General features: G+C 60.0%; 53 protein-coding genes, 2 tRNA genes and 2 rRNA genes (2 of these 57 running past the window's edge). 20 read left to right on the plus strand and 37 right to left on the minus strand.

What is annotated here, in order from left to right; translation table 11 throughout:
• The 14 genes from FAZ30_RS01620 to FAZ30_RS01685 all read right to left on the minus strand — a co-directional run.
• Positions 1–163 (minus strand): 23S ribosomal RNA (locus FAZ30_RS01620) (it extends 2,729 nt beyond the left edge of the window).
• Positions 164–439: 276 nt separating this feature from the next.
• Positions 440–515, minus strand: a tRNA-Ala gene (locus FAZ30_RS01625).
• Positions 516–519: 4 nt separating this feature from the next.
• Positions 520–596 (minus strand) — tRNA-Ile (locus FAZ30_RS01630).
• Between the two features lie 64 nt (positions 597–660).
• Positions 661–2,196, minus strand: a 16S ribosomal RNA gene (locus FAZ30_RS01635).
• The 16S and 23S rRNA genes sit together here with 2 tRNA genes alongside, the layout of an rRNA operon.
• Positions 2,197–2,666: 470 nt before the next feature.
• Entirely contained in the window at positions 2,667–3,029 is a 363-nt protein-coding gene (gene trxA, locus FAZ30_RS01640; protein ID WP_137008499.1) for a thioredoxin, read from the minus strand.
• A 188-nt stretch (positions 3,030–3,217) separates the two neighbouring features.
• A complete protein-coding gene (locus tag FAZ30_RS01645) occupies positions 3,218–3,565 on the minus strand; it encodes a 5-carboxymethyl-2-hydroxymuconate Delta-isomerase (protein ID WP_137008501.1) in 348 nt (115 codons plus the stop codon).
• Between the two features lies 1 nt (position 3,566).
• Complete coding sequence (locus FAZ30_RS01650; RefSeq protein ID WP_137008503.1) at positions 3,567–4,517, minus strand: class I SAM-dependent methyltransferase; 951 nt, start codon at positions 4,515–4,517, stop codon at positions 3,567–3,569.
• A gap of 116 nt (positions 4,518–4,633) precedes the next feature.
• The gene (gene coaD, locus FAZ30_RS01655; RefSeq protein ID WP_059286369.1) at positions 4,634–5,158 is read right to left on the minus strand and encodes a pantetheine-phosphate adenylyltransferase; all 525 of its coding nucleotides are present in this window, start codon (positions 5,156–5,158) and stop codon (positions 4,634–4,636) included.
• Positions 5,159–5,337: 179 nt separating this feature from the next.
• Complete coding sequence (locus FAZ30_RS01660; RefSeq protein ID WP_124642535.1) at positions 5,338–6,309, minus strand: peptide ABC transporter ATP-binding protein; 972 nt, start codon at positions 6,307–6,309, stop codon at positions 5,338–5,340.
• Complete coding sequence (locus FAZ30_RS01665; RefSeq protein WP_124642533.1) at positions 6,309–7,280, minus strand: ABC transporter ATP-binding protein; 972 nt, start codon at positions 7,278–7,280, stop codon at positions 6,309–6,311. The genes FAZ30_RS01660 and FAZ30_RS01665 overlap by 1 nt, the downstream gene beginning before the upstream one ends.
• Positions 7,281–7,290: 10 nt before the next feature.
• Positions 7,291–8,214: an ABC transporter permease subunit gene (locus FAZ30_RS01670; protein ID WP_124642531.1), complete on the minus strand. Its 924-nt coding sequence runs from the start codon at positions 8,212–8,214 to the stop codon at positions 7,291–7,293.
• A gap of 17 nt (positions 8,215–8,231) precedes the next feature.
• Positions 8,232–9,260 (minus strand): ABC transporter permease subunit, encoded by a 1,029-nt coding sequence (locus FAZ30_RS01675; RefSeq protein WP_124642529.1) that lies wholly within the window; start codon positions 9,258–9,260, stop codon positions 8,232–8,234.
• A 437-nt stretch (positions 9,261–9,697) separates the two neighbouring features.
• The gene (locus FAZ30_RS01680; RefSeq protein WP_124642527.1) at positions 9,698–11,296 is read right to left on the minus strand and encodes an ABC transporter substrate-binding protein; all 1,599 of its coding nucleotides are present in this window, start codon (positions 11,294–11,296) and stop codon (positions 9,698–9,700) included.
• Between the two features lie 177 nt (positions 11,297–11,473).
• Positions 11,474–12,595: a beta-ketoacyl-ACP synthase III gene (locus FAZ30_RS01685; RefSeq protein WP_124642525.1), complete on the minus strand. Its 1,122-nt coding sequence runs from the start codon at positions 12,593–12,595 to the stop codon at positions 11,474–11,476.
• Between the two features lie 328 nt (positions 12,596–12,923).
• On the opposite strand from FAZ30_RS01685, the gene iscR reads away from it, so the two are divergent.
• From iscR to FAZ30_RS01770, 18 genes are all read left to right on the plus strand, one after another.
• Positions 12,924–13,418, plus strand: coding sequence for a Fe-S cluster assembly transcriptional regulator IscR (iscR, locus tag FAZ30_RS01690; RefSeq protein WP_124642523.1), 495 nt, complete (start codon positions 12,924–12,926; stop codon positions 13,416–13,418).
• 27 nt (positions 13,419–13,445) lie between these two features.
• Complete coding sequence (locus FAZ30_RS01695; RefSeq protein WP_059286361.1) at positions 13,446–14,663, plus strand: IscS subfamily cysteine desulfurase; 1,218 nt, start codon at positions 13,446–13,448, stop codon at positions 14,661–14,663.
• Positions 14,664–14,727: 64 nt separating this feature from the next.
• Positions 14,728–15,111: a Fe-S cluster assembly scaffold IscU gene (iscU, locus tag FAZ30_RS01700; RefSeq protein WP_124642521.1), complete on the plus strand. Its 384-nt coding sequence runs from the start codon at positions 14,728–14,730 to the stop codon at positions 15,109–15,111.
• A gap of 10 nt (positions 15,112–15,121) precedes the next feature.
• The gene (iscA, locus tag FAZ30_RS01705) at positions 15,122–15,445 is read left to right on the plus strand and encodes an iron-sulfur cluster assembly protein IscA (protein ID WP_124642519.1); all 324 of its coding nucleotides are present in this window, start codon (positions 15,122–15,124) and stop codon (positions 15,443–15,445) included.
• An 85-nt stretch (positions 15,446–15,530) separates the two neighbouring features.
• On the plus strand, positions 15,531–16,064 hold the full coding sequence (hscB, locus tag FAZ30_RS01710) for a Fe-S protein assembly co-chaperone HscB (protein ID WP_124642517.1): 534 nt from the start codon (positions 15,531–15,533) through the stop codon (positions 16,062–16,064).
• A gap of 59 nt (positions 16,065–16,123) precedes the next feature.
• A complete protein-coding gene (gene hscA, locus FAZ30_RS01715; protein ID WP_137008505.1) occupies positions 16,124–17,983 on the plus strand; it encodes a Fe-S protein assembly chaperone HscA in 1,860 nt (619 codons plus the stop codon).
• A 9-nt stretch (positions 17,984–17,992) separates the two neighbouring features.
• Positions 17,993–18,334, plus strand: a complete 342-nt coding sequence (gene fdx, locus FAZ30_RS01720; protein WP_103524977.1) for an ISC system 2Fe-2S type ferredoxin — start codon at positions 17,993–17,995, stop codon at positions 18,332–18,334.
• A gap of 135 nt (positions 18,335–18,469) precedes the next feature.
• Positions 18,470–18,664: a Fe-S cluster assembly protein IscX gene (gene iscX, locus FAZ30_RS01725; protein WP_103524978.1), complete on the plus strand. Its 195-nt coding sequence runs from the start codon at positions 18,470–18,472 to the stop codon at positions 18,662–18,664.
• Positions 18,665–18,831: 167 nt separating this feature from the next.
• Positions 18,832–19,476, plus strand: a complete 645-nt coding sequence (locus tag FAZ30_RS01730; protein ID WP_124642512.1) for a glutathione S-transferase family protein — start codon at positions 18,832–18,834, stop codon at positions 19,474–19,476.
• Between the two features lie 86 nt (positions 19,477–19,562).
• The gene (udk, locus tag FAZ30_RS01735) at positions 19,563–20,180 is read left to right on the plus strand and encodes a uridine kinase (RefSeq protein ID WP_124642510.1); all 618 of its coding nucleotides are present in this window, start codon (positions 19,563–19,565) and stop codon (positions 20,178–20,180) included.
• A gap of 481 nt (positions 20,181–20,661) precedes the next feature.
• Positions 20,662–21,936: an amino acid deaminase gene (locus FAZ30_RS01740; RefSeq protein ID WP_137008507.1), complete on the plus strand. Its 1,275-nt coding sequence runs from the start codon at positions 20,662–20,664 to the stop codon at positions 21,934–21,936.
• 75 nt (positions 21,937–22,011) lie between these two features.
• Positions 22,012–23,364 carry a GntT/GntP/DsdX family permease gene (locus tag FAZ30_RS01745; RefSeq protein ID WP_124642506.1) on the plus strand — a complete coding sequence of 451 codons (1,353 nt, stop codon included), beginning with the start codon at positions 22,012–22,014 and terminating at the stop codon, positions 23,362–23,364.
• A gap of 31 nt (positions 23,365–23,395) precedes the next feature.
• The gene (locus FAZ30_RS01750; RefSeq protein ID WP_124642504.1) at positions 23,396–24,259 is read left to right on the plus strand and encodes a MurR/RpiR family transcriptional regulator; all 864 of its coding nucleotides are present in this window, start codon (positions 23,396–23,398) and stop codon (positions 24,257–24,259) included.
• A 3-nt stretch (positions 24,260–24,262) separates the two neighbouring features.
• The gene (locus tag FAZ30_RS01755; RefSeq protein ID WP_137008509.1) at positions 24,263–25,762 is read left to right on the plus strand and encodes an N-acyl-D-amino-acid deacylase family protein; all 1,500 of its coding nucleotides are present in this window, start codon (positions 24,263–24,265) and stop codon (positions 25,760–25,762) included.
• Positions 25,759–26,145: a RidA family protein gene (locus tag FAZ30_RS01760; protein ID WP_205676635.1), complete on the plus strand. Its 387-nt coding sequence runs from the start codon at positions 25,759–25,761 to the stop codon at positions 26,143–26,145. The genes FAZ30_RS01755 and FAZ30_RS01760 overlap by 4 nt, the downstream gene beginning before the upstream one ends.
• A gap of 52 nt (positions 26,146–26,197) precedes the next feature.
• Positions 26,198–27,106, plus strand: a complete 909-nt coding sequence (locus FAZ30_RS01765) for a sugar kinase (RefSeq protein ID WP_205676636.1) — start codon at positions 26,198–26,200, stop codon at positions 27,104–27,106.
• A gap of 141 nt (positions 27,107–27,247) precedes the next feature.
• On the plus strand, positions 27,248–27,520 hold the full coding sequence (locus FAZ30_RS20340; RefSeq protein WP_168190799.1) for a hypothetical protein: 273 nt from the start codon (positions 27,248–27,250) through the stop codon (positions 27,518–27,520).
• Between the two features lie 106 nt (positions 27,521–27,626).
• Positions 27,627–28,403, plus strand: a complete 777-nt coding sequence (locus FAZ30_RS01770; protein ID WP_168190800.1) for a fimbrial protein — start codon at positions 27,627–27,629, stop codon at positions 28,401–28,403.
• 102 nt (positions 28,404–28,505) lie between these two features.
• Here FAZ30_RS01770 and FAZ30_RS01775 read toward each other — a convergent pair whose 3' ends face one another.
• Positions 28,506–29,402 carry a substrate-binding periplasmic protein gene (locus FAZ30_RS01775; RefSeq protein ID WP_137008513.1) on the minus strand — a complete coding sequence of 299 codons (897 nt, stop codon included), beginning with the start codon at positions 29,400–29,402 and terminating at the stop codon, positions 28,506–28,508.
• Positions 29,403–29,640: 238 nt separating this feature from the next.
• Positions 29,641–30,228 (minus strand): formate dehydrogenase subunit delta, encoded by a 588-nt coding sequence (locus tag FAZ30_RS20680; RefSeq protein WP_246043392.1) that lies wholly within the window; start codon positions 30,226–30,228, stop codon positions 29,641–29,643.
• A 202-nt stretch (positions 30,229–30,430) separates the two neighbouring features.
• Between FAZ30_RS20680 and FAZ30_RS01790 the strand changes: the two genes are divergently transcribed.
• Positions 30,431–31,546 carry a fimbrial protein gene (locus FAZ30_RS01790; RefSeq protein WP_137008517.1) on the plus strand — a complete coding sequence of 372 codons (1,116 nt, stop codon included), beginning with the start codon at positions 30,431–30,433 and terminating at the stop codon, positions 31,544–31,546.
• Between the two features lie 105 nt (positions 31,547–31,651).
• Here FAZ30_RS01790 and FAZ30_RS01795 read toward each other — a convergent pair whose 3' ends face one another.
• From FAZ30_RS01795 to FAZ30_RS01885, 19 genes are all read right to left on the minus strand, one after another.
• Positions 31,652–31,879: a formate dehydrogenase subunit delta gene (locus FAZ30_RS01795; RefSeq protein ID WP_137008519.1), complete on the minus strand. Its 228-nt coding sequence runs from the start codon at positions 31,877–31,879 to the stop codon at positions 31,652–31,654.
• Positions 31,876–34,746 carry a formate dehydrogenase subunit alpha gene (gene fdhF, locus FAZ30_RS01800; RefSeq protein ID WP_137008521.1) on the minus strand — a complete coding sequence of 957 codons (2,871 nt, stop codon included), beginning with the start codon at positions 34,744–34,746 and terminating at the stop codon, positions 31,876–31,878. Before fdhF ends, FAZ30_RS01795 begins: the two co-directional genes overlap by 4 nt.
• Positions 34,743–36,302 (minus strand): formate dehydrogenase beta subunit, encoded by a 1,560-nt coding sequence (locus FAZ30_RS01805; protein WP_137008523.1) that lies wholly within the window; start codon positions 36,300–36,302, stop codon positions 34,743–34,745. Before FAZ30_RS01805 ends, fdhF begins: the two co-directional genes overlap by 4 nt.
• Positions 36,296–36,772 (minus strand): formate dehydrogenase subunit gamma, encoded by a 477-nt coding sequence (locus FAZ30_RS01810; RefSeq protein ID WP_137008525.1) that lies wholly within the window; start codon positions 36,770–36,772, stop codon positions 36,296–36,298. Before FAZ30_RS01810 ends, FAZ30_RS01805 begins: the two co-directional genes overlap by 7 nt.
• Positions 36,773–36,918: 146 nt before the next feature.
• Positions 36,919–38,121 carry a formaldehyde dehydrogenase, glutathione-independent gene (fdhA, locus tag FAZ30_RS01815; protein ID WP_124642484.1) on the minus strand — a complete coding sequence of 401 codons (1,203 nt, stop codon included), beginning with the start codon at positions 38,119–38,121 and terminating at the stop codon, positions 36,919–36,921.
• Positions 38,122–38,904: 783 nt separating this feature from the next.
• Entirely contained in the window at positions 38,905–39,156 is a 252-nt protein-coding gene (locus tag FAZ30_RS01820; protein ID WP_137008527.1) for a hypothetical protein, read from the minus strand.
• Between the two features lie 275 nt (positions 39,157–39,431).
• The gene (locus FAZ30_RS20555; RefSeq protein ID WP_124642478.1) at positions 39,432–39,704 is read right to left on the minus strand and encodes a hypothetical protein; all 273 of its coding nucleotides are present in this window, start codon (positions 39,702–39,704) and stop codon (positions 39,432–39,434) included.
• A 259-nt stretch (positions 39,705–39,963) separates the two neighbouring features.
• Positions 39,964–40,902: a choline ABC transporter substrate-binding protein gene (locus FAZ30_RS01830; protein WP_137008529.1), complete on the minus strand. Its 939-nt coding sequence runs from the start codon at positions 40,900–40,902 to the stop codon at positions 39,964–39,966.
• A gap of 246 nt (positions 40,903–41,148) precedes the next feature.
• Positions 41,149–42,135 (minus strand): GlxA family transcriptional regulator, encoded by a 987-nt coding sequence (locus tag FAZ30_RS01835; protein WP_124642474.1) that lies wholly within the window; start codon positions 42,133–42,135, stop codon positions 41,149–41,151.
• Between the two features lie 96 nt (positions 42,136–42,231).
• Complete coding sequence (locus FAZ30_RS01840; protein WP_199730970.1) at positions 42,232–43,098, minus strand: ABC transporter permease; 867 nt, start codon at positions 43,096–43,098, stop codon at positions 42,232–42,234.
• A gap of 82 nt (positions 43,099–43,180) precedes the next feature.
• The gene (locus tag FAZ30_RS01845; RefSeq protein WP_124642472.1) at positions 43,181–44,230 is read right to left on the minus strand and encodes a quaternary amine ABC transporter ATP-binding protein; all 1,050 of its coding nucleotides are present in this window, start codon (positions 44,228–44,230) and stop codon (positions 43,181–43,183) included.
• Positions 44,231–44,685: 455 nt separating this feature from the next.
• A complete protein-coding gene (locus FAZ30_RS01850) occupies positions 44,686–45,021 on the minus strand; it encodes a hypothetical protein (RefSeq protein ID WP_124642470.1) in 336 nt (111 codons plus the stop codon).
• Between the two features lie 89 nt (positions 45,022–45,110).
• A complete protein-coding gene (locus tag FAZ30_RS01855; RefSeq protein ID WP_124642468.1) occupies positions 45,111–46,226 on the minus strand; it encodes an FAD-binding oxidoreductase in 1,116 nt (371 codons plus the stop codon).
• Between the two features lie 153 nt (positions 46,227–46,379).
• Complete coding sequence (locus tag FAZ30_RS01860; protein WP_137008531.1) at positions 46,380–47,645, minus strand: aromatic ring-hydroxylating oxygenase subunit alpha; 1,266 nt, start codon at positions 47,643–47,645, stop codon at positions 46,380–46,382.
• 81 nt (positions 47,646–47,726) lie between these two features.
• Positions 47,727–48,473, minus strand: coding sequence for an adenine nucleotide alpha hydrolase family protein (locus tag FAZ30_RS01865; protein ID WP_137008533.1), 747 nt, complete (start codon positions 48,471–48,473; stop codon positions 47,727–47,729).
• A 143-nt stretch (positions 48,474–48,616) separates the two neighbouring features.
• Positions 48,617–49,717, minus strand: coding sequence for an FAD-binding protein (locus FAZ30_RS01870; protein WP_137008535.1), 1,101 nt, complete (start codon positions 49,715–49,717; stop codon positions 48,617–48,619).
• 62 nt (positions 49,718–49,779) lie between these two features.
• Positions 49,780–51,669 (minus strand): DUF3483 domain-containing protein, encoded by a 1,890-nt coding sequence (locus FAZ30_RS01875; RefSeq protein WP_137008537.1) that lies wholly within the window; start codon positions 51,667–51,669, stop codon positions 49,780–49,782.
• A gap of 1 nt (position 51,670) precedes the next feature.
• Positions 51,671–53,731 (minus strand): NADH:flavin oxidoreductase, encoded by a 2,061-nt coding sequence (locus tag FAZ30_RS01880; protein ID WP_137008539.1) that lies wholly within the window; start codon positions 53,729–53,731, stop codon positions 51,671–51,673.
• 15 nt (positions 53,732–53,746) lie between these two features.
• A complete protein-coding gene (locus FAZ30_RS01885) occupies positions 53,747–54,280 on the minus strand; it encodes a DUF5943 domain-containing protein (protein WP_124642455.1) in 534 nt (177 codons plus the stop codon).
• Between the two features lie 178 nt (positions 54,281–54,458).
• On the opposite strand from FAZ30_RS01885, the gene FAZ30_RS01890 reads away from it, so the two are divergent.
• Positions 54,459–55,598 (plus strand): alpha/beta hydrolase, encoded by a 1,140-nt coding sequence (locus tag FAZ30_RS01890; protein ID WP_137008541.1) that lies wholly within the window; start codon positions 54,459–54,461, stop codon positions 55,596–55,598.
• Between the two features lie 34 nt (positions 55,599–55,632).
• Here FAZ30_RS01890 and FAZ30_RS01895 read toward each other — a convergent pair whose 3' ends face one another.
• Both FAZ30_RS01895 and FAZ30_RS01900 read right to left on the minus strand, forming a co-directional pair.
• Entirely contained in the window at positions 55,633–56,478 is an 846-nt protein-coding gene (locus tag FAZ30_RS01895) for a glycine betaine ABC transporter substrate-binding protein (protein ID WP_124642450.1), read from the minus strand.
• 192 nt (positions 56,479–56,670) lie between these two features.
• Positions 56,671–57,187, minus strand: the 3' portion of a protein-coding gene (locus FAZ30_RS01900) for a dipeptidase (RefSeq protein ID WP_137008543.1). The gene runs 455 nt beyond the window's last position; the window shows 517 of its 972 coding nt (coding positions 456–972); the start codon falls outside the window, past its right edge; its stop codon occupies positions 56,671–56,673.

A 57,187-nucleotide genomic window follows, 5' to 3' on the forward strand; every position in this document is an offset into this window, starting at 1 on the left:
TATGTATTCAGTCTGGGATACCTATTGCTAGGTGGGTTTCCCCATTCGGACATCGCGGGATCAAAGCTCTATTGCCAGCTCCCCCGCGCTTTTCGCAGGCTTACACGTCCTTCATCGCCTGTGATCGCCAAGGCATCCACCAGATGCACTTAGTCGCTTGACCCTATCATTTCAGTAACCTAAATTACCAATCCGACAGAATGTGTTTGTGCGACGTGCCACACCGCCCCTTTTGATATGGCGACATGACACTAGATACAATCAAATTCCCAAGATGACGATTTGTCCTACATGCAGAATTAACTCCATGTATTTCATCTCGCCGTCTAATTAATTCGGCTTCTTCAGTTTGTTAAAGATCGGGCATTGTAAAAACAACGCAAACAGAAATTCACGCAACCCTGACAGGTTGTGTGCGCTTTTGTTTGCACTGTAAGAATGGTGGAGGATGACGGGATCGAACCGACGACCCCCTGCTTGCAAAGCAGGTGCTCTCCCAACTGAGCTAATCCCCCAAACTGGTGGGTCTGGTAGGACTCGAACCTACGACCCCTGCGTTATCAACACAGTGCTCTAACCAGCTGAGCTACAAACCCAGTTACTACCCTTAAATCACGAATAACCGATAGGTTGTGAATACTTGACGATCGCCTTCTCTAGAAAGGAGGTGATCCAGCCGCAGGTTCCCCTACGGCTACCTTGTTACGACTTCACCCCAGTCATGAATCCCACCGTGGTAAGCGGCCTCCTTACGGTTAGCCTACCCACTTCTGGTGAAACTCACTCCCATGGTGTGACGGGCGGTGTGTACAAGACCCGGGAACGTATTCACCGCGGCATGCTGATCCGCGATTACTAGCGATTCCGACTTCACGCACTCGAGTTGCAGAGTGCGATCCGGACTACGATCGGTTTTATGAGATTGGCTCCACCTCGCGGCTTCGCGACCCTCTGTACCGACCATTGTATGACGTGTGAAGCCCTGGTCATAAGGGCCATGAGGACTTGACGTCATCCCCACCTTCCTCCGGTTTGTCACCGGCAGTCCCATTAGAGTGCTCAACTAAATGGTAGCAACTAATGGCAAGGGTTGCGCTCGTTGCGGGACTTAACCCAACATCTCACGACACGAGCTGACGACAGCCATGCAGCACCTGTGTGTCGGTTCTCTTTCGAGCACCAAGCCATCTCTGGCAAGTTCCGACCATGTCAAGACCAGGTAAGGTTTTTCGCGTTGCATCGAATTAATCCACATCATCCACCGCTTGTGCGGGTCCCCGTCAATTCCTTTGAGTTTTAACCTTGCGGCCGTACTCCCCAGGCGGTCAACTTCTCGCGTTAGCTACGCTACCAAGGATTCAAACCCCCAACAGCTAGTTGACATCGTTTAGGGCGTGGACTACCAGGGTATCTAATCCTGTTTGCTCCCCACGCTTTCGTGCATGAGCGTCAGTGTCATCCCAGGGGGCTGCCTTCGCCATCGGTATTCCTCCGCATCTCTACGCATTTCACTGCTACACGCGGAATTCTACCCCCCTCTGACGCACTCTAGCCGTGCAGTCTCCAATGCAGTTCCCAGGTTGAGCCCGGGGCTTTCACATCAGACTTACACAACCGCCTGCGCACGCTTTACGCCCAGTAATTCCGATTAACGCTTGCACCCTACGTATTACCGCGGCTGCTGGCACGTAGTTAGCCGGTGCTTATTCTTCAGGTACTGTCATCCCCCAAGGGTATTAACCTTAGGGATTTCCTCCCTGACAAAAGTCCTTTACAACCCGAAGGCCTTCTTCAGACACGCGGCATGGCTGGATCAGGCTTGCGCCCATTGTCCAAAATTCCCCACTGCTGCCTCCCGTAGGAGTCTGGGCCGTGTCTCAGTCCCAGTGTGGCGGATCATCCTCTCAGACCCGCTACTGATCGTCGCCTTGGTGAGCTCTTACCTCACCAACTAGCTAATCAGACGTCGGCCGCTCGAATAGCGCAAGGTCTTACGATCCCCTGCTTTCCTTCTCAAAGCGTATGCGGTATTAGCTATCCTTTCGGATAGTTATCCCCCACTACTCGGCACGTTCCGACGCATTACTCACCCGTTCGCCACTCGTCAGCGGAGCAAGCTCCCTGTTACCGTTCGACTTGCATGTGTAAAGCATGCCGCCAGCGTTCAATCTGAGCCAGGATCAAACTCTTCAGTTCAATCTCATAGCAAATTTTCTGGCACGCAAGATCAAAGAAATAAACAAGTACTTCTTCTTCTTGCAGTGCAAGTATTTGGCTTTCGCCAAGTACTCACACCTATCGGTTATTCTGTTTTTTAAAGAGCGGTGCAGGTCGCTGCGTTTCGTTTCCGTCGCTGCGTTGTCTGCTGAGGAGGCGAACTATACCGCCGCACCCTGTCCTCGTCAACACTTTGTGCGAAGAAAAGTGCAGATTCTGGCCAAACATCGACTCTCATCGGGCTAAGTGACTGAGGGGAAACGGCTTATGCCGTGGGGGTTTTATTACAGTCTTGCTGTGGGTGCGCAGAAACCGGCGCCTCCCCGTTCGCACTTGTCGTGATGGGTGGAGCTGGCTGGCGTAAAAAGGGGGGCACCACACCGACACCGACAGCAAAAAGCCCGGCTGACGCCGGGCTTTTTGAGAAACCATGCTCAGGTTCTCAGCGTTTACTCATCTTGCGCCGCGATATCGGCTTTTACCTTTTCCATGTCCAGCTCGCGCAGCGCCTTGATCAGCTCTTCAAACTGGGCCGGCATCATGGCGCCAGACTGATTGAAGACGATGATGCCATCCTTGAGTGCCATCAGCGTGGGGATGGAGCGGATCTGGAAGTGGGCGGCCAACTCCTGCTCTTCTTCGGTATTGATTTTGCCGAACACGATATCCGGGTGCTTGAGCGCCGCCGCTTCGAAAGTGGGGCCAAACATTTTGCATGGCCCGCACCATTCGGCCCAGAAGTCGAGAATGACGATACCGCCCTTGTCGACGGTTTCATTGAAACTGCTGCCGGTGATATTGATGGTGGCCATGCTGTGCTCCCTGGCGGTGTAGCGACACCGCGAATAAGTGATAGCAGCAAAGATGGGACTGGCAGCGGCATTTGCAAGTGCTGCCACCATGGTTTGTAGCAATCAGGATGATTGCGATGGGCTATTCCGACAAAGACAAAGGCCCACTCAGTGGGCCTTTGTTCTCTCTATATAGTGTGCTGAGCGATTTACAGCACCAGCTTGCTATAACTTTCTTTTTCCATCTGGCAGATTTCCACACACAGCTGGGTGCCTGGCGGCCCGGAAACTTGTTGCTGCAATACTGGCAGCAGGCTGGCGGACAGTTGCTGACGGGTAGCCAGATCACGCCCGGTCAGAATGTGCAGTTGCAGGTGAACAAATGGGTGAGCACCTGGCTCAGTGCCGGTCAGCCAGTCATCCAGCGAGATGGCCCGGCTTTTGATATCGACAGCCTGAAACTGCCCACTGGCCAGCAGCGTCTGGTTGATGGCCAGCAAGGTGGCGGGAACATCCAGCTGCAATCCTTTGCTGTACTGCATGATGATCTGCGGCATGTCAGGCTGCTTTCTTTTTCAGCTGATAACACTGGTGAATCTTGCGGTTGCGGAAGTCTTCCGGCACCGACTGGGCGCTGATGTCGCGGATGTGATAGTCCTCGGCCAGCCGCTCGTCCAGCACGAAGCTGCGCAGATTATTGGAGAAGTACAGCGTGCCGCCCGGTGCCAGCAGGGCCATGGCATAGTCGATGAGCCAGACGTGATCGCGCTGGACATCGAGAATGTCCTGCATTTTTTTGGAGTTGGAGAAGGTGGGCGGGTCCATCACGATGAGGTCGAACTGTTTGCCTTCGTCCACCGCTTGTTCCAGATACTGGAACACATCGGCGCGTACCAGCTGGTGGCGCGCCAGATCCAGCCCGTTCAGTTCGAAGTTGCGGCGCGACCAGTCCTGATAGGTGTTGGACATGTCAACGGTTTCGGAACTGACCGCGCCGCCCGCGCCGGCGTAAACGGTAAAGCTGCCGGTATAGGCAAACAGATTGAGAAAGCGCTTGCCGGCGGCTTCTTCGCGCACGCGCTTGCGCGTGTTGCGGTGATCCAGAAACAGGCCGGTATCCAGATAGGCATCCAGATTGACAATGAAGCGCTGGCCAAACTCCTCCACGATGAAGTCATCACCCAGCTTGCCCACTTTTTCATACTGGCTGACGCCCTTCTGGCGGCGACGGCTTTTCAGGGTGATGGCCTGCGGTGCGCGACCGGTGACCTCGGCAATGGCGGCGATAATGGCGGCAATCCACTGCTGATAGACTTCGTCTTCCATTGCCCAGCCGGTATCGTACTCCTGCAGGTGCACGCGCTCGCCGTACAGGTCGACCGCCAGCGGAAACTGCGGCACGTCCTTGTCGTAGACACGCCAGGCATCCAGCCCTTGGCGTGAGGCCCACTTGGCGTAGTGCTTGTAATTTTTCTGCAGCCGGTTGGCAAAGGCGGAGACATCGACCATAACATTCCTTGGCGACAGCGGCCGGTGTGGCACTGCCGGGTAATTCATTCGGACAAAAACAAACGCGCGCCAGCATAAGCTACCGGCGCGCGCATCAGCAAGTCCCGCTTTACCGCCTATTCAGGCTGATACATGGCGATCAGCTTGCGATAGACCGGCTCGGGCAGATACTGGCGAATCATGTTCTGCCAGCCACGCGGGCCGACCAGGCCCTTGACCATGGTGGAGGACACTTCGGCATATTCCCGCGGCGGCAGCAGGAAGATGGTGGTGATGTCCGGGTGCAGGTCCGAGTTGATGTAACGCATGGTGCGTTCGTATTCGTAGTCGCTGGCGGTACGAATGCCGCGAATGATGTAGTTGGCACCGATGCTCTGGGCGTAATTCACCAGGAACTGGTTTTCGAACACGTCTACCCGCAGCTTGTTGAAGCCTCGGGTGACGGCACGCAGCATCTCGACGCGCTCATCCACACTGAAGGTACAGTGTTTTTCCGGATTCACGCCGACCGCCACGATGAGTTCGTCGAACAGCTCTACCGCTTCGCGAATCATCCACAAGTGACCGTTGGTGACCGGGTCAAAACTTCCGGCGTACACGGCTCTTTTCAATTCTCGCTTCCCTTTGGATGTGTGTGCCATGGCGACTGTATCGTGCAGAGTAAGGGGGGTAAAGGCATTTTTGTTGCAGTGCGCCAAAAATGCGGCATAACGGCGGGCTTTTGCGTCTTTTACATCATGATTGCAGATCATTCTGGTGCAAGAAGCAAGAAAGGCCGACAAAAAGCCGGCCTTCGTCATCAAAACCGCACCGGAATGGGTCAGCTATTGATGTTTTCCGCGTGATGGCAGGCAATCATCCGCTCGTCGAGCGCACGCAATTCGGGCACTTCCTGCTGGCAACGCTCGTTGGCAAACGGGCAGCGCTTGTGGAAGGTGCAGCCGGATGGCGGATTCAGCGGACTGGGCAGTTCGCCATGAATCTTGATCTTGATGCGGCGGTCTTCCGGATGGATCGAGGGCGTGGCCGACAACAAGGCCTGGGTATAAGGATGCAGCGGGCGCGAGTAGATCTTTTCCTTGGCCCCCACTTCCACCGCACGTCCCAGATACATCACCATCAATTCATCTGCCACATGCTCCACCACCGCCAGATTGTGCGAGATGAACACATAGGCGGTATTGAACTCCTCCTGCAGATCCATGAACAGGTTCAGCACCTGCGCCTGGATGGACACGTCCAGCGCCGAGGTCGGCTCGTCGGCCACCACGATTCGGGGATTCAGCATCATGGCGCGGGCAATGGCGATACGCTGACGCTGGCCGCCGGAGAACATGTGCGGATAACGGTAGTAATGTTCCGGACGCAGACCGACCCGCGTCATCATGGCGCGCACGCGTTCTTCGCGCTCGCTGGCGGACAGGCTGGTATTGATGTCCAGTGGCTCGCCCAGCTGGGTGCCAATCTTCTGGCGCGGATTGAGCGAGGCGTAGGGGTTCTGGAACACCATCTGCACCTTGGTACGCATGGCTTTCAGTTCGGCCTTGCTGGCGGTGGCTGCATCCTGCCCTTCCAGCAATAGCGAGCCGGCAGTCGGCGCTTCGATCAGTGTCAGCTGGCGCGCCAGCGTGGACTTGCCACAACCGGACTCGCCCACCACCGCCAGCGTCTTGCCGGCAGTCAGTTCAAAGGAGACGCCATTGAGCGCCTTGACCTGGGCCGCCGGCTTGAAAAAGCCCTGGGCGACATCGTAATAACGGGTGAGATCCCGTGCCTGCAATACGGTGCTCATCATGCCTCCTTGGCCGTAATCGGGTAGTGGCAGCGCACGACGCCACCTTCAATAGCGGTCAGGCCCGGACGTTGGGCCTTGCACTTGTCCTCGACATAGGGACAGCGCGGAGACAACAGGCAGCCGGATGGCCGGTCGTACTGGCCGGGCACGATGCCGGCCAGCGTGGACAGGCGATGCGCCCCCTTGCTGTGTTCCGGGATCGACTTGAGCAGCGCTTCGGTATAGGGATGAGCCGGTTTACGGAAGATGCCCGGCACTTTGGCCATTTCCGCCACCTGGCCGGCATACATTACCGCCACCTTGTGCGCGACTTCAGCCACCACGGCCAGATCGTGGGTAATCATGATCAGCGCCATGTTCTGGCTTTTTTGCAGATTGACCAGCAAGTCCATGATCTGCGCCTGGATAGTGACATCCAGCGCCGTGGTGGGCTCGTCGGCAATCAGCAACTTGGGGCTACAGGCGATGGCCATGGCGATGACCACGCGCTGGCTCATACCGCCGGACAGCTGGTGCGGATAGGCTGCCAGACGGCTGGCTGCCGCCGGGATTTCCACCATTTCCATCAGTTCCAGCGCACGCTGCTTCAACGCAGCGCCGCGCAGGCCCTGATGGATTTTCAGCACTTCCATGATCTGGTAACCCACGGTGTAGCTGGGGTTGAGCGAGGTCATCGGGTCCTGAAAGATCATGGCAATATCCTTGCCGACGATCTTGCGCCGCTCACGCGCCGAGATGGTGAGCAGGTTCTTGCCATCAAACTGCAGAGTATCCGCCACGATGCGGCCCTGCCCTTCCAGCAGGCCCATCATCGCCATCATGGTGACCGATTTGCCCGAACCGGACTCGCCGACGATGCCGACGATTTCGCCCTGATCAACCGTCAGGTCCAGGCCTTCCACCGCGCGGAAGGGATTGTGTTGCGAACCGAACTCCACCGAGAGGTTCTTGATTTCCAGCAGGCTCATACATCCCTCCTCAGGCGGCGCGCTTCAGTTTCGGATCCAGCGCATCGCGCAGGCCGTCACCCATCAGGTTGATGGCCAACACCGACAGCAAAATGGTCAGGCCCGGCAGAGACACCACCCACCAGGCACGCTCGATGTAATCACGGGCAGACGCCAGCATGGTGCCCCACTCCGGCGTGGGCGGCTGAACGCCCAAGCCCAGAAAGCCCAGCGCAGCGATTTCCAGAATGGCCGAGGAGAAGCTCATGGTGGCATGCACGATCAGCGGTGCCATGCAGTTGGGCAGCACGGTGTTGAACATCAGGCGGAACAGCCCGGCACCGGACACGCGCGAGGCGGTGACGTAATCACGGTTCAGCTCGGTCATGGCCGAGGCGCGGGTCAGCCGCACATAGGCCGGCAAGGACACCGTGGCAATGGCGATCATGGCATTCATCAGGCCAGGTCCCAGAATGGCCATGATGGCTACCGCCAGCAACAGCGAAGGCAAGGCCATCATGATGTCCATGACGCGCATGATCACCCCGCCCAAGACCTTGGGGAAAAAGGCCGCCAGCAAGCCCAGCACCACGCCCGGAATCAGCGCCAGCAGTACCGAGCACATGCCGATGAACAGCGACAGGCGCGCACCGTAGATCAGGCGCGACAGGATGTCGCGACCCAGCTCATCGGTACCCAGCAAAAACTGGGCCGAACCGCCATCCAGCCAGGCTGGCGGTGTCAGCAGATGCTCACGGTATTGTTCGATGGGACTGTAGGGTGCCACGACAGGAGCCAGAATGGCGCACAGCAGCACGATGCTCATGAAGATCAGCCCGGCCACGGCACCCTTGTTATAGGAAAAGCCCTGCCAGAACTCCTTGAATGGCGAGGGGTAGCTCAGCGCCGCATCTTCGGCAGCCGACGCGACGGTAGAGGTGTTTGCATTAGTCATAGCGATACCTGCAAGCGTTATTTGGCGTGACGGATACGCGGATTGGCGACACCGTACAGAATATCCACGATGAAATTGGTGACGATCACCAGCGTGGCCACGATCAGGATGCCGTTTTGCACCACGGGATAATCGCGGCGGCTGATGGCATCGATCAGCCATTTGCCGATGCCGGGCCAGGAGAAGATGGTTTCGGTCAGCACGGCGCCGCCCATCAGCGTGCCCACTTGCAGGCCGATCACCGTCAGTACCGGAATCAGCGCATTACGCAGGGTATGCACAAAGATGACACGCGCCGGCGACAGGCCCTTGGCACGGGCGGTACGCACATAGTCTTCGCGCAGCACTTCCAACATCGAGGAGCGGGTCATCCGGGCAATCACCGCCAGCGGAATGGTCCCCAGCACGATGGCCGGCAGGATCAGATGCATCAGGGCATCCTTGAAGGCGCCGGCATTGGCCGCCGGATCGGCCGCTTCGGCCAGCCAGGTATCGATCAGCATGAAGCCGGTGCGCGGCGTGATGTCATAAGCCAGATCCAGCCGGCCGGAAACCGGTGTCCAGCCCAGCTTGACCGAGAAGAACATGATGAGAATCAGGCCCCACCAGAAAATCGGCATGGAAAAACCAGTGAGCGAAATGCCCATCACACCGTGATCCAGAATCGACCCGCGCTTGATGGCAGCAGTGACACCAGCCAGCAGGCCGAACACCACGGCAAACAGCATGGCGGCCAGCGCCAGCTCCAGCGTGGCGGGAAACAGTGTCTTGAACTCGACCCAGACACTGCTCTTGGTCACCAGCGACTCACCCAGATTGCCATGCAGCAGATTGCTGATGTAATCGATGTATTGCGCATACAGTGGTTTATCCAGGCCAAGACGGTGCATGGCATCGGCGTGCATCTGCGGATCCAGCGTGCGCTCGCCCACCATGACTTCGACCGGGTCCCCGGGAATCATGCGGATAAGGCCGAAAGTCAGCAGGGTAATGCCGAAGAACGTGGGAATCAGTAAACCCAGTCTGCGGAAAATGAAAGACAACATACGTACTTCTCCCGTGAATCCACACTGTCTTGCAGCATGACAGATGGACACCGTTAATTCAGACCCAAAGCGTGGATTTGGATGACGATACCGGTAACAGGGAGGAATGCGGGAGAGCGAAAGAGAACAACAAGAGGGTGTCGGGCAGAAGACGCCAGCTGAACCACCCACCTACATCAGCCACGTCTTCGCCACGACGGAGTGAAGATATCACCCGGGCGCGGCCACGCCTTTGATACAGGTCAAGCCTGCCACCACGGCGCTGGCACACCAGCCTCTGTCCTGCTGCTCATCCTGCTTCCGGCTGGCATCCCCTGCCTGTCGTGCCGGCAACTGCGCGCCCTTCTCTGATGGAAGGATAGGCAGTGTTACATGCAAAACATCGGGGGCTTGCGCCCCCGATGTTCAACACTTCCCCGCAGGGAAGCATGCTGGCATTACTTCAGGCTGACACCGTAGAAGGAGTTCAGACCGAACGGGCTGACCTTGAAGCCAACCACCGACTTGGACATCGGCTGTACCACGGTGGAGTGGGCAACCGTGGTGTACGGCAGTTGCTGCTTGAAGATTTCCTGTGCCTTGCTGTACAGCTTGGTGCGCTCGGCCACATTGGTGGTGCGCTTGGCTTTTTGCAGCAGGTCTTCAAACGGCTTGTAGCACCACTTGGCAAAGTTGTTGCCGTTCATGGCTTCGCAGCCCAGCTGGGTGCCCAGCCAGTTGTCCGGATCACCATTATCACCAGTCCAGCCGATCAGCATGGCATCGTGCTCGCCAGCCTTGGCGCGCTTGATGTACTCGCCCCATTCGTAGGTGGTGATCTTGGCCTTGACGCCGATCTTAGCCCAGTCAGCCTGTACCATTTCGGCCATCAGCTTGGCATTGGGGTTGTACGGACGCTGTACCGGCATCGCCCACAGGGTGATGTCGAAGCCGTTCGGGTAGCCGGCCTTGGCCAGCAGCGCCTTGGCTTTTTCCACGCTGTACGGTGCGTCTTTCAGGCTCTTGTTATACGACCACTGGGTCGGCGGCATCGGGTTGGTCGCGGCCTGGCCTGCGCCCTGGTATACCGCATCGATGATGGCTTTCTTGTTGACGGCCATGTCCAGTGCCTGACGCACTTCCAGCTTGTCCATCGGCTTGTGCTTGACGTTGTAAGCCAGGTAGCCCAGGTTGAAGCCGGCTTGGGAAATCACGTTCAGCTTGCTGTCAGCCTTCATGGCCGCGATGTCGGTCGGGCGCGGGAAAGCAGTAATCTGGCATTCGCCAGCCTTCAGCTTTTGGAAACGCACCGACGGATCGGTAGTGATGGCAAAGACCAGATTGTCGACTTTAGGACCGTCGGCCTTGTCCCAGTACTGCTTGTTGGCAGCAAAGCGGATCTGCGCATCTTTCTGATAACGCTTGAAGATGAAGGGGCCCGTACCAACCGGCTGCTGGTTCAGCAGTTGCGGTGTACCAGCCTTCAGCAGCTTGTCGGCGTATTCAGCCGACTGGATGGAGGCAAAACTCATCGCCAGGTTCTGCAGGAAGGCAGCGTCGATGCTCTTCAGGGTGAACTTGACGGTGTTGGCATCCAGCTTTTCGACCTTGGTGATGTTTTCATCCATGCCCATATCGGTGAAATACGGGAATTCGGTCGGGTAGGCTTTGCGGAAGGCGTTGTTCTTGTTGAGCATGCGGTCGAAGGTAAACACCACGTCATCCGCACCGAAGTCACGCGTCGGCTTGAAGTAATCCGTGGTCTGGATCTTCACGCCCTTGCGCAGATGGAAGGTGTAGGACAAGCCATCAGCAGCCACGTCCCATTTTTCCGCCAGACCCGGCACTACCTTGGTGCCACCGCGCTGGAATTGCACCAGTCGGTTGAAAACGGTTTCGGCGGCGGCATCGAAGTCCGTGCCGGTGGTGTACTGACCCGGGTCGAAACCGGCCGGGCTACCTTCCGAGCAATATACGAGCGTACCAGCAGCTTGCGCGGCCATCGAGGCCGTGGCGATCAGGCCGGCGGCCAGCAGCATTTTTTTTGCAGCTTGCATGTGTTCTTTCCTTTTCCTTTGTACAGACTTCGTGTTTTTTATCGATCGTCCGATCTCTTTAAGCGCTTTTTGGGCTGCTTTGGTCGGATACATTATGCAGAGAGGGGCAGTTTGACAAGCACCCCTCCCCTGTTTTCAGTCATTTATTGCGCGTGCACAGCAGTTGTCAGGCAAAAACTAGCACTTTTTAACCACAACGCTGCCGACCGAATAACCGGCACCAAACGAGGAAATGACCCCGATATCGCCGGTTTGCAAACCACTACGGCACAGATGAAAAGCAATGATCGAGCCAGCCGAGCTGGTATTGGCATAGCGATCCAGAATCACCGGAGCCTCCTGTTCCGCGGCATCGCGGCCCAGTACACGGCGGGCAATCAGCTGGTTCATCGCCAGATTGGCCTGATGCAGCCAGAAACGGCTGACCTGCTGCGGCTGGATGTCCAGGCTTTCCAGATGCTGCCCGATGTGCTCACCCACCATCGGGCACACTTCCTTGAAGACCTTGCGCCCCTGCTGCACAAACAGCTTGTCGATCTGGCCGATGCCCTGCTCGTCGCAACGATTCAGGAAACCGAAATTGTTGCGGATATTATTGGAGAACACGGTGGCCAGGCGGGTGCCGAGGATTTCGAACTGCTCGGCCGCAGTGGCCGACTCGGCGGCTTCCAGCACAATGGCCGTGCAGGCATCACCAAAGATGAAGTGGCTGTCGCGGTCGCGGAAGTTAAGGTGGGCCGAGCAGATTTCCGGGCTGATGACCAGCACCGCACGCGCCTGGCCGCTCTGGATGGCATTGACCGCAGTCTGAATGCCAAATGTGGCAGAAGAACAAGCCACATTCATATCGAAGGCATAACCCTGCACGCCCAGCGCCTGCTGAATTTCAATGGACACGGCCGGATAGGGGCGCTGCATATTGGAACAAGCCACCAATACCATATCGATGTCAGCCGCGCTTCTGCCCGCCTGGGCCAGCGCCGCCGTGGCGGCGGCCACGCCCATTTCGGCCTGGATGGACAATGCGTCGTTGCTGCGCTCCGGCAGGTAGGGCGTCATCCGCGCCGGGTCCAGCACCCCATCCTTGTTCATCAGATAGCGTTGCTTGATGCCGGAAGCCTTCTCGATGAATTCCGCACTGGATTCGGCCAGCGCGGTCAGGCTGCCGGCAGCGATTTCGGCCGCATGCTGCTGGTTGTATGCAGCGACATAGTGATTGAAAGCAACAACCAGCTCTTCGTTGCTGACGGCATGCGGCGGGGTAAACAGGCCGGTGCCGCTGATGACCACTTTCTTCATATTCCCTGTCTCTCTGACAAAAACGCCGCCAGCAATAGGTTCTGCCCTTACCACAGCAAGCGGTACGGCAGCAGCGCACAGCAGGCGGCATTTGTGATTGCACCCATGTAAACGGGCGTTTGCTCGAATGATACACCAAGCCCTGCACAGCCTGTAATTAATGCCCCCGGCCGTTTATAAACCTAGTAAAATGCTCAACTTTGCTGCACTTGCGTCGCAGGTCTGGGATGCTTTGCAACAACCATGTGCGCATGGATGCATTTATAGTTGACCAAATTAGTCGGGAATTGGGTATAATAAGCCCAACCACCCACCGGAGTTTAAGATCATGCGTCTCACCACCAAAGGCCGCTTTGCGGTAACCGCCATGCTCGACCTTGCCATGCGCGAAGCCAATGGCCCGGTGACACTGGCCGGCATCAGCGAACGCCAGAGCATTTCCCTTTCCTACCTGGAACAACTGTTTGGCAAACTGCGCCGTTCCGAACTGGTTGACAGCGTGCGCGGCCCTGGCGGCGGTTACACCCTGGCCCGCGTCCCGGCCGATATCTCGGTGGCAGACATCATCGCCGCCGTGGACGAGCCGGTTGACGCCACCCAGTGCGGCGGCCGCGAAAACTGTCATGACAACCACCGCTGCATGACCCACGACTTGTGGACCAACCTGAACGCCACCATTTTCGACTATCTGGCCAAGGTAACCCTGGGCAGCCTGGTTGAAAAGCAGCGCGCCAAGGAAGCAGCCGCCAAAGATAGCAATGTAATGCAGGACAAGCGCGAAAGCAGCACCCGTACTGCTGCCTCCGCCTCCAGCGCACTGTAAGCGCACCGCATCCCCGGAGAATTGATAATGAGTCAGCTCAAGCTTCCCATCTACCTCGACTATTCGGCCACTACCCCGGTCGATCCCCGCGTTGCCGCCAAGATGATTCCCTATCTGACCGAGCAGTTCGGCAACCCGGCGTCGCGTAGCCACAGCTTTGGCTGGACGGCAGAAGAGGCGGTAGAGAATGCGCGGGCAGAAGTGGCCAAGCTCCTGAATGCCGACCCCAAGGAAATCGTCTGGACCTCCGGTGCCACCGAGTCTGACAACCTGGCCATCAAGGGCGCCGCCCAGTTCTACAAGAGCCGTGGCAAGCACATCATCACCGTCAAGACCGAACACAAGGCGGTGCTGGATACCTGTCGCGAGCTGGAACGCCAGGGCTTTGAAGTCACTTATCTGGGCGTGCAGGAAAACGGCCTGATCGACATCGAAGAATTCAAGGCGGCCATTCGTCCGGACACCATTCTGGTGTCGGTGATGTACGTCAACAATGAAATCGGCGTGATTCAGGACATTCCGCAGATCGGCGAGATCTGCCGCGAAAAAGGCATCATCTTCCATGTCGATGCCACCCAGGCACCCGGCAAGGTGAAGATGGACATGAATGTGCTGAAGGTGGACCTGATGAGCCTGTCCGCCCACAAGGCCTACGGCCCCAAGGGTATTGGTGCACTGTATGTGCGTCGCAAGCCGCGCGTGCGCCTGGAAGCCCAGATGCACGGTGGTGGCCACGAGCGCGGCTTCCGTTCCGGCACCCTGCCCACCCACCAGATCGTCGGCATGGGCGAGGCTTTCCGCCTGGCACGTGAAGAGATGGACAGCGAGAGCGAACGCATCCGCATGCTGCGCGACCGTCTGTGGAACGGCATCAAGGATATGGAAGAGGTGTACATCAATGGCGACATCGACCAGCGTGTACCGCACAACCTCAATGTCAGCTTCAACTTCGTCGAAGGCGAAAGCCTGATCATGGCGATCAAGGACCTGGCCGTTTCCAGCGGTTCGGCCTGTACCTCGGCCTCGCTGGAGCCGTCCTATGTGCTGCGCGCACTGGGCCGTAACGACGAGATGGCACACAGCTCCATCCGCTTCACCCTGGGCCGCTTCACCACCGAAGAAGAAATCGACTTCGCCATTGCGCTGTTGAAAGATAAAATCGGCAAGCTGCGCGAACTGTCCCCGCTGTGGGAGATGTTCAAGGAAGGCGTAGACCTGAATTCGGTACAGTGGGCCGCACACTGAACATTCAATGATTTACGGGGTGGGCCAGCCAGTTTGGCCGGCCCCGTCAGCAGGAGAGAGAACCATGGCATACAGCGACAAGTTGATGGATCACTACGAGAACCCGCGCAATGTAGGTTCCTTCGAAAAGGGCGATGACAGCGTGGGCACCGGCATGGTGGGTGCACCGGCCTGTGGCGACGTGATGAAGCTGCAGATCAAGGTCAACGCCGATGGCGTGATCGAAGACGCCAAATTCAAAACCTACGGCTGTGGCTCGGCCATTGCTTCGTCGTCCTTGGTCACCGAATGGGTGAAAGGCAAATCGCTGGACGAAGCCATGTCCATCAAGAATACCGCCATCGCCGAAGAGCTGGCCTTGCCGCCGGTAAAGATCCACTGCTCCATCCTGGCCGAAGACGCCATCAAGGCAGCAGTCAGCGACTACAAGCAAAAGCACGGCAAGTAAGGAGCACGACATGGCTATCACTCTGTCCGCCAGCGCGGCCAACCACGTCAGCCAGTTTCTGGCCAAACGCGGCAAGGGCCTGGGCATTCGTCTGGGGGTGAAAACCTCCGGCTGCTCCGGCATGGCTTACAAGTTGGAGTTTGTCGACTCGGCCATCGAGGACGACATCACCTTCGAAAGCCATGGCGTCACCGTCTTCACCGATGCCAAGAGCCTGGCCTATCTGGACGGCACCGAACTGGATTACTCCAAGGAAGGGCTTAACGAAGGTTTCAAGTTCAACAACCCCAACGTGAAAAACGAATGTGGTTGTGGCGAAAGCTTCAACGTCTGATTGCGCGCCTTCGCGCCACACTGTCGTGGATGGCCGCTGCTAGCGGCCATCTGCCAGTCAACCAGCAGTTTCCCAGCCCAAGGCCATGACCACCGAATTCTCCCAGGATTTCTTCCAGCTGTTCGGCCTGTCGCGCCGCTTCGCGCTGGATAGCCAGCAACTCGAACAATCCTGGCGCGCCGCCGCCGCCGCCGTCCACCCAGACCGTTACGCCAGCAGCCCGGATGCGGAAAAGCGCATGGCTTTGATGCAGGCCACCCATGTCAACGAAGCCTATCAGACCCTGAAAAGCCCGCTGCGCCGTGGCCGTTACCTGCTATCGCTGCAGGGTGTGGATACCCAGGAAGAAACCAATACCAGCATGCCGCTGGACTTCCTGATGGCCCAGATGGAATGGCGCGAAAGCATCGAAGAAGCGCGCGAAAGCAGTGATGTCGACGCACTGGAAACCCTGTCCTCCCGCCTGCGCAGCGAAAAGCGCGCGCTGGAAGCCGAACTGGGCGAGGCGCTGGACACCACAGCAGACTTGGACGCAGCTGCGGTGATGGTGCGAAAATTGCGCTTTCTGGAAAAACTCGATCAGGAGATCGGCGACGCCATCGAAACCCTGCTTGGCTAAGCCGTCACAACTGGCACCGCTGATGTTTCTGCTCACGCGACAACAATAAAGATTCCGTCATGGCTCTACTACAAATCGCCGAACCCGGCCTGTCCGCAGCACCACACCAGCACCGTCTGGCAGTGGGCATTGATCTTGGCACCACCAACTCGCTGGTGGCCACGGTAAGAAGTGGCGCCACCACCGTACTGGCCGACGAGTTCGGCCGTAGCCTGCTGCCCTCGGTCGTACGCTATCAGGATGGCGGCCAGGTGACGGTGGGCTACGATGCCCAGCGCGAACAGAACCATGACCCGCACAACACCATCACCTCAGTAAAACGCTTCATGGGCCGTGGCCTGTCCGACATCAAGGACGCCCGCAGCCTGCCCTATCGTTTTGTCGATGCGCCCGGCATGGTGCAATTGCACACTACTGCTGGCGTAAAAAGCCCGGTGGAAGTGTCAGCCGACATCTTGCGTACCCTGGCCCAGCGTGCCGAAGCCACATTGGGTGGCGAGCTGACCGGTGCCGTGATTACCGTACCGGCGTATTTTGACGACGCCCAGCGCCAGGCCACCAAGGATGCAGCGCGCCTTGCCGGTCTCACCGTATTGCGCCTGCTGAACGAACCCACTGCCGCTGCCATTGCCTACGGTCTGGACAATGCTGCAGAAGGCACTTACGTGGTGTACGACCTGGGTGGCGGTACTTTTGACATCTCCATCCTCAAACTCACCCGTGGGGTATTTGAAGTGCTGTCCACCAGTGGCGACTCCGCCCTGGGTGGCGATGACTTCGACCACCGCGTGTATTGCTGGATTCTGGAACAAGCCGACCTGCACGGCCTGTCCGCCCAGGATACCCGCCTCTTGCTCACCCGTGCCCGTGAAGCGAAAGAGGCACTTACCGAACACAGTGACACTCGCATCACCGCCATCCTGTCCGATGGCAATGCGGTAGACCTGACGCTGAATCAGGACACCTTCCGCCAGATCACCAAAACCCTGGTCGATAAGACCCTGCTACCGGTGCGCAAGGCCCTGCGCGATGCCGACATCACCGCCGGCGACGTCAAGGGCGTGGTGATGGTGGGCGGTGCCACCCGCATGCCGCACATCCAGAAAGCCGTGGCCGATTTCTTCGGCCAGCCGCCGCTGACCAATCTGGACCCGGACAAGGTGGTGGCCATCGGTGCCGCAATTCAAGCCAATGTACTGGCCGGCAACAAGGGTGAAGACGAATGGCTGCTGCTGGACGTGATTCCGCTGTCGCTGGGCATCGAAACCATGGGCGGCCTGACGGAAAAGATCATCCCGCGCAACAGCACCATTCCGGTGGCGCGTGCGCAGGAATTCACCACTTTCAAGGATGGCCAGACTGCCATGTCCATCCACGTGCTACAGGGTGAGCGCGAACTGGTGGCCGACTGCCGCAGCCTGGCGCAATTCGTGCTGCGCGGCATTCCACCCATGGTGGCCGGTGCTGCCCGCATCCGCATTACCTTCCAGGTGGACGCCGACGGCCTGCTGGCGGTATCTGCCCGTGAAATGACCAGCGGCGTGGAAGCCAGTATCGAGGTGAAACCCTCTTATGGCTTGTCCGACGACGCCATCAGCCAGATGCTGAGCGACTCGCTGGCCCATGTGCAGGACGACATCGAAGCGCGCAAACTGCGCGAAGCCATTGTCGATGCCGACAGCCTGCGCGATGCCACCCTGGCTGCGCTGCGCATCGATGGCGACCTGCTCACGGCAGATGAAACCAGCGCCATCCAGCAGGTGTTGCAGCAACTGGAACAGGCCACGGCCAGCCAGACCACCCTGCAGGTCAACCAGGCCACCCATCGCCTGAACAAGGCCACCGAAGACTTTGCCGCCCGCCGCATGGATCGCAACATCCAGCGCGCACTCAAAGGCCAGAAAATTTCCGAGCTATAAGGACCCTCCATGCCACGCCTGATTGTGCTGCCCCACGCCGACCTCTGCCCCGAAGGCGCAGTGATCGACAACGCCGAAACCGGCAAAAACATCTGCGAGGTGTTGCTGGAACACGATATCGAAATCGAACATGCCTGCGAGCTGTCCTGTGCCTGCACCACCTGCCACTGCATTGTGCGCGAAGGCTTTGATTCGCTGAACGAAGCGGACGAACTGGAAGAAGACATGCTGGACAAGGCCTGGGGGCTGGAATCCCAGTCGCGCCTGTCCTGCCAGGCGGTGATCGGTGACGAAGACCTGGTGGTGGAGATTCCGCGCTACACCATCAATCACGCGCGCGAACACCATTAATTGCGTCTCCCGGCAGCGCGGCCCTGCTCGCCCGTGCGACATGCACTGCCACCAGACAACATCCTTCATGCAGAGCACGCCGTAAAATCCCGCTGGCCGGGTTTTATGCGCGGCTCCGGGACTCAGGAGAACGAGATGAAATGGACCGACGTTAACGACATCGCCATCGAGCTGGTGGAAAGCCATCCCGACATCGACCCCAAAACCGTGCGTTTTGTCGACCTGCACAACTGGGTGATTGCCCTGCCAGACTTCGACGACGACCACAGCCGTGGCGGCGAGCGGGTGCTGGAAGCCATCCAGCAAGCCTGGATAGACGAAGCAGAATAAGCACAGATTCGCCCCAAGCAACGCCCTGCCCAGCAGGGCGTTTTGCATTGCGCAAACACCCGTCCTAGCCGATGCAGCTGGCTGGCTGCCCATGACAGCCTGCTATAAGATGATTCATCCCCTACCCTGCCGCCGCCTCATCGCGGTGACATCATGGAGCCTACCCCATGTTTACCCTGATCATCGGCAACAAGAATCTGTCTTCCTGGTCGCTGCGCCCCTGGCTGGTGCTGAAAATGCTGAACGAGCCTTTCGAGGAAAAGCATATCGACCTCACCAGCAGCGACTGCAAGGAACGCCTCCTCGCCTGCAACCCGGCCGGCAAGGTGCCCTTGCTGATCGACCAGCAGCTGCGCATCGGCGACAGCCTGGCCATCTGCGAGTACCTGGCCGAATGCTTCCCCGCTGCCGGCCTGTGGCCGGACGATGCCGCCACCCGTGCCATCGCCCGGGCCGTCGTGGCAGAAATGCACGCCGGCTTTACCGCCCTGCGCAGCGAGTTGCCGATGAATGTCTGTGGCGACTACCCAGCCAGCACGCCAGGTGCCGCCGCCCAGGCCGACATTGCCCGCATCAGCAGCCTGTGGGAAAGCCTGCGTCAGCAACATCAGGGCAGCGGCCCCTTCCTGTTTGGCCAGTTCAGCATTGCCGACGCTTTTTTCGCGCCGGTGGTATGGCGCTTTCACAGCTACCACGTGGCACTCAGCGACCTTGCTGCAGCCTACGCCACCCACATGCGCCAACTCCCCGCCATGCAGGAATGGCTGGCCGCAGCGCAACAGGAAGAACAGGCGTCCGCCTCCAGCAAATAAATACCGCAATCCTGATGGAACAACGCGCCATAACTCATTAAAATGGCGCGTTTTTTTATGCGTTATTGCGTCAAGAGGCTTACAGCATGACTACCCCGTTCATTATCGGCGTTGCCGGCGGCAGCGGCAGCGGCAAGACCACGGTAACCGCCAAGGTGCTGGAAACCATCGGTCCCGACATGGCGGCCGTCATCGTGCAGGACTATTACTACCGGGATCAGGCCCACCTGACCTTCGAACAGCGCCTCGCCACCAATTACGACCACCCGCACGCCTTCGACTGGCCCTTGCTGATCGAGCATATCGAAGAGCTGCTGGCCGGCCGGCCTATCGACATGCCGGTCTACGACTTCACCAACCACACTCGCGCAACAGAAACCATTACGGTAAAGCCCGCCCCGGTCATCGTCATCGAAGGGCTGTTTCCGCTGTACGATGCCGCCCTGCGCGACATGATGTCGCTGAAGATCTTCGTGGATACCGACCCGGACGTGCGCTTCATCCGCCGCCTGCAACGCGATATCCGTGAACGCGGCCGCAGTGCCGACCATGTGATCGAACACTATCTGGCCACCGTGCGCCCCATGCACAACCAGTTCATCGAGCCGACCAAACGCTTTGCCGATGTGATACTGCCCCATGGTGCCAACGACCCGGCGGTGGACATCATCACCACTAAGGTCGCCAGCCTGATCAGCCACTAAGGCGACTCAGCCTCCAGACGGGCTGCCACCACAGCCCGTCGCCATACTTCCCCCTCCGCCTGACTGCAACGCCCAGCCGACACCCCACGGACAAATGCGTCATTTCCGCGGCTACCGCAGACTGACGGCCAAGCACAGCGGGCCTTCCTCCCCTGCCACCACGCTTGCCTGCCGCCTCTTGACAGGAAAATAGCCTCGTCTTTCCGCTGACTTAGCACATCCCGTCACTCCCCCTGCCTCACCCACTGTCCACAAGCAGCTGCCACCCCTGCCGTGAAGGGCGACACGGTACATCCTTTAGGCCAGATGCCAGCAGAACAGACTTGCCGGAAAGTCCGCCCTGATCGTGTCGCAATAATGCCGCACTCAACCTGACCTAAAGACAGGTGTTTCCTGACTTCTGTGAAATAAATTTTCAAAAATGATGAATTTATTTACGTTTTTTGATAATTTTTTTCAAAACAATCATGAGGAGATGGCCATGGCGAAACAGGAAGGCTCAGCGCAGACGCTGAACCGGGCGACCAAGGGACTGGGTAGCAGCCCCGCATCCTGCACCCTGCAGCAGGTAGCGGAACAGGGCTGGAACATCCTGCGCGAGGATGTCAGCCTGCCGGTGGCATTGCTGCGCCAGAGTCGTATCGAACACAATCTGCAATGGATGCAGCAGTTCATGCAGCGCTACGGTGTAGAACTGGCCCCTCATGGCAAAACCACCATGAGCCCGGCGCTGTTCCACATGCAGCTGGCGCATGGGGCCTGGGGCATCACCCTGGCCACTGCTCCGCAAGTGCATGCGGCCTATCTGCACGGTATCCGCCGCTTCCTGCTGGCCAACCAGCTGGTAGGCAAGGCCAATATGGCCATCATCTCCCGCCTGCAACAGCAAGACCCCGACTTCAGCTTCTGCTGCATTGTCGACTCTGCCGCCAATATTGATGCACTGGGCCAGTTCTTTGCCCAGAGCGGGCAGACATTGCGCATCCTGCTGGAATACGGCGTGGAAGGCGGCCGTACCGGTGTGCGTTCGCCCCAGCAGGAAAATGAAGTGCTGGCGGCCATTGCGCGCTGGCCACAATCGCTCAGCCTGATCGGGGTGGAAATCTACGAGGGGGTATTGCAGCAGGAAGAAGACATCCGCGCTTTCCTGCGCAGCGTGGTGGCCCGTACTCGCGAGCACGCCGCGCGCGGGCTGTTCCGCGAAGAGAAAATCCTGCTCAGCGGTGCCGGCTCCGCCTGGTACGACGTGGTGGCCGATGAATTCTCCGGCCTCGAACTGGGCCAGCCATTGCAGGTGCTGCTGCGCCCCGGCTGCTATCTCACCCACGATGTCGGCATCTATCTGCATGCCGAACAGCGCATCCAGAGCAATAACCCGGTGGCCCGCGAAATGGGCCGCAGCCTGCAGCCGGCCCTGCAATTGTGGGCGTATGTGCAATCCATCCCGGAAAGTGGCCGCGCCATCATCGCCCTGGGCAAGCGCGATGCCGCTTTCGATGCCGGCCTGCCGCAGGTGTCACTGCATTTCCGTCCCGGCAGCAGCACGACACCGCAGCCGGCTCCGGCTGACTGGATCGTCAGCACCATGATGGACCAGCACGCCTTCATGCGTATTCCGGCCGATGCCGACCTGCAAGTGGGCGACATGCTGGCCTTCGAAATATCCCATCCCTGCCTCACCTTCGACAAATGGCGTCAGCTGCTGCTGGTGGACGATGCCCTCAATGTCACCGGCGCGGTGGAAACCCTGTTTTAGACCAGAAGCACCACCAAGACCGCCCCTGCAACGTACGGGGGCGGCACCCTCCCCCCTACTACAAGGAGAACCCACATGACCCCAGTTCTGGGCAGCCAGCTGTTGCTGTATGCCGCCATCGCCATTATCGCGCTGGTGGTACTGATCGCCCGTTATCGCATCAACCCCTTTATCGTCCTGACGGTGGTTTCCATCGGCCTGGCCCTGGCCGCACAGATGCCGGCCAAGGACATCATGGCCGCCTATGAAACCGGGGTGGGCAAAACACTGGGCCATATCGCGCTGGTGGTGGCATTGGGCACCATGCTGGGCAAGATGATGGCCGAATCCGGTGGTGCCGAGCGCATTGCCCTGACGCTGATCGACAAGTTCGGCGAGAAGAACGCCCACTGGGCCATGGTGTGCATCGCCTTTGTCTGTGGCCTGCCGCTGTTTTTCGAAGTGGGCTTCGTACTGCTGATTCCGATTGCCTTTACCGTGGCCAAGCGCGCTGGCGTGTCCATGCTGCTGGTCGGCCTGCCCATGGTGGCCGGCCTGTCGGTGGTGCATGGGCTGGTGCCGCCGCATCCGGCTGCCATGCTGGCCGTGAACGAATATGGCGCCCAGGTGGGCAAGACCGTGTTCTACGCCATTATTGTCGGCGTGCCCACCGCCATCATCGCCGGTCCGCTTTTTGCCAAATTCATCGCACCGCGTATTGATCTGCCGGCGGAAAACCCGATTGCCAGCCAGTTTACCGAGCGTGAAACCGGCAAACGCGATTTGCCTAGTTTCGGCATCACCATCGCCACCATCCTGCTGCCGGTATTCCTGATGCTGCTGGGTGGCTGGGCCAATGTGCTGACCGACAAGGGCAGCGCCATGAACGGTCTGCTGCTGTTCATCGGCAACTCGGTGATCGCCCTGTTGATCGCCACCCTGGTCAGCTTCTGGACGCTGGGCCTGGCCCGTGGTTTCAGCCGCGACAATATCCTCAAGTTCACCAATGAGTGCCTGGCCCCCACCGCCGCCATTACCTTGCTGGTAGGCGCTGGCGGCGGTCTTAACCGCATCCTGATCGAAACCGGCGTCACCAAGGAAATCATTGCCCTGTCGGCAGAATTCCAGCTGTCGCCCCTGCTGCTGGGCTGGCTGCTGGCGGTGCTGATGCGGGTGGCCACCGGTTCGGCCACCGTCGCCATGACCACGGCCGCCGGCATTGTCGCGCCCATTGCCCTGGCCAGTGGCTATCCGCACCCGGAATTGCTGGTGCTGGCCACCGGTGCCGGTTCGCTGATTCTGTCGCACGTCAACGATGGCGGTTTCTGGCTGGTCAAGGAATACTTCAACATGACCGTTATCCAGACCCTGAAAACCTGGACTGTTCTGGAAACCCTGATCTCCGTCGTCGCCTTCCTGCTGACCCTGGGCCTGGCCCAACTGCTGTAAGTGCACGACCGCACCGAAAGAAAGCCCTAGCGTGGACATCCTGTATCTGATTCGCAGTCGTCTGGACCAGCTCAGCCCGACCCAGCTGAAAGTCGCCGAAGCCATTCTGGACGACGTCCGTTTTGCCGCCTCTGCCGGCATCGAGCAACTGGCGGCCAAGGCCGGAGTCAGCCCGGCGGCGATGTCGCGCTTTGCCAAGGCAATGGACTGCGATGACATCCGCACCCTGCGCATGCGGCTGGCACAGGCAGCCACGGTAGGGCAGCGCTTTCTGGACGGCAGCCCCGCACCGGCAGAGCCGGCCAGCTTTTTCGGCAACATCGTCGGCGATATCGAAAAGACCCTGCGTCGCCACCTGGCCGGTTTTGACGAGCAGCAGTTCAGCGCGGCCGTCGACCTGATCTGCCAGGCCGATCGCCTGATTGCTTTTGGCATGGGCGGTGGCTCCACCGTGTTCTCCGACGAACTGCAATTCCGCCTGGTCAGGCTGGGCCATGTGCTGACGGCCTATCACGACCCGGTGCTGATGCGCATTACCGCTGCCACGCTGGGGCCGCATGATCTGCTGATCGTGCTGTCTACCACCGGCATCACACCCGAACTGCTGGCAGCAGTGGACATCGCCCGTGGTTACGGTACCCGTCTGCTGGCGCTGACCCGGCCGGACAGCCCGCTGGCGCGCCGGGCCGATGTGGTGCTGCCGGTATTCCTGGACGAAACCGACTTCATCTACAAACCCACGGCAGCCCGTTACGGCATGCTGCTGGCGGTAGACATCCTCGCCACCGAACTGGCGCTGCGCCAGCCGGAGCACAGCCAGGAGCTGCTGCGCCGCGTCAAGCTGGCACTGGACGACTATCGCCATGGCGAAGACCGCCTGCCGCTTGGAGACTGAACCATGCACACCTACGACACCCTGATTCGCCGCGTCACTATTGTCGACGGCAGTGGCGCTGCGGCCTATGTGGCCGATGTCGGCATCCGCCAGCAGCGCATTGCCCTGCTCGGCGATGCCGGCGCGGCAACGGCCGAGCACACCATTGATGGCCAGGGTCTGACGCTGGCCCCCGGCTTTATCGATGTCCACACCCACGACGACACCATGGTGATCCGCCAGCCGCAGATGCTGCCCAAGCTCAGCCAGGGTGTCACCACGGTGATTGTCGGCAATTGCGGTATCAGTGCCTCCCCAGTCAGCCTGCAAGGCGAACCGCCAGACCCGATGAACCTGCTGGGGCCAAAAGACGCCTTCCGCTACCCGCGCTTTGCCGACTACCGCACAGCCGTGGAACAGGCCGAACCGGCTGTCAATGTGGCCGCACTAGTGGGGCATACCGCATTGCGCAGCAATCATCTGGACCGGCTGGATCGTACTGCCACGCCCACTGAAATCAGCGCCATGCGCGCGCAACTGGCCGACAGCCTGCGCCATGGTGCGCTGGGCTTGAGCAGCGGACTGGCCTATGCCTCGGCCTTCAGTGCCGACAGCAGCGAAGTGGAACAACTGGCGGCCGAACTGAACAGCTGCGGCGGGATATACACCACGCATCTGCGCAGCGAATTCGAACCGGTGCTGGAAGCCATGGACGAAGCCTGGCGCGTGGGCCGTCATGCCAACAGCCCGGTCATCGTGTCGCACATGAAATGTGCCGGCAAAGGCAACTGGGGTCGTAGCCAACAGTTGCTGGCTTCGCTGGAACAGGCTGCCAGCCGGCAGCAGGTAGGCTGCGACTGCTACCCCTATTCGGCCAGCTCATCCACGCTCGACCTGAAACAGGTCACCGGAGATTTTGAAATCTTCATTACCTGGTCCACCCCGCACCCCGACATGGCCGGCCAGACGCTGCAGGCCATTGCCGAGCAATGGCAGCTGCCCCTGATGGATGCCGCCCGCAAGCTGCAACCTGCCGGCGCGGTGTACCACGGCATGGACCCGGCTGATGTGGAAAACATCCTGCGCCATCCGCTGACCATGGTCGGTTCGGACGGCCTGCCGGAAGATCCGTTGCCCCATCCACGGCTGTGGGGTGCTTTTCCCCGCGTACTGGGCTACTACTGCCGCGAACGCCAGCTGTTCAGCCTGGAAACCGCCGTGCACAAGATGACCGGCCTGTCCGCCAGCCGTTTCGCGCTGGATGAGCGCGGCCTGATCCGCCCCGGCTACTGGGCCGATCTGGTGCTGTTCGACGCCGCCACCATTCATGACACCGCCAGCTTCCATGCCCCCATCCAGGCCGCAGCCGGCATTGCCGCAGTCTGGGTCAATGGCGTGCTCAGCTGGCAGGACAAGGCGGCCACCGGCGCACGTGCCGGCCGCTTTCTGCCGCGTACCCGTGACATCCGCAGCAGCTTTCCCGCCTTTACCCCTCTGACTTCTGACAAGGAAACCCGCTCATGAGCGATTTGAAACGATTTGGCATTGCCGGTGGTACCGGCGGCCAGCAAATGCCGTTTGCCCGAGCCGTGCAGGCTGCCGATGGCTGGCTGTATGTCTCCGGCCAAACGCCGATGGTCAATGGTGAAGTGATAGAAGGTGGCATCGTCACCCAGTCGCACCAGTGTATTCAAAACGTAATGGCCATTCTGGAAGAAGCCGGCTACGGCCCGGAACACGTGGTGCGCTGCGGCGTATGGCTGGACGACACCCGCGACTTCGCCTCGTTCAACCGCGTCTTCCTGCAATATTTTGGCGATCATCCCCCTGCCCGCGCCTGCGTGCAGTCCAGCATGGTGATCGACTGCAAGGTTGAAGTGGACTGCATCGCCTACAAAAAGCCCTAGCCCCCTGGCCCCTCCCACGAGGGGCACTCCCCCCAAGTAGAAAGACCCAACCATGCATATAGCCTGCCTTGGTGAGGGCATGATCGAACTGAGCGGTCAGCCCCTGCAGCGCCGTTTTGGCGGAGACACGCTGAATACCGCCATCTACCTGGCCCGGCTGCTAGCCGCCAGCCCGCACGATGTCCGCTATCTGAGCGGCATGGGCAAGGACAACCTGAGTCGCCAGTTGCTGGCCGACTGGCAGGCAGAAGGCGTGGATGTCAGCCACATCGTCATCCAACCGGGGAAACTACCGGGTTTGTACATGGTAGAGACCGACGCCCACGGCGAACGCAGCTTTCTCTACTGGCGTAGCGATAGCGCCGCGCGACATTACTTTGCTTCCGGCATCGATTTTGCCAGCCTGCTCAACCCCGCCCATCTGCATGCGCTATACCTTTCCGGCATCTCACTGGCCCTGTTCAACGAAGCCGAACGACAACGGCTGCTGGACGCCTTGCAGGTATTCAAACAGGCGGGTGGCAAAATTTGGTTCGACAACAACTTCCGGCCGTCGCTGTGGACTGCAGCTCAAGCCCGCGCCGGCCATGAAGCCATCCTGGCACTGGCCGATGTCGGCTTGCTGACGCTGGATGATGAAAGAGCACTGTACGGCGATGAGGATGCCGAAGCCGTTGCCAGCCGCACACTGGCGCTGGGCTGCACGGAAGTGGTGATCAAGCGCGGCGGCGAGCCCTGCCTGCTGGCCGGGGCAGGGCTACGCGAAGAAGTGTTCGCCACCGCCGTGCCCCGCGTTGTGGACACCACCGCCGCTGGCGACTCCTTTGCCGCAGGTTATCTGGCCAGCCGTACCCTGGGCTACAGCCCGTCGCAAGCCGCTGCCTATGCCCACCGGCTGTCGGCTGCGGTGATTGCCCATGCCGGAGCCATTATTCCGCCCACCGCCATGCCGCTACGCTAGTCACCCGTTTGCCTCTACCCGCCCGGCTCACTTCATGGCGCTTGGCTGAAGTGAGCCGGGCTATTCTTTATGACGGGGAAAACAGATAAAGAAAATTCTTAATAAATTAAGAGAATTATCTGATGATCATGTTTATTGAAAATGAATAGTCTGCTCCCTGACTTCAGTATCAGCCAAGCAAGCCTGATCGACATCCTCGCCCTGCTAATGGAACACCGCCATGCGCAAAACAATATTATTTCTTGCAGCCTTGCTGCTGGCCGCTTTCTGGCTTGGACCAATCCACGCCCGCTGCGCACCATGGACAATCAGTTCCTCGCCCGCAAACGGGGCCCTGTTCATGATTACGGATACCAAAAGCGGTATCGCCAGCAACCAACCCAACTTCACCGCCATCAGCGGCTGGTCCAGTAACCGCCTGGTCTCCCCCCTAGGCATGTGTGATCTATACGGTGCATATTGGATTCAGGACGGGACAACATCCCCGCTGGGGCTGACCGCAAGCGGGATGAGTAGCGCAGTGGGAAACTATAACGAAAGCGGCGTCAACTATCCGGTTTACCCCAGCTCGGTACCGGGCATCGGTTTCATCATCAAACACAGCATCGTCAACCCGGCCAGCGCCACCGTTCCCGGCGGCAGTACCATCAGCTTCACACCGACACCCAGCCAGATGAGTTTCAATAGCTATATTGCCGGCAAGCTGATCAAAACCGGTGATATCGGCAATGTGAATGTCTCTGTCATTAGTCTGTCAGTCGCCTATACCCTAACCTATACCGGTCGTTTCCCTGCGGAGATCAGCACAGCCAGTAGCGGTGGCACAGGCACTGCCAGCGGTAACTACACCATCCAGAACGTCAGTTGCAGCGTCAACACCAGCTCCCTGCAAATCGCACTCGCGGGCGTCGCGCCGACAGACCTGCCCAGCCTCAACAGTACTGCCAAGCCGACGCCATTCAATCTGGGGCTGACTTGTCCAAGCAGCACCAGCATGGCGATTTACATGACGCTGACTGACAACAGCAATCCCGGCAATACCGGTAATCTGCTGAGTCTTAGCCTAGGCTCCAGTGCCAGCGGGGTCAACTTGCAGATTTTGCGCAATAGCGGCACCCCCACCCTGGTCAACTTTGGCCCGGACTCCAGCGTGGCGGGCAACCTCAACCAGTTGCTGATGGCAACCGGGGCCACCGGCAGCCAGTCCTTTCCCTTTCTGGTCCGTTACATCCGCACCGGTACGCTGACCGGCGGCTCCGTCAACGGCCTAGCCACCTTCACCATGAGCTATCAATAACAGGAGCTGCCGCTTGCAGTAAGCTGCATGCCGTAGTTGAAAATCAAAGAGGCCCTTATGGGCCTCTTGTACTGATACGGTTCAACTTGCCGGGGCTAACACTCAGCGCCGCTTCCACCACCAGCTGGTATCCGGCCTGGCATTACCCGGCGGCAACTCGGTATTGTTTATCGGCGTAGTCTGCCAGCCATTTTCGGCCAGCAGCCGCAGGGCATCGGCATGGCTACGCAGGAACAGTTCCTTGAAGCTGCCATCGCGCTCGGCCATTTTCAGGCCCTGCAGCACACGTCTGGCCAATGGCTTGTTTTCCTTGCTCACCCAGAAATAGACAGGAAAAGGGAAATAGACCGCCTTGCTTTTCTCCAGCGTCAGCCCTGGGTAGCGCGGCAGCTGTTCCTTCATTTCGCTGCCCACCTCGTTCAGCCCGCGCGGAAAAGCATCGAAACGCCCGGCTGCCAGCATCTCGAACAGGCTTTCATAGCCAATGGATGGCTGCACTTCGTAACCGTTGTTTTTCATGATGAGGTAATCAGCCCACTGGCTGTTGAGGCCCAGGCGGACACCGGCACGGAATTGCTGTGGGGTCATGCCCTTGAAGATGGGCAGGTCGTCCTTGCGCACAAAAAACACCCGGTAGCCAATGATGCCCTTGAGGATATCCATGCGTACCGGCTGCAGCAGCTGTTCCCGCTGCGCATTCGGCGCAAAGGCAAGCACGTCCACCTTGCCCGTGCTCAGCAGCTGTTCCGCCCGCCATTGCGTTACCTTGTCGTTCAGCGGCACCAACTCGTAGTGATGGTGATCGACTTTTTCCACATGGTCCAGCGCCAGTTTGAGCAAGGCCCAGCGATAGGTATAGATGCTGCCACTGGGGTAATAACGAATCACGTTATCTGCCGCCTGGGCCGGTACGGCACCCAGCAGGCAGATTAGCGCCAGCAGCCGCTTACACCATGGGTGCCGGCAAGAGAGAAGCTTGGAAAGTCTGGATAATGGCATGTGTCCCGTCCTGTGCTGCCTTAGCTTACGCAGACAATATGAAAGTTCATTGATGTCTGCATAAGGGGCAGTCTGTCTCCCCAGCATACTGCAGCACAGGGGAATGACAAGTTTGATAAAGCGACGGAGCTATGCGTAAAAGAGCTATGCGTAAAAGAGCGGGGGCGGAATAGCGCCTGAGGATGATAAGACGCGGCCAGGACAGGATGCGCAGCCCGATGCCGCGGATCCCCTGCGCTCAGTGCTGCTCTGCGGGAAAGGACATTTTCTGTACCGCCAGGCAGGCCGCCGGACGCAGCTCTGCGGCTTCCCCCTGCTCCACGGCCTGCGCCAGCCGCTGGCGCATGGCTGGCGCCCAGAAGCGCTGCAGATGGCTGGCAATTTCCGCTGCGGCTTCTTCCTCACTGCAATCTGCGCTGAAAAAATCGCTGATCTGATTGGCCATCTTCACCAGTTGTAGCGGGTTCATTGCACACTCTCCCCACGCCCCTGCCGCAGCAGTTCCTGTTGCTGACGGCTGAAATGGCGGTAGCGCTGCTGCCATTCCGACGGCTGGTTGACCTTGATGATTTCCACGGCCGTGACCTTGGTATTCCGGGCAATTGGTAGCCCAGTCGGAATTATCGGTGGTGATGACATTGGCCCCGGATTCCGGGAAATGGAAGGTGGTGTACACCACCCCGGCGGCCACCCGTTCGCTTACCTTGGCGCGCAGCACTGTCTGGCCGGCTCGGCTGGCCACGCCCACCCAGTCGCCATCGACAATGCCACGATTTTCCGCATCTGCCGGGTGAATCTCCAGCCGGTCTTCCTCGTGCCAGGCCACGCTTTCAGCATTAACATCAGCACAGCGATAGCCTACGTGGTAGTGAAAATTCCAATTAGTTTCTAGGGAAATTCCTATATGAAAAATCGTAAATCTACACTATTTTGAGTAATAACTGTTGCTACCTTTAGCCAACACATAACTTTCCTGATACTCAATCAGAAAAAAAATTAATCTAGACTACACAATTCTTAGCAATTATATGAAATCACAAAATAGAAAGGCGAAGATGAAATATCTTAGACGAACTCTTAATATACGAATAATCTACAATATAACATTCGCCATTTTATTCATCACCACTCTCGGCATCAGCACTGCGCATGCTGACAATTCGAGCTACCCTAATTGTACCGGTGGCGGCACGCCCGACATAATATTGAATCTACCGGCCACGATCAATATTGCAACGCTACCTGCCAATACCCCCACGATCACACCGGTTACAGACTGGTTCAGTGTGAGCGCACTATCATATACTGGTTGCAAAGCCATATCAGGAAATAACATTGCCTATCAGGCAGCTCTTGCTGGAAGCGGCGGTCCCAATCCAAGCCACAACGACAACGGCATGTCATATGACATCTACCCCTTTGTCAGCGGAATTGGGATAATCATGTCAGTACAAAATATAGAATCAGGAAACAGCCCGGCACCATTACGAAATGGAAATACCCGAGTCAATTTACCCATAACAAATAACGGTAATTTTAATACCATATATCGCGCCAGACTTATCCGATACAACTTAACTACAAACAGTGGTGAAATTTATATCCCCCAGAGATATCTGATCCATGGACAGGACTGGATGTATAATTACAACTCAGCAAGCGGTGCATACACACACGTCCAAAGGTTATATACATCACCGACAACAATCAAGATACAAACCGCCAGCTGCACTCTGAACACCAGCAATATTAATGTTCAACTACCCAATATGCTGCCATCCCAATTTCCCAGTGTTGGCACAACAAATGGCACTACACCATTCAATATATCGATCAACTGCCCCAGCCCCGTCAATACATATATGACAATAACGGACAACAGTGCACCTACTTCAACATCGGATATTATTTCTGCGACAAATGACTCTAGCGCCCAAGGCCTAGGTATTCAAATCAGGAAAAATGGCCTACCGATTTCACTCGGACCCGACAGCAGCATGGCAGGAAATACAAATCAATTCCTGATAGGGAATAATATGTCAGGTAATCAGATTATTCCGATGACTGCCAATTACATTCGGACATCAGACATTAATGTTGGAACAATCAGGGCCATTGCCACCTTCACCATGTCCTACCAGTGAAAAACAGTGTTGCATCAGGTGATGATATTCAATGTCTTGGGGATGTTCATGACAGCCTCTGCCGTCATGCCCCCTGAGATGTGTCATCTGCCCATTTGTCCATTGCTACTCATCCACTGGAAAGGATAATTTCTGTACCGCCAGGCAGGCCGCCGGACGCAGCTCTCCGGCTTCCCCCTGCTCCACGGCCTGCGCCAGGCGCTGGCGCATGGCTGGCGCCCAGAAGCGCTGCAGATGGCTGGCGATTTCCGCTGCGGCTTCTTCCTCACTGCAATCGGCGCTGAAAAAATCGCTGATCTGATTGGCCATCTTCACCAGATGTGACGGTTTCATTGCACGCTCTCCCCACGCCCCTGCCGCAGCAGTTCCTGTTGTTGACGGCTGAAATGGCGGTAGCGCTGCTGCCATTCCGACGGCTGGTTGACCTTGATGATTTCCACTGCCGTCACCTTGTACTCCGGACAATTGGTCGCCCAGTCGGAATTATCGGTGGTGATGACATTGGCCCCGGATTCCGGGAAATGGAAGGTGGTGTACACCACCCCGGCGGCCACCCGTTCGCTTACCTTGGCGCGCAGCACGGTCTGGCCGGCACGGCTGGCCACGCCCACCCAGTCGCCATCGACAATGCCACGATTTTCCGCATCAGCCGGGTGAATCTCCAGCCGGTCTTCCTCGTGCCAGGCCACGTTGTCGGTGCGGCGGGTCTGCGCGCCGACATTGTACTGGCTGAGAATGCGCCCGGTGGTGAGCAGCAGCGGGAAGCGGCCGTTGACGCGCTCTTCGGTGGGGACATAGCGGGTAATCATGAAGCGGCCCTTGCCACGCACGAATTCACCGATATGCATGGTGACCGTGCCGTCCGGCGCAGCCGCATTGCACGGCCATTGCAGGCTACCGTGGCGCTCCAGCGCGGTATAGCTGACACCACTGAAGGTGGGCGTCAGGCGGGCGATTTCGTCCATGATTTGCGACGGATGAGTGTAGTCCATGGCATAACCCAGTGCCTGGGCCAGCGCCACGGTGACTTCCCAGTCGGCCTTGCCGCCCAGCGGGTCCATCACCTTGCGCACGCGCGAGATGCGGCGTTCGGCATTGGTGAAGGTGCCGTCCTTTTCCAGGAAGGAGCTGCCCGGCAGAAACACATGGGCGAACTTGGCGGTTTCGTTGAGGAAAATATCCTGTACCACCACGCACTCCATGGCCGACAAGGCGGCGGTGACATGCTGGGTGTTGGGGTCGCTCTGCGCGATGTCCTCGCCCTGGCAGTACAGCGCCTTGAAGCTACCATCCAGCGCGGCCTCAAACATATTGGGAATGCGCAGGCCGGGCTCGTTGTGCAGCGACACGCCCCAGGCCTGTTCAAACTGGGCGCGCACCACGTCGTCCGACACATGGCGGTAGCCGGGGAATTCGTGCGGGAAGCTGCCCATATCGCAGGAGCCCTGCACATTGTTCTGGCCGCGCAGCGGATTCACCCCCACGCCTTCGCGGCCGATATTGCCGGTAGCCATGGCCAGGTTGGCAATCGCCATCACCGCGGTGCTGCCCTGGCTGTGTTCGGTCACCCCCAGGCCGTAATAGATGGCGGCATTGCCGGCGCTGGCATACAGCCGGGCGGCGGCGCGGATGTCGTCCGCCGCCACGCCGCATACTTCGGCCATGGCTTCCGGTGCGTGTTCCGGCTGGGCGACAAAGTGCCGCCAGTGGCCAAAGGCTTCGCTATCGCAACGGGCGGCGACAAAGTCTTCGTCCAGCAGCCCTTCGGTGATGATGACATGGGCCAGCGCATTGAGCATGGCCACATTGGTGCCGGGGCGCAGCGCCAGATGATGGGCGGCGCGGGCATGGATGGCGTCCACCAGGTCGATGCGGCGCGGGTCGATGACAATCAGCTGCGCGCCCTGACGCAGGCGGCGCTTGAGCTGAGAAGCAAACACCGGGTGAGCGTCGCTGGGGTTGGCCCCGATCACCAGCACCACATCGGCCTGCATCACCGAGTCGAAGCTCTGGGTACCGGCCGATTCACCCAGCGTCTGCTTCAGGCCATAGCCGGTGGGCGAATGGCAGACGCGGGCGCAGGTATCGACATTGTTATTGCCAAAGGCGGCGCGCACCAGCTTTTGTACCAGATAGGTTTCTTCATTGGTGCAGCGGCTGGAGGTGATGCCACCCACTGCATCGCGGCCATATTTTTGCTGGATGCGGCGGAATTCGCTGGCGGCATGATTGAGCGCCACTTCCCAGCTGACTTCCTGCCACGGCTCGTCGATGCTGCGGCGTATCATCGGCTTGGTGATGCGGTCCGGGTGGGTGGCATAGCCCCAGGCAAAGCGGCCCTTGACGCAGGAATGGCCATGATTGGCCTGGCCGTTCTTGTCCGGCACCATGCGCAGCAGCTGGTTGCCCTTGAGTTCGGCGCGGAAGGAGCAGCCCACGCCGCAATAGGCGCAGGTGGTGATGACGCTGCGTTCCGGCTGGCCCCACTGGATGACGCTCTTTTCCATCAGCGTGGCGGTGGGGCAGGCTTGTACACAGGCGCCGCAGGAGACACACTCCGAGCCGAGAAAGTCCGCGCCGCCCGCGGGGCTGACGCGGGATTCAAAACCGCGTCCGGCAATGGTCAGCGCAAAAGTGCCCTGGGTTTCTTCACAGGCGCGCACGCAGCGGTTGCACACGATGCACTTGGACGGGTCGTAATCAAAATAAGGGTTGGAAACGTCTTTCTGCTCCTGCAGATGGTTGGCCCCGTCCATGCCGTAGCGCACTTCACGCAGGCCCACCTGCCCGGCCACGGTTTGCAGTTCGCAATTGCCATTGGCACTGCAGGTCAGGCAATCCAGCGGATGATCCGAGATATACAGCTCCATCACCCCCCGGCGCAGCTTGGCCAGCTTTTCACTCTGGGTGCGCACCACCATGCCCGGCGTGACCGGGGTGGTACAGGAGGCGGGATAGCCACGATGGCCATCGATTTCCACCATGCACATGCGGCAGGAGCCAAATGGCTCCAGGCTGTCGGTGGCGCACAGCTTGGGAATGGCGGTATCCAGCAGCGCTGCCGCGTGCATCACCGAGCTGCCGACTGGCACGCTGATGTTCTGGCCGTCGATGGTGAGGGTAATGCTGGCCTCGCCGGGGCGGGCCGGCGTACCCATGTCCTTGTTGCAGGATGCACCTGCTCCGCATTGGCAGCTCATCGTGCTTTCTCCTGAGATTCCAGCCCAAAGTCGGCCGGGAAATGACGCATGGCACTCTGTACCGGGAAGGGGGTCATGCCACCCAGCGCGCACAAGGAGCCGTATTGCATGGTGTCGCACAGATCATCCAGCAGTGCGCGCTGACGCTGGCGCTCGGCCGCATCTGGCGCGGCCAGCAGGCGCTCGATGACTTCCACCCCACGGGTGGAGCCGATACGGCAGGGCGTGCATTTGCCGCAGGACTCCTCGGCGCAGAACTGCATGGCAAAACGTGCCATCTGTCCAAGGTGCAGGCTGTCATCACACAGCACCGCGCCACCATGACCCAACATGGCACCGATGGCGGCCAGTGCTTCGTAATCCAGCGGGGTATCAAACTGCGACGGCGGAATCCACGCGCCCAAGGGGCCGCCCAACTGCACGGCTTTTACCGGCTTGCCGCTGGCGGTACCGCCGCCGTAATCAAACACCAGCTCGCGCAAGGTCAAACCAAATGCGCGCTCCACCAGCCCGCCACGCCGTACATTGCCTGCCAGCTGGAAAGCCATGGTGCCCAGCGAGCGGCCCATACCGAAATTGCGATACCAGGCGGCACCGCGTGACAGGATCAGCGGCACCGAGGCCAGCGACAGCACGTTGTGCACCAGCGTTGGCTGACCGAACAAGCCGTGCAAGGCAGGTAGTGGCGGCTTGGCGCGCACCGTGCCACGGCAGCCCTCCACCGACTCCAGCAGCGAGGTTTCCTCGCCGCAGATATAGGCCCCGGCACCTTCGCGCACTTCGATATCAAATTCATGGCCGCCGTGGGCGACATCCTCGCCCAGATAGCCATGGGCACGGGCAATGTCTATGGCCTGACGCAGCACGGCAATGGCCGGCGCGTATTCGGAGCGCACATAGATATAGCCACGGCTAGCCCCCACCGCCAGCCCGGCAATGGTCATGCCTTCGATCAGCAGGAAGGGGTCGCCCTCCATCAGCATGCGGTCGGCAAAGCTGCCGGAATCACCCTCGTCGGCATTGCACACCACGTATTTTTGTTCGGCCTGCGCCTGACGCACGGTGCGCCACTTGATGCCGGCCGGGAAAGCCGCCCCGCCCCGCCCGCGCAGGCCGGATTCCAGCACCTCGGCCACGATTTCGTCATGGCTCAGCCGCGCAGCGTGTTGCAGCCCCTGATAGCCGCCATGGGCCAGGTAGTGCTCCAGCGACAACGGGCTGGTGATGCCAGCACGGGCAAACAGCAGGCGCTGCTGGCTTTTCAGATAGGGCAGTTCTTCCACCAGCCCCACCGACAGCAGATGTTCGCCATTGGCCGCCAAGTCCGCATCCAGCAGGCTGGCCACCTGCTCCGGGCTGACTTCGCGATAGCCGGCGCGGCCTTGCGGGGTGTCTACTTCCAGCAGAGGCTCCAGCCAGAACAGACCGCGCGAGCTGGTGCGGATGATGTTGATGTCGAGCTTGCGCCGCGCCGCTTCAGCGGCGAACTCGGCGGCGACGGCATCTGCGCCCACGGCGCAGGCCACCGAATCCATCGGGATATACAGGGTCAGCATTGCCCCTCCTTGCTACAGGATGCCAGCAGCGCGCTGAGTTTTTCCGGGGTGACGCGCGCATGCAGCTGGCCATCCAGCTGCAAGGCTGGCGCACAGGCACAGGCGCCCAGGCAGTAGACCGGGCGCAACTCAAGCTGGCCGTCCGCCGTGTGGCCGTGGTCGTCCACGCCCAGTTGTGCGCGCAGCTGGGCCGCCAGTGCCTCGGAGCCCATGCTCTGGCAGGCCTCGGCACGGCACAGGCGCAGGCTGTGTGCCGCCGGCGGGGTGGTGCGGAAATCGTGATAGAAGCTGATGACGCCTCGCACCTCGGCCTGACTCTGGTTCAGCGTGCGGGCGATGGCCGGCACGGCGTCGTCCGGCACATGGCCGATGGCATCCTGTATGGCGTGCAGCAGCGGCAGCAGGGCACCGGGCAAATCCCGGTATTGCTGCAGCAGCTGGCTGAGAATCTCTTGTTCTTGGGTGGTCATGCTGTAGGGTCCTGCGCGTGAGCCTTGCTTGCGAACATGCTGTTTGACTGCCAGACGGCAAGATTGCGCCGTCCGGCAGCACACTGCAATGCCCAATTGGCGTTAAACGCCAGCCGGGCAGCTACTCCTTAATGGTGAGGCCAGGCTCAGGCGGCGCTGAGCAATTGCAGATGCGGATCGATGACGAATTTCTTCGGTGCACCGCCATCAAAAGCCGCGTAGCCCTGCGGGGCCTGATCCAGCGTGATCAGCTCCACACCCACCACTTCGGCGATATTGATGCGATCCCACAGAATGGCCTGCATCAGCGCGCGGTTGTACTTCATCACCGGGGTCTGGCCGGTAAAGAAGGTATGCGACTTGGCCCAACCCAGACCCAGCCGCACCGACAGGCTGCCACGGCGGGCTGCTTCGTCTTTCGCACCCGGATCATCGGTGACATAGAGGCCCGGAATACCGATGCGGCCGGCTTCGCGGGTGACTTCCATCAGCGAATTGAGCACGGTGGCCGGGGCCTCGTGCTGCGAACCGGCATGGCCATGGCCACGCGCTTCGAAACCGACAGCATCGATGGCGCAATCCACTTCCGGTACCCCGAGAATGGCGGCAATCTGCTCGGCCAGCGTGGCGTCCTGCGACAGGTCGGCCGTTTCAAAGCCCACCGCCCGCGCATGCACCAGCCGCGCCGGGTTCACATCCCCCACAATCACCACCGCCGCACCCAGCAAACGGGCGGAAGCCGCCGCCGCCAGCCCAACCGGGCCGGCTCCGGCCACATACACCGTGCTACCGGGGCCGACACCCGCCGACACCGCACCGTGATAACCGGTGGGCAGGATGTCGGACAAGCAGGTGAGATCGCGGATCTTGGCCATGGCCTGATCGCGGTCGGGGAATTTCAGCAGATTGAAGTCGGCATACGGCACCATCACGTACTCGGCCTGACCGCCCACCCAGCCGCCCATGTCAACATAGCCATAGGCACCACCGGCGCGGGACGGGTTTACCGACAGGCACACGCCGGTATTCTGCTCCTTGCAGCAGCGGCAGCGACCGCACGCCACGTTGAACGGCACCGATACGATGTCGCCCTTGTGCAGGGTTTCCACATCGCTGCCCAGCTCGATCACCTCGCCGGTGATTTCATGGCCCAGCACCAGGCCGGATGGTGCGGTGGTACGGCCGCGCACCATATGCTGGTCCGAACCGCAGATATTGGTGCTCAGCACTTTCAGAATCACCCCGTGGCCCAGCTTGCGCCCCAGGGGTGATACCAGTTCCGGAAAGGGGATGTGCTGCACTTCCACCTGGCCAGGCCCTACATAAACGACTCCGCGGTTTCCCGTCATTGTTGTCTCCTCACTGCTACCACATCGGAGCGCACCCCGCTCCGGGGGAGGTATTGGCAACAGCGGCCAGCACCCACCCTACGGTAAAGGCGCACACGCGGCAGGACTTGAACAAATACGACAGCTTTGCAATGGATAACGTCTGATTGCTTCCGCCGCCAGTACGGCAAAAAACCTGTGTAATCATGGGGTTTTATGCACAGAACCGGCAGCAGCCGAATGCCGCAATGCACAAGACCCCGACTGATGTCGGGACACGCCTGAACGCGGGACTTGCTAAGGTCAAATTGCTCAGACAGGCAGGTGCTTCATACCTCACCTCGGCCATCGCAATACGTTTATCTCGCAGTAACGACCAAACCATTTAAACATCTGGCATCCGCTCACGCGGATGATGATTGACATGCCGCTTCCGCGCGGCAGACGGGAAAGGGATCTTTGCTTGGCCAAAGATCCCTTTCATCCCTAAAAGCCACCCAGCAAGCATGGCCTGCGGCTGCCCGCCAGGACCCGTCCGGTGCGAGGCGCGCCTGAACTCGCGATTTGCTAACGTCAAATCGCTCAAACAAAGCAGGCGCTTAACACCTCGCCCCAGCCACCCGTCGGCATGCTTGACGGGGAAAAGGGTGGCACCGGTACGATGGAAAATTTGGGGTAGCGTAAGATACTTCGAGTACTACCAAGGTAGGAAAAGGTTCGGTAGACCGCGATCCCTCAGGGTTACCAAATCGGTTCCAACCCACCGGCATTTGAGCCGATCCCTATAACAGTAAGTACCATCTGTTATTCCCCACAGAAATATGACACTATTGATATAATCAAAAAAGCAACACAAAGCCATATTAAATTATCTCTAATATTTTTAATTTTTTTCAATTCTGGATTTGCATTTATTAAATTATCAGTATAGCCAAAATCAAATATTGACCTCCCTTCTTTCTTCAACCCATATCTATATTTTGCATGATAATAGTGTGCCACAACAAGGAAGAGCACCATGAGTACTCTTGATACATTGTAGATCAATGAAGCCATTCAGCTACCTCTGCCATTTATTGATAATATTGTTTTGGGTTGATTAGGGAAACAACCAACCAAAATTCATGACACCTCTTAACTATGATAACTTGCAGAGTGTGCAGGAAAATTTCAATCAGTATTTTTTATACTACTAATGCGGTTTCGAAAATAAATCTATCCTTAGAAATTAACTTATGGTTTGTTGTGCGTAGCGCATGCGGCCTGATTTTTACTGGGCAGTGATTAACTAATCAGAAGGACGCTAATGACATGGATACATTATGATTTTACTATCGCTTCCTTAAACTCTCCTGTCCATATTCCATCAGTGAACTCAGGAAATACTCCGCCACACGCCGCTTACCGGTTTTCACTTCCACTGAAACCTCCATCCCTGGCGAGAGACGACGGCCATTGCCTGGCTTGGGATAGTAGGGTTCGAGAGCAGCTTCGAGCTTGTTCCAGGGCATGACCTTGTCCATTTCGGTCAGGAAGATTTCCCGGCGGGTCTGCTTTTTTTTGGTGGACTGTTCGAGATCAGTGAAGCTCAGCTGCTTGCTCATCGCCATTCCTCGGTGCGGTGGGATGATGAATTTTAACGGTAAGGCAGGGACTTGTTCAGACCTTACCTAGCTGAACCCCTTCACAGCGCCCCATCCTGGGCGCTTTTCTTTTCTGGCCGATTGGTTTTGATTTATATTGCGAATCCGCTCACGCGGATGATGGTTTGCACTTTCCTTCTGGCAAGCGCGATGTTGTGCCAACAATTTAAAAGCCCCGACCTCAGTCGGGGCCTTGCACTGGCGGATGGACTGATGAAAATCAGTGGCCCAGTGCCTTGTTCACCGCAGCCAGGCCAGGCTTGCCATCCAGCGTGGTGACACCAGCCAGCCAGGTTTTCAGGATGTCCGGGTTCTTTTTCAGGTAGTCACGCGCCGCAACTTCCGGCTTGACCTTGTCCATGATCGGGCCCATCACACGGTTTTCGATGGTGGTGGTGAAATGCAGGTTATGCAGCAGCTTGCCCACATTCGGACAGCGGGTTTCGTAATCCGGGCTGATGGCAGTGAATACCTTGGCCTCGCCCAGATTGGGGCCGAACACCTCGTCGCCACCGGTCAGGTAGGCCATCTTGTACTTCACGTTCATCGGGTGCGGCTCCCAGCCCAGGAACACCACCCACTTTTTCTGGCGGATGGAACGCTCCACCTCGGCCAGCATGCCGGCTTCGCTGGACTCCACCATTTTGAAGCCAGCCAGGCTGAACTGGTTTTTCTTGATCATGCCGTCGATCAGCAAGTTGCCATCGTTACCCGGCTCGATGCCGTAGATCTTGCCACCCAGCTTGTCCTTGAACTTGGCAATGTCCTTGAAATCCTTCAGACCGCCAGCAGCCACATAGTCCGGCACCGCCAGGGTGTATTTGGCCCCCACCAGATTGGGGGTATCCAGCACCTTGATCTGGCCGGCCTTGACGAAGGGCTCGATCACCGGGGTCATCGACGGGTTCCAGTAGCCCAGGAACACGTCGATCTGCTTGCTCTTGATACCGGAAAAGGTAATCGGCACCGAGGCAATGGTGGTGGTGGGCTTGTAGCCCAGCCCTTCCAGTACCACGCTGGCCATGCCGGTGGTGGCGGCGATGTCGGTCCAGCCCACGTCGGCAAAGCGGACATTGCGGCATTGCGCCGGATCATTGGCCAGTGCGCTGCCCGCGATGGCCAGCAGGGCCGTGCCCAGCATCATGTTACGAATATTCATTACACCACTCCCGTATAAGTATTTTGATAAACCCAGCGACAGGATTGCCTCGGCGTACAGCATGGACATGCGGCCACGCAGCTTGGGCATGGAACCGACACCTGCCAAGAGTGCCACGCAGGCGCAGCGGGACTTGCGCCAGCACGACCGCCACTTGCATGAATACGCCGTAGAAAAAAAGCCAGCCCTGCAAGGAGTAACAGAGCTGGCTGCGACCACAAGCTGCCGGTTTTGCCGCCCGGCGGCTCAGGCAATGACCGCGGAGTCCACCAGATACTGCTGGCGCTCACGGCTGGGCGGGTAGCCGAACAGACCGCGATAGGATTTGGAAAAGTGCGAGGAGGACAAAAAGCCACAGGCCACGGTAACTTCCATCACGCTCATATTGGTTTGCAGCAACAGTTCTCGCGCCCGGCGCAGGCGCAAATCCAGGTAATACTGGGCTGGCGTGGTATTGAGATAACGCTTGAATAGCCGCTCCAGGTGGCGCAAGGACACGCCCAGTTCATCGGCCAGGTTTTCCAGCGAGCGCGGGTTTTCGATATTGCTTTCCATCGACAGCGCGGCATCCACCAGCGTTTCATGGCCGGTGCCGATGCGCGCCAGCAGCGGAATATGCTGGCGGTCGCCATTGTCGCGCAGCCGGTCGACGATGAACTGCTCGGACACATCCGCCGCCAGGCTCTTGCCGCCCTTGTGGCGGATCAGGTGACACATGAAATCCAGCGGCGCAGTGCCGCCACTACAGGTAAAGCGGTCGCGGTCCAGCACGAACAGATCGGAAGTGAACTTGGTCTTGGGGAATTCCTCGCTGATGGACAGCAGGTTTTCCCAGTGGATGGCACAGCGGTAGCCATTGAGCACCCCGGCCTTGGCCAGGGCGAAGGTGCCGGTACAGATGGCCCCCAGCGGCACACCCTGTGCCGCGAAACGGCGGATGACGGAAACAACCTTGTCGTCCACCGCTTCGCGCACCTGCCAGCCGCCACAGACAATCAGCATGTCGTACTGCTGCGGGGCTTCGGGGGCGGTGATGGGGGAGAGTTCCAGACCATTGCTGGCGGCTACCGGCTGACCATCGGCCGATAGCAGGCTCCAGCGATACAACTTCTTGCGTGACAGATAATTGGCCATGCGCAGCGGCTCCACAGCATTGGAGAAGGCGATCATGGAAAACCTGTCAAGCAAGAGGAAACCAATATGCGACAACGATGCGATTTGTTGCGGACCCATGGTGACCTCGGCATGTGATGTGTGATGAATGGTTTTTGTGTTGTCATTCCCAGGCCGGACAGGGTCTGCCCGCCGGCCTGTTTGCTGCCACAGGGTCTAGCTGCCCTGCTCGGCAGCGCGCGTGGTGGGCGTGTGGCCGAAACTCTCGGTAATGCGGTCCAGAATGATGGCCAGCAGCACCACCGCCAGCCCGCTTTCAAAACCCAGGCCCACGTCCAGCCGCTGAATACTGGCCAGCACATCGTTACCCAGGCCACCCGCCCCCACCATGGAGGCAATGATCACCATCGACAGCGCCATCATGATGGTCTGGTTGACCCCAGCCATGATGGAAGGCAGGGCAATGGGCAGTTGCACCTTGAACAACAGCTGCCAGGAAGTACAGCCAAAGGCATGGCCGGCTTCCACCTGCTCCTTGTTCACCATCCGGATACCCAGGCTGGTCAGGCGCACGGCGGGCGGCACGGCAAACACCACCGTGGCCAGAATGCCGGGCACGCGTCCCAGGCCAAAGAACATGGCGGCCGGAATCAGGTAAACAAAGGCCGGCATGGTCTGCATGAAGTCCAGCACCGGGCGCACCAGCATGCCCACCAGCTTGTTGCGTGCACACCAGATGCCCACCGGCACCCCCAGCATCAGGCTGACACAGGTGGCGGACAGCGTCAGTGCCAGCGTGGCGATGGTCTGGCCCCAGAAGCCGGTGGCCCAGATCAGCCCCAGCGCGGCACAGACGAACAGGGCGAACTTCCAGCCCAGCCGCCAGAACCCGACCCCGGCAAAAATCGCCCCCATCGCCACCGGCGGAATGCCCAGCAACAGGAATTCCACCATGGTGGCAAACCAGTCGATGGTGTTGCCGATGGCGTCGAAGGCACCGGCGTTGTGATCCAGCATGAAATGAATGATCTGGTTGACCCAGTCGCCAATCGGCAACATGTCTTGTGTACTGATCTCAGCCATGGCGGCTTGCTCCTCTGGTGCTGCGGACTCGCGGCCCCGGCGCTTGGCACCGTGCCGACGGGCTCTGCCTGTTGTCGGGGGTTCAGTGCGTGGCGGTGCTTTGCAGGCGGTGCTGGGAAATCTTGCTCAGCACGCTGCTGGGCGTGATCAGCCCCAGGCACTGGCCCTGATCGTCGCGTACCTGCAAGGGTTCACTCTGCCCCAGCAACTGCTGCAGTACATCGGGCAGGCTGCAGGACGGCGGCACATGCAGACCGGGCCGGCCGGAGTGCGGCGGATTGGCTACTTCGATCAGGTCCTTGGCTTGCAGATAGCGCGAGGTGTCCACGCTCTTGAAGAAGTTGCGCACATAGTCGTCCGCCGGGTTTTCGATGATTTGCTGCGGCGTGCCCACCTGCACCAGCCGTCCGCCTTCCATGATGGCGATGCGGGTGCCGATGCGCAGGGCTTCTTCCAGATCGTGCGAAACAAAGAAGATGGTGCGGCGCTGCTCGCGCTGCAGGTCGAGCAGGATGTCCTGCATTTCCGAGCGCTTGAGCGGGTCCAGCGCCGAGAAAGCCTCATCCATCAGCATCAGCGACGGATTGACCGCCAGTGCCCGCACCAGGCCGACGCGCTGCTGCATGCCGCCGGACAACTCGTGCGGATACTTGTGGGCAAACGGTGCCAGGCCCACTTGCTCCAGCACCTCCATGCCACGCGCTTCGCGGGTTTTGCGGTCTACGCCGGAAATCTCCAGGCCGAAAGCCGCGTTATCCAGTACCGAGCGGTGCGGCATCAGGGCAAAGCTCTGAAACACCATGCTCATGTCGCGCCGGCGCAGCTCCACCATCTGCTTGGGCGTGAGCTTGGTGATGTCCTGCCCGTCCAGAATGATCTGGCCGTCGGTCGGGTCCATCAGGCGGTTGATCAGACGGATCAAGGTAGATTTGCCGGAGCCGGACAGGCCCATCAGCACGAATATCTCGCCCTCTTCCACTGCAAACGACACGTCGTTGACCCCCACGACGCTGCCGGTTTTCTTGAAAATCTCATCCTTGTGCTCGCCGGACTTCAGCATGCGCATGACGTCCGCGGACTTCCCTCCGAATACCTTGTAGAGGTTCTTCACCACTATCTTGGCCGACTGCATTGTCTCTTCTCCTTCGTAGCGATCGCACGCTGGCCCTGCCCTGCCGCCTGCTCCATTCACCGCTGTCCGGGGTAGTGGAATCTTGTGCGACAGGAAGTCATCCATCGTGTCCGGCACGGCAGCGCTGCTGCCGGCCAGTACTGTGGTCTACCCGGATGCGTCGTGCCTTGCTCCGGGCCATCTCATACATGCGTGCCAGGCTGGCCTGGCAGACCGGTGTGCGCTGCAGCGCCCTTATTGCACGCTGCGTCCGGCGCCCCCGGCCTGTCGTCTATTCCCCATGGCCGTCACCCGTGCGGCAGGCGCTGCCGAGAGCGGGCGAAACGCGGCGAGCAGATGCCTGGCACCAGCCAGCAAGGCATCACTGCCGCAGCAGACGATTTCGAAGAATATTTAATGTAAATCAAGGCTCACCTTAGGGAGTTAGTGCTATTCAAAATAACCGCATTCCGACATCAAGCTGTCTTGAAACGACATGAGGTCGAAAAATGACAATTCTTTATCCCCGCTAGCAAAATCAGGCCCTTAGCCGCCCCCGGATGAGCATCAAGCACTACGGATAGCTGTCGTAAAAAAACAGCAACATTGCTTTTCCCGCCACCCATCAGCCAGTGATTTTCACTGCCGCAATGCAGCAAACACCCCGAATTGGCGAACTGACCCGCTAAAAGGTGATTAGCGCTGCTGACAAAACCGCGCAAAGCACCCAGGCCAAGACGCGCCGACGCAGACAGTGCAAGTGCTGCGGCAAGCAGGCACAAGGCAGCAGCAGCATGCTGCCAATGGGTCATAGCAAGAAAAATGCCTGCTATCGGAATGACAGACAGGCATCAAGGGAGCCACACGGCGAACCTGCCGGGGGAGCAGGCCCAGGGGAAATTCAGCGATCCACCACCAGATCGGTCAGCGGCTTGCTGCAGCAAGGCAGGAAAAAGCCCTGATCGACCTCGCGCTGGCGAATGCCGCCTTCGTGCTGCATGTCCACCTTGCCTTCCAGCAGTCTGGTCTTGCAGGTGCCACACACGCCACGGGTGCAGGACGCCGGCAGGCGCATGCCCTTGGCCAGCGCGGCGGCCAGCACGGTCTGTCCTGGTGCCACCGACAAATCGTCACCCATCTTGGCAAAGTGCACATTGAAGCCGCCGCCTTCGCAACTGGCTGATATTTCGTCTACCACGGTGTCCGGCGGCGCGGCACTCAGCTCGGCAAAATTGAAGCTTTCCTCGTGGTAGTGCTGCATGTCGAAGCCGCAGTCCTGCAGCATCTGCCGCACCGACGCCATATACGGTGCAGGGCCGCAGCAGAATACCTGCCGCGCCATCAGGTCAGGCACCATGTGCAGCAGCCGTGCGGCATCCAGCCGGCCGGTAAAGCCCGGCCATTCCGGCTCGCCCTGGCGGTTTTCACAGACAATCGCCTGGCTGAAGGTGGGGTGGCTGCTCGCAAGCTGGGCCAGCTCCTTGCGGAAGATGATGTCGCGTGGCGAGCGGGCACTGTGCACGAACACGATATCCGCGCCGCTGGCCAGATCGGTCAGGGTACGGGTCATGGCCATCAGCGGGGTAATGCCGCTGCCGGCCGACAGAAACAGATAGGGTGAACTGGCATGGCGCACATAGCTGAACTCGCCAGACGGCCCCAGCACATTCAGCTGCATGCCCGGCCGCAGGTTGTCATGCAGCCAGCCAGACACCACGCCGCCGGGAATGCGCTTGACGGTGATGCTGACCCGGTCCGGCCGGGTGGGCGCGGAAGACAGGGTATAGCAGCGGTTGATGTTTTCGCCGTCGATCTCCAGCTCCAGCGTGATGAACTGACCGGGCTGGTAATGAAAGCGGCGCGGCGGATCGGCACGGAACACGAAGGTTTTGACATCGTGGGTTTCTTCCCGCACCTGCACGCACTGCAGCGTGCTGTCTTCGTCGGGATTCCACAGCGGCAGATCGGCCGGCTGCGGATGGTAGTCCGGGCTGCTGGGTATGCTTGCGCTGGTCATGGCGATTCCTTTGCAGACTGGCTGATCGCCCGTTGGCGGGCTGTTGCTATGGTGAATACGGCAGGCCAGGCAGGCCTGCCGCGCTACTGCCTCAATCAGGGTTCATCGCCTGCTGCGCCCGCAATCTGCAGCAGCAGAGCGCAGGGTGTGGGCTTAAGCTTGCTCCAGCCCGGCTTCCAGGCGGCCGACATACCAGCTAGTGAATTTCTCCACCAGCTCTTCGGTATAGGGCGAATACGGGCCGGGACGGTAGGCACTGCTATTGACGCCCACTTGCGATTCTTCCACCAGATGGCGGTCTTGGCCGTTGGTGGCGTTCCACACGCGGGTCAGGTTGGCCACGTCGTAGTCCACCCCTTCCACCGCATCCTTGTGCACCAGCCACTTGGTACGTACCAGGGTGGTGTCCGGGCTCAGCGGCAGCACGGTGAAGGTGACGATGTGGTCGGCCATGAAATGGTGCCAGGAGTTGGGTTGGGTCCAGAACGACAGGCCACCGGCATCGGCATCCTGGATATCCCCCAGCAGCTTTTTACAGGCGGAGCCGGTGTCCATGGTCTGCGACTGACCTTTACGGTCCAGCGGCATGCGCATGGTACGGAAGCCGGACACATCGGACAGCTTTTCGATTTCCGCCGACGGCAGGCCACAGGACTCCCAGCGGGCGTGGCTGTCCTGGACGATGTTTTCGTAATTGGCCAGGCCCGCTGCCAGCTCGGCCTTGGGTGCAAAGCCGTAGCTGTAGGCATATAGCGAGATGGTCAGCTCGGGATGATTGCCAGTGCAGTGGTAGCACTCGCGGTTGTTCTCCATCGTCAGCTTCCAGTTGCCGGCCTCGATGATGTCAATCTGCGCGGCAACCTTGGTGTTTTCGATCTGGTGCGGGGCGATATAAGGGCCCATCTGCTCCAGCATCTGGTCGATGTCGGCCGGCGGCTCGTCGGCCAGACAGACAAACAGCAGGCCTTGCAGATTTTTCAGATGCACCGGCTTCAGGCTGTGGTGCGTCAGGTCGAAACCTTCCGGCATGTGGTCGGCAAAAATCAGCTTGCCGGCCAGGTTGTAAGTCCACTGGTGATAGGGGCAGACCAGATTGCCCACCGAGCCTTTTTCATCGGCACACAGACGTGAACCGCGATGGCGGCAGACATTGTGGAAAGCCTTGATCTGCATGTCGTCGTCACGCAGGATCAGGATGGGTTCCTTGCCGATTTCCACGGTGACATAGTCGCCCGGCTCGGGGATTTCCGCCGCCACCGCCACATAAATCCAGTGACGCTGGAAGATGTATTTGAGGTCGGCCTCGAACACTTCCTGCGAATTGTAAAACGGCGCTTCCAGGCTGTGGCCCGGCTGGCGGCGGGCGACCAGCTCGCGCAGTTTGTGCACCGGCTGGAAGGTAATGGCGCTCTGTTGCATTTCACTCATCTCCAAACAAGTCTTGGTTTGCATCCTGCGAGCCGGTGGGTGGGGTGCTGGTCGGATGCTGCGTGGTTGTTGTCAGAAATCGACGAGCTGATGTTGCCTGAGGTAATCCAGCACAACTTGCGCTTTCTCGACAGAATCACCCTGTTTTACGACTATCCCGGCAGACTTGCCCTCGCCCCCGGCAATGGCCCCCTGCATGCGGGCATGGCCACTGAGCTTGCTGGCGGCCACCAGCGCCCGCGCGCGGCGGGCCGGCTCCAGCACCACCGGGGCCAAAGCCGCGCCCGTGGCGGCTTTGCGGCGAATCTTGCCCTGCTGCAGCCGGGCATAACTCCAGCCCGGCGCAGTGGCGGCGCGCGGGTTGACGCTGGCTACCAAAGGCAGGCTGGCCTGCAAGGTGCGCCGCACCCCCTTGGGCAGGGCCTGCACGGCCTGCCATTGCTGGTCGGATTTCGACAAGGCCAGTACATCCGGCAGCAAGGCCCGGCCCAGTTGCTCGGCCAACTGATAGGGCAGCAGGCCGGAGCCATCGCCACCGCCAGCACGGGCACCACACAGCACGATGGCGTAATCCTGCAAGGCCTCGGCCAAGGCGGTCAGTACCTCGCGGCCCGCCGCCAGTGCCAGGGTGTGGATATGCGTGGCACCCCGCGCCAGATAGTCGGCCAGCGCGGCATCGTCGGCAGCGCCGGCGTACCAGACATCAACTTGATCAGAAATGCGCTGCGCCAGCGCCAGTGCAGCCAGATCCGCCTCGCCGGCACAGGGGCGGCCGCTGACCGGGTGTACTGCGGGGGCAACCAGGACGGCTATTTTCATTGCTGTTTCTCCTTAAAGCCGAAATCTGCTGCGCTTCAGTGATACTGCGTTAAAAACGCCTGCGGAATGCTCATTTACGCTCATGTAAACTCCGCTTCCTCATGCGTTTTCGCCTTGTCTCACTCTAGCTCGCTAGATTTGCCTCAGACTAAATTACGCTCGCGCCGTACCAGCGCTTCGAATGCCGTGATGAAGGACTGGCAGTCGTCGATGATGCTGAGGTCGGCACGCTTGATCATGGGCGCGGCGGCATCCAGGTTCACCGCGATCACATGGCGGCAGGACTTGATGCCCTGCAGATGCTGCACCGCGCCGGAAATGCCCAGTGCGATATAGGCGCTGGCCTGCACCGTCTTGCCGGTCGCCCCCACCTGCTTGTCGCGACTGAAGCGGCCATCGTCCACCGCCACCCGCGAGGCAGCCACTGCCGCCCCCATGGCTTCGGCCAGCGCCAGGAAAGCCGGCACATCGCGCACACCATTGCCGGCGGAGATAATCAGGTCGGCTTCTTCCAGCGCCAGCGCAGAGGCCGGGCTGGCAGCGCTGCCCAGGTCCTGCACCAGCTCGCTGACGGCAGGCAAGGCAGCGGTTTCCAACCGCTCGCCCTTGCCGACAAACGGCAGTTTAGCCTCGGCCACACCACGCGCCAGCAGCAATACTTGGCCGCGTTCACGCAGGCTGAAGCCGGCACCGGGCTGGCGGCGGCGCACGCCATCGGCGGCGATTTCCACCACATCAGTCACCACCGATAGCCGCGCCCGGCAGGCAAAACGGCGGCCCAGATCGGCATCTTCACCACGGTCGGCAAACAGCACGGTGTGCGGGGCTTCTTGCTGCATGAGCCGCTGCAACTGCGCCAGTTTCTGTTCCGGCGCATAGCCGGGGTCGGCCACGGTCAGTGCCCGGTCCAGCGCCAGTTCAGCCAGCGTGTCGGTGCTCGCGTCTTCCATGCCGTACAGCAAGGCCAGCACTTCGCCGTCCTTGCCCGCCAGGATGGCTGCGGCGGCAATCGCCTCGCGGGCGGCATCGTCCAGTTGGCCGCGTTCGGCATGCGCCACCACCAGCAGGCGCTGGCTGAATGGCCCGCCGCTACGCAATGGTTTGTGGGCCGGACCATGGGCCAGCAGCGCGGCATCGCGGCTGCCGCTGTCGTCGCCCAGCACTATGCGCTTGAGGCCGCTGGGCCCCAGCACCCACGGGCGGCGCGGGTCCACGCGCGGGATGGCCTGGGTAGAAAAATCCATCACATTCTCCTTGTAAGGATGGTCGAACCGGGCGGTGCAGCAGCACCCTGCCCCGGCTCGCCTCAGGCCAGGCGCTCGGCCACCAGCTCGGCCAGTTCAATCACCTCCGCCCGCTCGCCTACCACGCCTTCCAGCATGGCCGTGCAATTGGGACAGGCCACCGCCACCCGGCCGCTGCCGGTTTCGAGGATGTCGTCCATGCGCATGTCGGGAATACGGCGCTGGCCGGGGATGTCAGTAAAGGCCGCACCACCGCCCCAGCCGCAGCAGCGGGCATCGCGGCCGGAACGTGGCATTTCCACCACCTTGATGCCGATGCCCTTCAGCACATTGCGCGGTGCGTTGTAGCCGTCGTTGTAACGGCCCAGATAGCAGGGGTCGTGGAAGGTAAGCGCAGGCAGCGGCGTGGCATCGGCCTTCAGCGGAATGGCGCGGCGCGCCAGCAAGTGCTCCAGCAGCTTGCTGTGGTGCCATACCTCAAACTGGCCACCCAGCGCCGGATATTCATTGGCCAGACAATGGAACACGTGCGGGTCCGGGGTGACGATGTGCTCAAAGCGGTATTGCCGCAGCGTGGCGATATTGGCCTGCGCCAGGCGCTGGAAGCCGGCTTCGTCACCCAGACGCCGTGCCACGTCGCCGCAGTCGCGCTCGGCCTCGCCCAGCACCGCCACTTTCACCCCGGCCGCCTTCAGCACTTGCACCAAGGCGCGCAGCGCACGCTGGTAGCGCATGTCGAAGGCCCCCTCACCGGCCAAGAGCAGCCAGTCGGTGTGTTCGCCGGGCTGCAATACCGGCAGGTCGAGGTCAATCGCCCAGTGGTAACGCACCGCCAGCGGGTAGCCGCCCACGGTGTCGGTATTGCGCAGATTGGCCAGCGCCTCGCTGCCCTTGCCCGGCACTTCGCCACGGCTGAGGGTGAGGTGGCGACGCAGATTGACCACGGTATCCACGTGCTCGATCAGCATCGGGCAGTTTTCCACGCAGGCGCGGCAGGTGGTGCAGGACCACAGCGTCTCCGCCGCCAGCACGCTGCCGACGATGTCCTCACCCGGCTTCACCAGCACCGCCGCTTCGCGCCCCGGATGGGGGTTGCCGGCATAGGCCAGATCGCCGCCCCGGCTTTGCGCGGCCACCATGTCCTGGATCAGCTTTTTCGGGTTGAGCGGCTGGCCGGCGGCATAGGCCGGACAGGCAGCCTCGCACTTGCCGCACTGCACACAGGCGTCGAAGGACAGCAGGCGGTTCCAGGCGAAGTCCTCCACCTTGGCCACGCCCAGCTCACCAGCGGCGAGATTGAGCGGTTTGAGGTCGGAAGATTTACCGGCAAAGCGTTCGACACGGGGGTGAAAGGCCAGATGTAGCAAACCGGCCACCGCATGTTTCATCGGCCAACCCAGGCCGATGCCCAGCGCCAGCTCGGCCCCGCCCAAGGCCAGCATCAGCAGGGCCACCACCGCAATCAGCTGCCCGGCCATACCCAGCTGCGGACCGGCAAACAGCAGGCCGGCAGCCAGTAGGCTACCCAGGGCAAACAGGCGCAGACGGGCGGGCAACACTTGCCAGCGGCCTTGCGACAGCCGTGGCGGCGCTTGCAAACGGCGAGCCTGCATCATGCGTGCGCCCAGCAGCATCACCGCCGCCATCAGCACCAGCAGCACATCCAGCCAGCCCTGATACAGCATCAGGCCGTAGTTGAGTGCCGATAGCAGCAGGATGGCCACCCCGCCACCGGCAGCGGCGACGTGGGCGCGCGCCACGGCGGGCTCACGCGCCACCACATGGTGGATATCGACAAAATAGCGCTTGGGCATGGCCAGGAGGCCAAGCCAGGACACGCTGGCGCTGCGCCCCTGCTGCCACAGGCTGGCGCGTCTGGCCAGGCCCCCCAGCAGCAGGAGTGCACCCAGCCAGAACAGTCCGGTCAGGGCATGGGCAAGGGAGAAGCTCATGTCAGAAATCCTTCACCAGACGCAGGGCGTCGTAGATGGCACCGTGGATGTTGTGCATGGAAATGCAGTCGCCCACCCGGAACAACAGGAACTCGCCCGCCGCCAGCGGCTCTGCCAGACAGGGCTGCGGCTGCGAGGCAAACAGGGTGTGGATATCGGTCTGGCCCTGGTTCTTCGACTGCTCTTTCATGTCCCAGTACAGGCTGTCATTGGGCAGGATGCCGTTTTCGATCACCACCTGATCCACCGCCCGTTCTTCCAGCGCCTCGGTGTATTCATTGCGCAGCACGGCGATTTTCTTGTCGCCCTCGGCATATACCTTGTCCAGCCAGAAATTGGGGGTGGGGATGATGCCCTGCGCGTACAGACGGCGGTAGAAAATCGGGAAAGTCGTCCCGCCAGTGTCGTCGCCCACTTTCACGTCCGGGGTGACGATTTCCACCGTGCTGCCACGGCTGGACAGGAAGTCGGCCACGCCAAAACCAGCCTGGGTGCTGACCGCGTCATACACCAGCACGTTCTTGCCCGGCTCCACCTTGCCGGACAGGATGTCCCAGCTGCTGACCGCCACGCCTTCGTCCACGCCCCACTCCGGCACCTGGCTGGTATAGGGAATACCGCCGGTGGCCAGTACCACGATGTCGGGTTTCTCCGCCAGGATCATCGCCTGATCGGCGGCCACACCCAAACGGCGGTCCACGCCCAGACGCTGGGTTTCCATGTCCAGCCAGCGCACGATGCCGGCCATCTGTTCGCGCTGCGGTGCCTTGGCGGCCAGCACGATCTGTCCGCCTACTTGCGGTTGCTTCTCGAACAGCACCACCTCGTGACCACGCTCGCGCGCCACGCGGGCGGCTTCCAGCCCGGCCGGTCCAGCACCGACCACCACCACCTTGCGCAGCTTGTCCGCCTTGGTGATGTCGTGCGGCATGGTGGCTTCGCGGCTGGTGGCGGCATTCTGGATGCACAGCACGTCCTGGCCGTGATACTGGCGGTCGATGCAGTAGTTGGCCCCCACGCACTGGCGGATCTGGTCTTCCTTGCCATCGCGGATCTTGATCACCAGATGCGGGTCAGCCATATGGGCGCGGGTCATGCCCACCATGTCCACCATGCCGCTGGCCAGAATGCGCTCGGCCTGTACCGGGTCGCGAATGCTTTGCGCGTGCATCACCGGCACCTTGGATACCGACTTGATGCCGGCAGCCAGATGCACGAAGGGCTCCGGCGGCAAGGCCATCGGCGGCATGCAGTTGGCCAGGGTGTTGTGGGTATCGGCACCGGAACCCACCACCGACAGGTAGTCGATCAGCCCGGTTTCCGACATCGCCGCCGCAATGTCTTTCAACATGTCGTGGCTGAGGCCGTCTTCGTGGAATTCGTCACCGCACATGCGCAAGCCAACACAGAAATCCGGCCCTACTTCGGCGCGCACGGCATTCAGCACTTCCACGCCAAAGCGCAGGCGGTTTTCAAAGCTGCCGCCCCATTCGTCGGTACGGAAGTTGGTGCGCGGGCTCCAGAACTGGTCGATCAGATGCTGGTGGGCGGCGGAGATTTCGATGCCATCCATGCCGGCCGCCTTCACCCGGCGCGCAGCCTGGGCGAAATCGGCGATGATGCGGCGGATTTCATGTGTCTCGATGGTCTTGGCATTACCGCGATGCACCGGTTCGCGAATGCCGGACGGGCTGACCAGATGCGGCCAGTGTTCGCCGTAATAGCTGGAACGGCGGCCCATGTGGGTGGCCTGGATCATGATCTTGGCACCGTGGCGGTGCATGGCCTCGCTCAGCCGCGCCAACGGGTCGATGACGGCATCGGTGGCCAGGTTCACCGATTTCCACCAGCTTTGCGGGCTGTCGATGGACACCGGGCTGGAGCCGCCACAAATGGCGAGCCCCAGGCCGCCCTTGGCCTTTTCTTCGTAATAGCGGATATAGCGGTCGCCGGGCAGACCGCCCGGCTCGGCATACACCTCGGCATGCGCGGTGCTCACCACGCGGTTGCGCAGCGTCAGTTTATTCAGGGTAATGGGCGCAAACAGGTGCGGATAGCGCATGGGGCGACTCCCGGCTTACAAGGGGTGAACGGTAAAGATGCAGTAATCGGCACCCAGGCCGGCACACTGGCTTTCGCGGCTGACCGTGCGGTAGTCATGGCCCAGGTTTTCGCCCACCCAGTCCATGGCACCGGCAAACCAGCCGGCAAACAGGTAGCAGGCCATGTGTTCGCTCTGCGGCGCACCGGCCACGCCCTGCGCCAGCACGAAACAGGAGTGGTCCAGGCGAATGCTGGCATTGCCGGTGGCGGCATCCGCTTCGATAAAGCTGAACAAGCCCCAGCCGCGCTGCGACAGGCGCGACAGGTAGTGTTCGAACACCGCCATGCCGGTCAGGCCATGGGTTTGCGCCTCGCTGCCACACCAGAAATGGGCAGAACGGTAGCCGGCTTCATACAGCGAATCGGCATAGACCCGGCGGCCCAGCGCGGCCTCGATGGCCAGGTGGTTGTTGATGAAGAAATGACGCGGCACATACAGCATGGGCAGGCCATTGGTGCTCCACACGCCGGAATCCGGATCGACATCGATGGGAAGTTGAGGTTGCATGCCACTCTCCTGAGCAAGATGGGCGACTTTGTCCGCCATTGCCCAGCATGGTGCAGCAGGCCCAGCACCGGCGGTGCAGCGGGCACGACAGGTATTTGCCCCATACCGACCAGCCGGTCGCTCCCGGACAAGCCACGACCGTAGCCACCGCCTGCAAGTGCCAGGCCAGCCCTGCCAAATGGCTGGTGCCGCCATCCTGAGCGGTCTGGCGACTGCACTGAGCCGGCGTCAGCGCCGCACGCCCACTGAACTGGCGCGCTGGCAGCGCCGGCCCAAGCCCTGCAAATTCGGCCAGTCCAAGCTGGTTATCAATCCGTGCATATTCAACGGTCATGAACCAGCCCGGCCTGGCCGGCTCTTTGCCCACCCCTACTACCTGGTCCAGCCCATGCATACCATTACCGACGACGGCACCCGCTTGTTCATCAGCAGGATAGGCGACCGTGACGGCCCGCCGCTCATCCTGTCGCACGGCACCTTTTCCAATCAGCGCAGCTGCACCCCGCTGGCCCGTCATCTGGCGGCACGTGGCTGGCAGTGCTGGCTGTTTGACTGGCGCGGCCACGGCAGCAGTGCCATGCCACGTCACCCCTACAATTTTGAAACGATTGCCGGGCAAGACGTTGTCGCCATCCTGCGGGCAGTAGAGGAAGAATGCGGCGCGCAACGGCCATTCTGGCTGGGGCATTCCGGCGGCGGGCTGATTGCCAGCCTATGGCTGGCGCGTCAGGGAGCAGACTGCAAGCGGCTGGCAGGGCTGCTCTTGCTGGCGACACAGGCCAGCAGCACGAAGCGGCCATGGTGGCCGCAATGGCAGATACGGCTGATGTCCATGCTGCTGCCCTTGCGGCAACAGATATCACCGCGCTGGGCCACAGTGGCCAGCGAGGCAGAAAGCAGCCTGTTGCTGCGGCAGTGGTGCCGCTGGAATCTGCGGGGTGAAATACGCAGTGCTGATGGCTTCGACTATCTGGCCGCACAGGGACAACAAAGCCTGCCGGTGCTGGCGCTGGCTGGGGGTGAGGATCGCTTCATTTCGCCTGCTGACGGGTGCCGGCAGTTGCTGGAAAGCTTTGCCAGCCAGGATCAGCGCTTTGTGCTGTGCGACCTCGCGCACGGCTTTCTGGAAGACTACAGCCACGACCGGCTGTTGCTCTCCAAGAATGCCAAAACCGAAATCTGGCCCTTGCTGGCCAACTGGCTGGAACAGCGCGCTGCGCTGTCCCGTGCGCCAGATCAATTCACACCACATGGCCATGGCGGTGAACATTTCACCCAGCCCGGCAGCCAGTTGCTCACCAATTTCGACAGCGGCTAGCCGGCAGCGCCGGCTGTCCGCCATCAACGCAGTATCAATGCGTCCACTCGTTTACCTTGGCCGGATTGGCCTTGACCCAGCCATCGGCGGCGGCTGCCGGCTTGGCACCGTTTTCCACATCCAGCATCACCTTGCCGATCTCCTCCGGCTTCCAGCGGAATTTCTTCAGGAAGGCCACCACTTCCGGGGCCTTGGTGCCCAGGCCGGGGTGGATCACGCTGTCGACATGCTCGGCGTCGCCATAGACTTTCTGCGGGTCATCCAGGAAGCGCAGCTTCCATTTGGCAAACATCCAGTGCGGAATCCAGCCGGTGACGGCAATGGATTTCTTGCTATTGATGGAGCGGGCCAGTTCGGCGGCCATGCCGGTACCGGAGCTGGGTAGCAGGGTGTAGTCCAGCTGGTATTTCTTGATGGCTTCTTCGGTTTTCTTCATCACGCCGGCACCGGCATCGATGCCGACAATACGGCCCTGAAATGCCGCCTTGTTGGCGTTGAGGTCGGCAATGGAATGGGCGGCCACATAATCCGGCACGATCAGGCCGATCTTGGCCCCCGGATAGTTGACGGCCACATCCACCACCTTGTCCTTGAACTGGGTGTAATAGGCCTCGTGCGTGGTAGGTAGCCAGGCGGACAGGGTGGCGTCCAGATCACCCCGTGCCACGCCCTGCCACATGATGCCGGCGGCCACCGGCACGATTTCCACCGGGTAACCCAGCTTGTTGCGGATGATGTTGGCGGCCACATTGGTGGTGGCCACGCTATCGGACCAGCCTTCTACATAACCGATCTTGATGGTGGGCTTGTCAGCCGCCTGACTACAGACGGGCAATACCAGGCTGGTCAGCAGCAGGGCAAGAAAATGGCGTTTCAGCATTGCGTTCTCCACAGATAGAAAGGATGAATCAAGGATGAACTGCACAGGACTGCCGCATGGCGGGCTCCTGTTGTTGCGACTGCATGCCCGGTATGTTTGCGACCAGGGTTCTTGTGATGGCGTGCTGATGCGGTGCGGCAAGGGGAAGCCGGCGGACGAAAAAAAGCGGGGCCTTGCGACCCCGCTCAAGCTCTAACGCCCCCAGACATCCGCAAATACCCGCAGCCAGTTTTCACCCAGCACCTTGCGGATCTTGCCTTCGGTCCAGCCGGCCTTTTCCATGGCGGCGGTCAGATTGGGCGTTTCGCCTATGGTGCGGATGCCTTCCGGATTAAGAATGGTGCCAAAGTTGGTCAGGCGGCGATGACGGCCCTTGTCGTGGGTGATCCAGTCGAAGAAGCCCTTGTCGTAGCCCTGGGTGAAGTCGGTGCCGTAGCCCACGCAGTCTTCACCCACCAGATTGATGATGTAATCCATGGCTTCGACATAGTCGTCCACCGTGGCCTCGATGCCGCGCTTGAGGAAGGGCGGGAACATGGTGACGCCGATGAAGCCGCCGTGATCGGCAATGAAGCGCAGTTCTTCATCGCTCTTGTTGCGCGGGTGCTCTTTCAGGCCGGACGGCAGGCAGTGCGAGTAGCACACCGGTTTTTTCGATTCCAGAATGGCCTCGCGCGAGGTGTTGCCGCCGACATGCGACAGGTCGACC

Origin of the sequence: Aquitalea aquatilis, from assembly GCF_005155025.1 — a bacterium.
Taxonomy (GTDB): domain Bacteria; phylum Pseudomonadota; class Gammaproteobacteria; order Burkholderiales; family Chromobacteriaceae; genus Aquitalea; species Aquitalea aquatilis.

Excerpts from the sequence above, each read along its gene's own strand:
- trxA (WP_137008499.1), bottom strand. The coding sequence starts at position 3,029 with ATGGCCACCATCAATATCACCGGCAGCAGTTTCAATGAAACCGTCGAC.
- FAZ30_RS01645 (WP_137008501.1), bottom strand. The coding sequence starts at position 3,565 with ATGCCGCAGATCATCATGCAGTACAGCAAAGGATTGCAGCTGGATGTT.
- FAZ30_RS01650 (WP_137008503.1), bottom strand. The coding sequence starts at position 4,517 with ATGGTCGATGTCTCCGCCTTTGCCAACCGGCTGCAGAAAAATTACAAG.
- coaD (WP_059286369.1), bottom strand. The coding sequence starts at position 5,158 with ATGGCACACACATCCAAAGGGAAGCGAGAATTGAAAAGAGCCGTGTAC.
- FAZ30_RS01660 (WP_124642535.1), bottom strand. The coding sequence starts at position 6,309 with ATGAGCACCGTATTGCAGGCACGGGATCTCACCCGTTATTACGATGTC.
- FAZ30_RS01665 (WP_124642533.1), bottom strand. The coding sequence starts at position 7,280 with ATGAGCCTGCTGGAAATCAAGAACCTCTCGGTGGAGTTCGGTTCGCAA.
- FAZ30_RS01670 (WP_124642531.1), bottom strand. The coding sequence starts at position 8,214 with ATGACTAATGCAAACACCTCTACCGTCGCGTCGGCTGCCGAAGATGCG.
- FAZ30_RS01675 (WP_124642529.1), bottom strand. The coding sequence starts at position 9,260 with ATGTTGTCTTTCATTTTCCGCAGACTGGGTTTACTGATTCCCACGTTC.
- FAZ30_RS01680 (WP_124642527.1), bottom strand. The coding sequence starts at position 11,296 with ATGCAAGCTGCAAAAAAAATGCTGCTGGCCGCCGGCCTGATCGCCACG.
- FAZ30_RS01685 (WP_124642525.1), bottom strand. The coding sequence starts at position 12,595 with ATGAAGAAAGTGGTCATCAGCGGCACCGGCCTGTTTACCCCGCCGCAT.
- iscR (WP_124642523.1), top strand. The coding sequence starts at position 12,924 with ATGCGTCTCACCACCAAAGGCCGCTTTGCGGTAACCGCCATGCTCGAC.
- FAZ30_RS01695 (WP_059286361.1), top strand. The coding sequence starts at position 13,446 with ATGAGTCAGCTCAAGCTTCCCATCTACCTCGACTATTCGGCCACTACC.
- iscU (WP_124642521.1), top strand. The coding sequence starts at position 14,728 with ATGGCATACAGCGACAAGTTGATGGATCACTACGAGAACCCGCGCAAT.
- iscA (WP_124642519.1), top strand. The coding sequence starts at position 15,122 with ATGGCTATCACTCTGTCCGCCAGCGCGGCCAACCACGTCAGCCAGTTT.
- hscB (WP_124642517.1), top strand. The coding sequence starts at position 15,531 with ATGACCACCGAATTCTCCCAGGATTTCTTCCAGCTGTTCGGCCTGTCG.
- hscA (WP_137008505.1), top strand. The coding sequence starts at position 16,124 with ATGGCTCTACTACAAATCGCCGAACCCGGCCTGTCCGCAGCACCACAC.
- fdx (WP_103524977.1), top strand. The coding sequence starts at position 17,993 with ATGCCACGCCTGATTGTGCTGCCCCACGCCGACCTCTGCCCCGAAGGC.
- iscX (WP_103524978.1), top strand. The coding sequence starts at position 18,470 with ATGAAATGGACCGACGTTAACGACATCGCCATCGAGCTGGTGGAAAGC.
- FAZ30_RS01730 (WP_124642512.1), top strand. The coding sequence starts at position 18,832 with ATGTTTACCCTGATCATCGGCAACAAGAATCTGTCTTCCTGGTCGCTG.
- udk (WP_124642510.1), top strand. The coding sequence starts at position 19,563 with ATGACTACCCCGTTCATTATCGGCGTTGCCGGCGGCAGCGGCAGCGGC.
- FAZ30_RS01740 (WP_137008507.1), top strand. The coding sequence starts at position 20,662 with ATGGCGAAACAGGAAGGCTCAGCGCAGACGCTGAACCGGGCGACCAAG.
- FAZ30_RS01745 (WP_124642506.1), top strand. The coding sequence starts at position 22,012 with ATGACCCCAGTTCTGGGCAGCCAGCTGTTGCTGTATGCCGCCATCGCC.
- FAZ30_RS01755 (WP_137008509.1), top strand. The coding sequence starts at position 24,263 with ATGCACACCTACGACACCCTGATTCGCCGCGTCACTATTGTCGACGGC.
- FAZ30_RS01760 (WP_205676635.1), top strand. The coding sequence starts at position 25,759 with ATGAGCGATTTGAAACGATTTGGCATTGCCGGTGGTACCGGCGGCCAG.
- FAZ30_RS01765 (WP_205676636.1), top strand. The coding sequence starts at position 26,198 with ATGCATATAGCCTGCCTTGGTGAGGGCATGATCGAACTGAGCGGTCAG.
- FAZ30_RS20340 (WP_168190799.1), top strand. The coding sequence starts at position 27,248 with ATGAATAGTCTGCTCCCTGACTTCAGTATCAGCCAAGCAAGCCTGATC.
- FAZ30_RS01775 (WP_137008513.1), bottom strand. The coding sequence starts at position 29,402 with ATGCCATTATCCAGACTTTCCAAGCTTCTCTCTTGCCGGCACCCATGG.
- FAZ30_RS01790 (WP_137008517.1), top strand. The coding sequence starts at position 30,431 with ATGAAATCACAAAATAGAAAGGCGAAGATGAAATATCTTAGACGAACT.
- FAZ30_RS01795 (WP_137008519.1), bottom strand. The coding sequence starts at position 31,879 with ATGAAACCGTCACATCTGGTGAAGATGGCCAATCAGATCAGCGATTTT.
- fdhF (WP_137008521.1), bottom strand. The coding sequence starts at position 34,746 with ATGAGCTGCCAATGCGGAGCAGGTGCATCCTGCAACAAGGACATGGGT.
- FAZ30_RS01805 (WP_137008523.1), bottom strand. The coding sequence starts at position 36,302 with ATGCTGACCCTGTATATCCCGATGGATTCGGTGGCCTGCGCCGTGGGC.
- FAZ30_RS01810 (WP_137008525.1), bottom strand. The coding sequence starts at position 36,772 with ATGACCACCCAAGAACAAGAGATTCTCAGCCAGCTGCTGCAGCAATAC.
- fdhA (WP_124642484.1), bottom strand. The coding sequence starts at position 38,121 with ATGACGGGAAACCGCGGAGTCGTTTATGTAGGGCCTGGCCAGGTGGAA.
- FAZ30_RS01820 (WP_137008527.1), bottom strand. The coding sequence starts at position 39,156 with ATGGCTTCATTGATCTACAATGTATCAAGAGTACTCATGGTGCTCTTC.
- FAZ30_RS20555 (WP_124642478.1), bottom strand. The coding sequence starts at position 39,704 with ATGAGCAAGCAGCTGAGCTTCACTGATCTCGAACAGTCCACCAAAAAA.
- FAZ30_RS01830 (WP_137008529.1), bottom strand. The coding sequence starts at position 40,902 with ATGAATATTCGTAACATGATGCTGGGCACGGCCCTGCTGGCCATCGCG.
- FAZ30_RS01835 (WP_124642474.1), bottom strand. The coding sequence starts at position 42,135 with ATGGGTCCGCAACAAATCGCATCGTTGTCGCATATTGGTTTCCTCTTG.
- FAZ30_RS01840 (WP_199730970.1), bottom strand. The coding sequence starts at position 43,098 with ATGGCTGAGATCAGTACACAAGACATGTTGCCGATTGGCGACTGGGTC.
- FAZ30_RS01845 (WP_124642472.1), bottom strand. The coding sequence starts at position 44,230 with ATGCAGTCGGCCAAGATAGTGGTGAAGAACCTCTACAAGGTATTCGGA.
- FAZ30_RS01850 (WP_124642470.1), bottom strand. The coding sequence starts at position 45,021 with ATGACCCATTGGCAGCATGCTGCTGCTGCCTTGTGCCTGCTTGCCGCA.
- FAZ30_RS01855 (WP_124642468.1), bottom strand. The coding sequence starts at position 46,226 with ATGACCAGCGCAAGCATACCCAGCAGCCCGGACTACCATCCGCAGCCG.
- FAZ30_RS01860 (WP_137008531.1), bottom strand. The coding sequence starts at position 47,645 with ATGCAACAGAGCGCCATTACCTTCCAGCCGGTGCACAAACTGCGCGAG.
- FAZ30_RS01865 (WP_137008533.1), bottom strand. The coding sequence starts at position 48,473 with ATGAAAATAGCCGTCCTGGTTGCCCCCGCAGTACACCCGGTCAGCGGC.
- FAZ30_RS01870 (WP_137008535.1), bottom strand. The coding sequence starts at position 49,717 with ATGGATTTTTCTACCCAGGCCATCCCGCGCGTGGACCCGCGCCGCCCG.
- FAZ30_RS01875 (WP_137008537.1), bottom strand. The coding sequence starts at position 51,669 with ATGAGCTTCTCCCTTGCCCATGCCCTGACCGGACTGTTCTGGCTGGGT.
- FAZ30_RS01880 (WP_137008539.1), bottom strand. The coding sequence starts at position 53,731 with ATGCGCTATCCGCACCTGTTTGCGCCCATTACCCTGAATAAACTGACG.
- FAZ30_RS01885 (WP_124642455.1), bottom strand. The coding sequence starts at position 54,280 with ATGCAACCTCAACTTCCCATCGATGTCGATCCGGATTCCGGCGTGTGG.
- FAZ30_RS01890 (WP_137008541.1), top strand. The coding sequence starts at position 54,459 with ATGGCTGGTGCCGCCATCCTGAGCGGTCTGGCGACTGCACTGAGCCGG.
- FAZ30_RS01895 (WP_124642450.1), bottom strand. The coding sequence starts at position 56,478 with ATGCTGAAACGCCATTTTCTTGCCCTGCTGCTGACCAGCCTGGTATTG.